The sequence below is a fragment of the Mesorhizobium sp. P2_H9 genome (genome assembly GCF_056403215.1).
Genome location: NZ_JBFUFX010000017.1, coordinates 1 through 55802, shown reverse-complemented (window position 1 = coordinate 55802; position 55802 = coordinate 1). Strand labels below are relative to the sequence as shown.

Genomic DNA, 55802 nt, shown 5'->3' with positions numbered 1-55802 from the left:
AGGCTCCGCGGCCCGGCGCAGTTTCAGCTCGAGCGCAGCGGCGGTGATAGTTCTCTCATCAGGAGTTCCAGCCCGCGCTGGTCGCTGGCGCCGGTCTTGTCGAAGATGGTCGCCAGTTGCGACTTGACGGTGCCGTCCGAGACGCCGCTCGTGGCGGCAATCTCACGGCGTGTCAGGCCGGCGGCGACATGGCCGGCGACGCGTTTTTCGGCTGCGGTCAGCCCGAACAGTGCCGCGATCGCATCCAGCGCCGGCATCGGTGTCGAGCCGGCGGCGGCGATGAAGATGGCGGCGGCGGCGCGCTGCGACACGCGTGCCGAAATTTCACGCCGCGCCAATGGCATGACATGCGCCACCGCCGGAACGGCGGCTCTGACCAGGGGAATGTTGATGCCGGAAGGTCCGAGCGCGAATTCGTCGCGCGTGCCGAGTTCGACGGCAAGGCCGATCGCGGCATTGGCGTCGGAATAGCTGAACGAGAGTTGGCCGCGCGCCGAAGACACCGAAATGTTCTCGCTCAGCAGCGCTTCGGCCGCCGGATTGGCGAAAAGAATCTGCATGTCGTCGGCAACGATCAGCACCGGATGGTCGAGGTCCTCGATGATCGAGCTGAAAATCTCGGCCTTGCGCCGTTCGGCCTCGAACAGGTCGCCGATGGTCACGGCGCGGCGAACATGGGGCGCAAGCTGGGAAATCAGCTCGAGGTCCTGGCTCGAAATCTGGCGCCTGTCCTTGTCCGTCACCACCATCAGCGTGCCGACCCGGGTTGGCCGCTTGATCAGCGCCACCCAGAAGAAATCGTCGAGCCGGTTGGGCTCCACCCATTCGCGCACGATGCGGCTGTCGAGCCAGGTCTGCCGCGCGCCCGGACCTTGCAGCGCATAGATGGAATCGACCGTGAAGGGGGTGTCGATGTCCATCTTCGGCAAGGCCGTGGAGAAGGGCACCGCGGCTCCGTAGTCGCGCTGCAGCGGTTCGAGTATGGCTGGATCGCCGCATGAAACCGAAAATCGGGCCGCGTTGCTGACCGTATCGACGACCCCAAGCATGGCAAGCTGGCCGATTGCCATTCTGCAGATGGCATCGAGTGTCGCTTGCCAGCGGTCAATGTCGGCAATCGAATCGTAAATTGCCTCGACGACCTGCGGCAGTGTGCGACCGATCGTATTTGCCAGGGGAGACATTGGTCCTCTTTTGCCACAACAGGAGTGACTCTGTGCCAGGTTCCACAATAATTTTGCGGAATGTCGCACACAACCTTTTCGACCTATTGATGTATGTGAATTGGTTCACATCGCTTGTGGTTGTGTCCAAGCTGCATCACCGTGCAGCGTAGATCTGCATCTGGTGCTTGGCGCTACATCCCAGAGTAGCGCAGATGGTTGTGGCCCTGCGCGCTAGGTGGAGGGAACTTCCACATTGTCGATCAGCCTGGTCTTGCCGAGCCAGGCGGCGGCGAGCAGGCGCCCGTCGTGGTTTCGCCGCCACGGGCCAAGCGTTAGGCTGGCGCGCGCCGCGACATAGTCGACGCTGCGGAAACCGGCGCTGAGAAGAGCGCTGCTGGCCTGGCCGGTCACGCTGGTTTCGTCGGCGCCGGCTGCAAGCGCTGCCGCCGATCTGTACAGGATGGCGTTGAGCTTGCGTGCAATCTCAAGCTCGGCGGCGCCCAGATAGGCGTTGCGCGACGACATGGCGAGGCCGTGCGCGTCGCGCACCGTCGGCGCGCCGATGACTTCAACTGGCAGGTCGAGATCGCGGCACAGCCGCCTAACGACGCAGAGCTGCTGGTAGTCCTTCTCGCCGAAGATCGCCTGGTCGGGAGATGCTTGCAGAAAGAGTTTTGCCACGACCGTGGCGACGCCATCGAAGAAGGTCGGCCTGAAATCAGATTCCAGTCCGGAAGACGGGCCGCCAACCGAAATCTTTGTGGTAAAGCCGGCCGGGTACATCTCGGAAACAGTCGGCGTGAAGGCAAGATGTGCGCCGGCTTGCGCCAGCCGGTCGAGATCGTTGGCAAGCTGGCGCGGGTATTTGTCGAGGTCTTCGGTCGGCGCGAACTGTGTCGGATTGACGAAGATCGAGACGACGCAGCGATCGGCTCTTTCGAGCGCTATCCGGACCAGCGAGATATGGCCGTCATGCAGCGCGCCCATGGTCGGCACCATGGCAACGCTCAGGCCATCGCGCCGCCAGTCCAGAATTTGCGCGCGAAGCGCCGCGATGCTGTCGACGACGATTGGCCGGCTCATGTCTTGTCCTTGCTGGCTGAAAAGACGTGATCCGGACCGGGAAAGCTCCGGTCTCGCACCTCGGCGGCGTAGCGCGCGGCCGCACCCGCGACGACGCTGCGCAAGTCGGCATATTGCTTGACGAATTTCGGCACGCGGTCGACGGTCAGGCCGACCATGTCGTCGATGACCAGAATCTGGCCGTCGCAGTCGCCGCTGGCGCCGATGCCGATGGTCGGGATGGCAATGCGCCGGGTAAGCTCGGCGGCGACGGTTTCGACCGTGCCTTCGATGACGACAGAAAAGGCGCCGGCCTTTTCGACCGCGTCGGCGTCGCGATAAAGCGCCGCCACATTCTCCTCGCTACGGCCCTTGATCCTGTAGCCGCCATCCTTTTCCACCGATTGCGGCAGCAGGCCGATATGCCCCATCACCGGAATGCCGGCAGCGACGATTGCCGCGATCTGCGCGGCCATGTCGACGCCGCCCTCCAGCTTGACGGCCTGGCAGCCGGTTTCATCGACGATGCGCCGGGCCGAGGCAACGGCCTGCGCCGCAGAGGCCTCGTAGCTGCCGGCCGGCATGTCGACCACCACGCAGGCTTTGGCGGAACCGCGCATCACCGCTTGCCCATGGGCGATCATCATCTCCAGCGAGGCACCGAGCGTGGTCTTGTGGCCATGCAGGACCATGGCGACGCTGTCGCCGACCAGAAGCAGGTCGACGTGGTCGTCGAGCAGCCGGGCGACAGGATAGGTATAGGCGGTCAGGCAGACGATCGGCACGCCGCCCTTGCGACGACGAATGGCATCGGCGCTGATCCGGACATCAGGGTCGGATGCGTGTGGGGCCAATCGTCACCTCCCTCGACCGGCAATCAGGCCGGATACCCGTACAGGGCGCGCAGAGCTTTAGAAAGACGATGGGGGCTTGGCAAGCGTGACGTTGGTGGCTTCCCTAGACGACCTAGTGCCGCAACCGTGGCAAAACTCTTGCCTTCGCGATGGGCTGACGCCATAAGCAGGGAACGGGCGCCGCAGCTGCCGCCCGCGAGGATCTGGATGAAAACTTTCCTTTCGCAATTTTTCACCTGGTGGAACGGCCAGACGCTGGGAACGCGCCTGCATACTTGGCGCTACGGCACGAAGGTCGGACAGGACGAGACCGGCAACACCTACTATGAGGGCGGCACCGATTCGGAAGGCCGCACCCGTCGTTGGGTGATTTACCGCAACTACTCGGAAGCTTCGGCTATACCGCCGGGCTGGCACGGCTGGATGCATCACCGCGTCGATGTGGCGCCGCCGAGCGACGACTACCGGCCGCGCGACTGGCAAAAGGCGCACGAACCGAACCTCACGGGAAGTGCTGCTGCCTATCGCCCGAAGGGCTCGGTGCTGACCAATCAGCACCGGCCGCAGGTGACCGGCGACTACGACGCCTGGACGCCCGGTTCTTGACCGGCTGCCGGTCTTTTGTCGCCACAATTGGCGTTTAGCTGCTTGCTGATATGACAGCGGCGACTAGCCTTGGGTGCGAGAATCACCCGGGCGCAAACCACCGGTATTCCCAGATGAGCATTTTCAGCCGAATCGCGATGGGTGGACTGACGGCGGCGGCCGTAAGTGTTGCCGCATGCACGGCGGCTTTCGCCGCTGCGCAGACGCCGGAGGCGCCCGCGGCGTCCGATCGCATCACCAATCCCGTCGCCGAATTCGCCGGCATCGACAAGATCACCGGCCGCATCATCACCTTCGATGTCTATATCGACGAGACGGTGCAGTTCGGCGCTTTGCAGGTGACGCCGCGCATCTGCTATTCGCGGCCGGAAACCGAAGAGCCGAAGACCGATTCCTTTGTCGAGGTCGACGAGATCACGCTGGATCGCAAGATCCGCCGCATCTTCACCGGCTGGATGTTTGCCGAAAGCCCGGGCCTCAACGCGGTCGAGCACGCCGTCTATGACGTCTGGCTGAAGGGCTGCAAGCAGAAGTCGGACGTGCCGCCGCCCGATGCAGCCAAGGCCGGCACACCGAAGGTCGATACGTCCAAGCCGAAGGCTGCGGCTGCTCCGGAAGCGACCGACCCCGACAGCACCGACGCGAACTGATCCCCAATACCAGTCGATAGGGGAACCGCCCGGCTGGCCATACGTTAGGGAAGGAGACCGCGCATCGATGCGCCGGAGGATTTCCCGATGTCAGACAGCAAGCGGATTACTGCCAGCAAGAAAGACCTGCTCGAGCTCGAAAAGGGGTTCTGGACCGGCGATGCCGCCTATTATGAGGCCAATGTCGACACCGAATGCCTCGTCGCATTCCCTAAAATGGCGCAAGCCATGGACAATGCCGACCTGGCCAAGACCGCGACCAAGCCGAACCGTTGGCGCAATCTGAAGATGGACCTCAAGGGGATCATCGAGCCGGGCAGCGACATCATCATGCTGACTTACGAGGCCAGCGCCATCCGGGAAAACGGCGAGCCATACGCGGCGCTGGTCAGCACCGGCTATGTCCACCGCGTCAATGGCTGGAAGATGATGTTCCACTCGCAGACGCCGATGGAGACCGCCGCGAAAGGTTGAAAAGTCGGGTCGTCAGGGAAAAAAGACGGCTTCACCCTTCAGCGCGTCGGCCAGCATCTTTTCGTATTTGCCACGCGGCACGTCGACCGCGCCGAAGCGCTTGAGGTGTTCGGTGGTGAACTGGGTGTCAAGCAGCGCGAAGCCGCGCGCCTTCAATCGCTCGACGAGATAAAACAGGCAGGTCTTCGATGCGTCGGTCTCCCTGGCGAACATGCTCTCGCCGAAGAACACGCGGCCGAGCGACACGCCGTAGAGACCGCCGACCAGCCGCTCCTCGCGCCACGCCTCTACCGAATGACAATGGCCGAGCCGGTGCAGTTGCACGTAGGCTTCGCGGATCGGCGCGTTGATCCAGGTGGAACGGCGCTCCTCGCGCCGTTCGGCGCAGCCATCGATCGTCGCCTCGAAATCGAAATCGAAACGGATGTCGAACGGGTTCTTACGGATCGTCTTTCTCAGGCTCTTCGGGGCGTGAAAGCCGTCGAGCGGAATGATGCCGCGCGTCTCCGGCCGCACCCAGAACACTTCCGGGTCGGTGGCGCTTTCGGCCATCGGGAAGACGCCCGAAGCATAGGCCTTGAGCAAAAGGTCTGTCGGGATGCGATAGCCGGGCGCGTAGGGACGGGTCATCGCGTCATCATAGCGGCAAGTCGTGGCTATTCTTCCTTGGCCAGGTATTTTTCCAGCCAGTGGATGTCGTAGTCGCCATTGGCGATGTCGGCGTTGCCGACGAGATCGCGGAACAGCGGCAGCGTCGTCTTGATGCCGTCGACGACGAATTCGTCGAGCGCGCGGCGCAACCGCATCATGCATTCGACGCGGTTGCGGCCATGCACGATCAGCTTGCCGATCAGGCTGTCGTAGTAGGGCGGGATCTTGTAGCCGGAATAGACGCCGGAATCGACGCGAATGCCGAGGCCGCCTGGCGTGTGGAAATGGGTGATGGTGCCGGGCGAGGGCGTGAAGGTGCGCGGATCCTCGGCGTTGATGCGGCATTCGATGGCGTGGCCGTTGAACTTGATGTCCTCCTGGCGCACCGAAAGCCCGCCACCGGAGGCGACACGGATCTGCTCGTGCACGAGATCGATGCCGGTGATCGCTTCCGTCACCGGATGCTCGACCTGCAGGCGGGTGTTCATTTCGATGAAGTAGAACTCGCCGTTCTCGTAGAGGAATTCGATGGTGCCGGCGCCCGAGTAGCCGAGGTCGGCGATGGCCTTGGCGCAGATACCGCCGATGCGGGCGCGCTCCTCGGCGTTGAGGGCCGGCGAGGGCGCCTCTTCCCAGACCTTCTGGTGGCGGCGTTGCAGCGAACAGTCGCGCTCGCCGAAATGCACGCCGCGGCCAGCGCCGTCGCCGAACACCTGCACCTCGATGTGGCGCGGCTTTTCCAGATATTTTTCGATGTAGACGGCGTCGTCGCCGAAGGCCGCACCGGCTTCCGTGCTCGCTGTCTGCAAGGCGATCTCAAGGTCGGCCTCGGTAAGCGCGACCTTCATACCGCGCCCGCCACCGCCGGCCGATGCCTTGATGATCACGGGATAGCCGATCTCAGCGGCAATGCGCCTGGCTTCCTTTTGATCGGTGACCGCGCCGTCCGAACCGGGCACCACCGGGATGCCGAGGCGCTTTGCGGTGCGCTTGGCCTCGATCTTGTCGCCCATGATGCGGATATGGTCGCCGGACGGGCCGATGAAGGTGATGTTGTGGGCGGCCAGGATGTCGGCGAACTTGGCGTTTTCCGACAGGAAGCCGTAGCCCGGGTGCACCGCATCGGCGCCGGTGATCTCGCAGGCGGCGACGATCTGGTGGATGTTGAGATAGCTGTCACGCGATGGCGGCGGGCCGATGCAGACACTCTCGTCGGCAAGCCGCACATGCATGGCGTCGGCGTCGGCGGTCGAATGCACCACCACGGTCTGGATGCCGAGCTCCTTGCAGGCGCGCAGCACTCTCAGAGCAATTTCGCCGCGATTGGCGATGAGGATTTTCTGAAACATTCCTGTTTTACTCGATCACGACGAGCGGCATGCCGTACTCGACCGGCTGACCGTCCTCGAACAGGATCGCCGTCACCGTGCCGGCGCGCGGCGAGGGGATCTGGTTCATGGTCTTCATCGCCTCGATGATCAGCAGCGTCTGGCCTTCCTTGACCTTCGTGCCGATCTCGATGAATGCCTTGGCGTCGGGCGACGGCGCCAGATAAGCGGTGCCGACCATGGGTGACGGCACCGCGTTCTTGGACACGTCGACGGCTGCCGGCGCGGCAGCCGTGGCAGGCAGCGCTGCCGCCGGCGCATAGCTCGGCTGCGGTGCTGCAATCGCATGAACGGCCGGTGCCTGGCGCGATACGCGCACCTTGAGGTCGCCCAGTTCGACCTCGATCTCGGTGAGGTTGGTGTCGTTCAGTATGCCCGCCAGATCGCGGATGAGCTGCTGGTCAACACCGGTCTTCTTTATCGACATTTTCGAGCCTTCTGTTTGTTGGCCGGTCATAGGCGTGCCGCCAGCGCCTGCAGCGCCAGAGTGTAGCCGAGCGGCCCGAACCCGCAGATCATGCCGACAGAGACCGGCGCGACCATGGAGACGTGGCGGAACGATTCCCGCGCGTGGATGTTGGAAAGATGAACTTCGGCGACGGGCAGCGGCGCAATGGCGCGGATGGCGTCGTGAATGGCGATCGAGGTGTGGCTGTAGGCACCCGGATTGATGACGATGCCGGCGGCCTTGTCGCCAGCTTCCTGGATCCAGTCGACGAGGTCGCCCTCATGGTTCGACTGGCGGAAATCGATCTCGAGCCCAAGGGCCGCACCTGCCTGCTTGCAATCGTCGGCGATGGCGGCAAGCGTCTTGCCGCCATAGATCCCAGGTTCGCGCTTGCCAAGCGCGTTAAGGTTGGGGCCGTTCAGGACGAAAACAGTTTTCAAAAATGCCGACCTTTCCCGGTGCCGGCGGCAAGCCGGCGCACTGGGCCTCTATAATGGGCATAGACGCCTGCGAAAAGAGCGCAAGCGCGTTCTTTTGCTGTCCACAACAGCCGAAAATCCGCCGGCCCGCCAAATCACCGGCCGATCAGAGCGCGGCCTTCGCCGCTTCGATCTTTTCCGCCAGCACTTGCTGGCCAAGCGCACCGAACACCACCTCGTTGCCGACCACATAGGACGGCGTTCCGGTGATGGCCAGCTTGTTGGCAAGGTCATAGGTCTTGGAGAAGGTCTCGGTGATGCTCGGGTCCTTCATTTTTTCGCGCAGCTTTGCCTCATCGGCGCCGAGCGACAGTGCCACCTTGATGGCCGCAGCCTCGGTGGCGCGGCCCTGGCCGCCAAGCAGCGCGTTGTGGAACTCGCCGTATTTCTCCGGCATCATCAGATGGAAAGCCATCGAGACGACGCTGGCCTTTTGCGAATCCGGGCCGAGGATCGGGAATTCCTTGAGCACGAAACGCAGATCCGGATCGGCTTTCGTCAATGCCCGCATGTCCTCAATGGCGCGTTTGCAGAAGCCGCAATTGTAGTCGTAGAACTCGACAATGGTGACCTTGCCGTTCGGATTGCCGACAACGCCGTCGAAGCTGGAGTTGAAGATCTCGCTCTTGGCCTTGGTGATGACGCCGAGGGCGGCGATGCGCTGCTCTTCCTTCTGCTTGGCCTCGAGCGCATCCTGCACCTCGAGCAGAACCTCAGGGTTCTTCAACAGATAGTCGCGGATGATGCCTTCGATTTCGGTGCGGTCGACCTTGGTGTCCGAGGACGCTACCTGCACGACTTGCGCCGTCGTCCCGGCCTTTGCAGCCTGCGGACTTCCAGCGACGAACCCGAAAGCCAGCATGGCAAGAGCGGCCGCCACTCCAGTCGTGCCAAGCAGAATTGCCTTGTTCATCATCCCTTATCCTCTAGCCTGTTCCGTCCGCTTTTGTCGCCGCATGCCGCCGGAAGGTTCATTTTTTGATTTTGCCTGATGGCGCGTAGTTTATTATATCCTGGGCGCGAAGCCAGCCCGGCTCGCCGCGCTTCATAGTCTGCTGTGCGCGCATGGCGAAGATTTTCGCATTTTTGTAGTCGCCAGAATAGAAATGACCTTCGGCTGTCGCCAGTTCGGCCGCTGCAATGTTGCCAAGCTCGCCATATGCCTGCGCCAGATAACGGTAGCCTTCGGCGTTTTCCTTGTCGCGCCCGATGCCATTGTTGATCTGCACCACCGCCTTCTTCAGAGAATCAGGAGTGCCGACGGCCATCAGCGCCTGGCCGAGCGAGACCGGCAGCAGTCCCGATCTTGCCGGATCGAGGCTGACCGCCTTGGCATAGGCTTCCGCCGCGTCCTTCGGCTTGTTCGCCTTCATCAGGATGTCGCCGCGCAATTCCTGGAAATAAGCGTTTTTCGGCTGTGTCTTGATCAGCGCATTGGTCCTGGCGAGCGCGGTGGCCAGATTGCCATAGAGATAGGCCGTCTGCGCTTCGCCATATTGCGAAGCGAGGCTTCCCGGGTTCTTGCGGATCAGCCGCGCCGCGGCGGCCTGGCCACCCATATAGGCGGCGATCTTGATGCGCATCATGTCGTGCCGCTGCTGGAGCGCCGGCGGGTCGACCTTGTCGACATAGGGGCTCTGCTTGACCAGCACTTCGAGATTGGCGATGCGCTCCTGCGGCATCGGATGGCTGATCCGGTAGGGGTCGACCTGCGCGCCGGATAGCGACAGGGCGCTCTGGAAGCGGGCGAAGGTCTTCAGCATGCCCATGCCGGACTGGCCGGTGGCGTTGAGATAGGTGATAGCCGAGCGGTCGGCGGTGGTCTCTTCGGTGCGCTGATAGGCCAGGATGCTGCGCTGCGCCATCTCGCCGCCGCCGGCCGCAACGCCCATGCCGGCGCCGGCAAGGCCGCGGCTGCCGGTGGAGGCGCCGGCAACGATGGCGCCGGCGCCAAGCAGTGTGGCAATGATCGCCATCGTCTTGGCGCGCTCGAGCTGCTCGCGCAATTTCTGCTGGTGACCGCCGGCGATGTGGCCGGCTTCGTGGGCGATGACGCCGATGATCTCGTTGGGCGTTTCCGCCATCATCAGCGCGCCGGTGTTGATGAACAGACGCCGCCCGGCAACGAAGGCGTTGAAGCTCTGGTCGTTGACCAGCACGATGTCGATGCCGTCACCCGCCAGGCCTGCCGCCTTGAAGATCGGCCGCGCATAGTCGCGCACCAGCGCCTCGATCTCGGCATCGCGCACCACCGGCACGTTCTGGGCAAAGGCATTGATCGAGCCGGACAGGGCGACCGCGGCGGCAAGCGCAAGCGTCGCGAAGATGCGCGCGGCCTTGGCAATGGTCGATTTGGGTCGGCTCAGCATGAGGTCCACTGGTAAACGAGCGGGCGAACGATGAAAAGAGTCGGCACCGGAAACTTCCTGAACTTGTGATCCTCACATCAATCGGGCATTTGTGCGGCGCGGTCGTCAAAGCCGGCTGCCTGCGGCGGCTGGATCGGGCGGCAAAATGGGCGGCAACAGTGAGGTCAAATGGTTGTTTCGCTTTCGCGCCGCGGTGAGGTCGAGCCGTTCCACGCCATGGACATTCTGGCCGAGGCCAACCGGCTGAGAGCCACCGGCGTGCCGGTCGTGTCCATGGCTGTCGGCCAGCCGTCGGACCCGGCGCCGACCGGTGTGAGAGAGGCTGCGGCCAACGCGCTGAAGATCGGCCGCATCGGCTATACCGACACGTTGGGGCTTGCCGGCCTGCGCAAGGCGATTGCCGAGCACTATGGCGAGCATTACGGGATCGATGTCGCGCCCGGCCGCATCGCCGTGACCACCGGATCGTCCGCCGCCTTCAACCTGGCCTTTCTGGCGATGTTCGATCCGGGCGACCGCGTCGCCATCGCCGCGCCGGGCTATCCGGCCTATCGCAACATCATGGCGGCGCTCGGCATCGAGGTCGTCGAGATCGAACTCGACGGTGACGCCTATGTCCATGCCGAGCGTCTGAAGACCGCGCACCGGGAAAAACCGTTGAAGGGCGTGCTGTTTGCCAGCCCTGCCAATCCGACCGGCGCGGTCATCCCCGCCGAGGAACTGTCGGCGCTGGTGAAGACGGCTGAGGAGCTCGGCATCGCCGTAATCTCCGATGAAATCTACCACCGGCTGGCCTACGCCGCGCCGGACACCACGGCGCTCGCCTACGGCGCGAGCGTGACGGTGATCAATTCGTTCTCGAAATACTACTGCATGACCGGCTGGCGCATCGGCTGGATGGTGCTGCCGCACGAGCTGGTGCGGCCGGTCGAGCGCATTGCCCAGAGCCTCTACATCTCACCGCCGGAACTCTCCCAGATCGCCGCGATCGAGGCGTTCAAGGCGACGCAGGAGCTGGAAGCGGTGAAGGCGCGCTACGCCTGGAACCGCGAGCTTCTGATGCAGCGCCTGCCGGAACTCGGCTTCGCCTTGGCCGCCCCCATGGACGGTGCCTTCTATGCGTTTTGCGATGTCACGAGGCACACCAATGACAGCATGGCCTTTGCGCGAAAAATGCTGGCCGAAGCGCATGTGGCGGCGACGCCCGGCCGCGACTTCGATCCGCTGCAAGGGCACCGCACCATGCGCTTTTCCTATGCCGGCAGCCATGACGACATGGTCGAGGCAATGGCGCGCATCGAGCGCTGGCTGAAATAGCGGGGACGAGAATGCCGGAACTCGAACAGGCCCTGGCCGAAGTTGCTGCTGAAATGGCTGGGCGTAGCGATCGCGGCGATGTCGCGACTTACATTCCGCAGCTCGGCAAGGTCGATCCGAAAAAATTCGGTATCGCCGCCGTCACCAATGACGGCCGTGTGCTGATGGCGGGTGACGCCGACGAGGCATTTTCGATCCAGAGCATCTCGAAAGTGTTCACGCTGACCCTGGCGCTCGGCAATGTCGGCGACGCGCTGTGGCAACGCGTCGGGCGCGAGCCCTCTGGCAATCCGTTCAACTCGATCGTCCAGCTCGAACATGAGAACGGCATTCCGCGCAATCCGTTCATCAATGCCGGCGCCATCGTGATTTCCGACATCCTGCTCGCCGGCCACCAGCCGCGCGAGGCGATCGGCGAGATCCTGCGCTTCATCCAGTTCCTCGCCGACGACGAAACGATCATCATCGATCGCGAGGTCGCCGCTTCCGAACGCGCCACCGGCTATCGCAACTTTGCGCTTGCCAACTACATGAAATCCTTTGGCAATCTCCACCACGCGCCGGAGCTGGCGCTGGGTGTCTATTTCCACCACTGCGCCATCGCCATGAGCTGCCGGCAGCTGGCGCTGGCCGGTCGCTTCCTTGCCAATGGCGGCAAGAACCCGGCGACCGGACACTCCGTGGTGTCGGCCGAGCGCGCACGCCGCATTGGCGCGATGATGCTGACCTGCGGCCACTATGACGGGTCCGGCGACTTTGCCTTCCGCGTCGGCATTCCCGGCAAGAGCGGCGTCGGCGGCGGCATTTTGGGCATCGTGCCGGGCGTTGCGTCGCTTGCGGTGTGGTCGCCTGGCTTGAACGCCAACGGCAATTCCAAGCTGGGCTCGATCGCGCTGGAAAAGCTCGCCAGGATGATGAACTGGTCGATCTTCGCGCCCTAGGACTTACCGATATTCAGGTGAGGCCGGCCTGCAAATGACTGATCGCTGCGCTTCCGGTGCTTGCATACACTTCGCGCCCTAACGGTTTTCGCCATCGCAAGATGCGAAAATCCCGCGCCGTTGTTTGGATGGCGCGGGATTTTTTTATTAGTCAGATAACCAGTCCAAGTGACTGAAAAGCTTAGAAGAAGCCTTTCCTCTGCCACCAGCCGGCGCGCTTCGGCTTTTCCTCGGCTTTGGCCTCGTCGGCGACCGTCGAGGAGACCACCGGCACGACCGGAGCATCCACTGCAACGGGCTTGCGCCGTGTCGGGCGTGCCTTCGCCGTTTCCTCTTCGGCCACGGCCGGTTCGGCCGCGACAGGAGCATCGGCCACGGGCTCGGCGGCAACTTCCGGTGCAGCCTCGGCGACCGTCTCGGCGGCGACTTCAGCTGTGGCCTTCTTCGCCCTCGATGCGCGTTTCTTCTTTGGCTTTTCGGCAGCCGGTTCGTCGTCGTTCGCCGGTACAGGAGCCGCAACCTCTTCAACCGCTACCGGCTCGCTGGCAGTCGCTTCGGCTTCTGAAGCATCCACCACCGAAACGTCAGCGGATTCGCCGGCCTCGGTTTCAGTGCCTTCGCCGTCCTCACGGCGATTGCGCTTGCCGCCGCGCTTGCCGCGCCGGCGTTTCTTGCCCTGGGCGTCGTCCGACGCTTCCACCGTTTCGACAACGCCGACCACCCGTGCCTCGTCGTCAGACTCCGCGCCGTCATGGCTTGCCGCCTGAGTGATGCCATCGGTTGGCGTCGAGACAGAAGCGCCTTCAGAAGGCGCGCCATGCTCGCGATCGCGATCCTTGCCACCACGCCGTCTGCGGCGCTTGCGGCGCTTACGATCGCGGCCTTCGCCGTTTTCTTCACCGCCGGCAGGCCGTGGCTGCTGTTGCTGTGGCTGCTGCTGGCGCGGCTGTTCGGCTTGCACCGGTGCCTCGTCGTCTTCGACCTCGATGACGATCTCGTCCTCGGGCTCTTCCGGCTCGACATAGGCCGGGAAGCTGCGCGCTTCGACAAAGCCCTCCGGCTTTTCAGCCAGCGCGCCGCGGAAGATCGCATAGTGCTGCACACCGACCGTATCGTCGGCCTCGATGGTGATGGTCAGGCCAAAACGGCTTTCGAGTTCCACCAGCGTGCCGCGCTTATGGTTGAGCACGTAGAGCGCGGTCGCCGCCGGCGTCCGCACGGTGATGTGGCTGCGCGAATCCTTGAGCAGGAATTCCTCGATCGCCCGCACCACCATCAGGGCGACCGACGAATCGGAGCGCACATGGCCGGTGCCGCCGCAATGCGGGCAAGGCTTCATCGTCGATTCCAGCACGCTGGCGCGGATGCGCTGGCGCGACATCTCCATCAGGCCGAAATGCGAGATGCGGCCGACCTGGATGCGGGCGCGATCGTTCTTGAGGTGATCCTTCAGCCGCTTTTCGACGGAGCGGTTGTTGCGGTTCTCCTCCATATCGATGAAGTCGATGACGATCAGGCCGGCGAGATCGCGCAACCTAAGCTGACGCGCGACTTCCTCGGCCGCTTCCAGATTGGTGTGAAGGGCGGTGTCCTCGATCGAGTGCTCCTTGGTGGAGCGGCCCGAATTGACGTCGATGGCGACCAGCGCTTCGGTCTGGTTGATGATGATGTAGCCGCCGCTTTTCAGCGTCACCTGCGGCTGCAGCATGCGGTCGAGCTGCGCCTCGATGCCATTGCGCACGAAGATCGGCGTCGTGTCGCGGAACGGCTGAACCACCTTGGCGTGGCTCGGCATCAGCATGCGCATGAAGTCCTTGGCCTCGCGATAGCCTTCCTCGCCGGAGACAAGAATCTCGTCGATGTCCTTGTTGTAGAGGTCGCGCACCGAGCGCTTGATCAGGCTGCCTTCCTCGTAGACGAGGGCAGGGGCGGTGGACTGCAGCGTCAGATTGCGGACATTTTCCCAAAGCCGCATCAGATATTCGTAGTCGCGCTTGATTTCGGCCTTGGTGCGGCTTTCGCCGGCGGTGCGCAGGATGACGCCCATGCCCTGCGGCACTTCGAGATCGGCGACGACCTCCTTGAGGCGCTTGCGGTCGACGGCGCTGGTGATCTTGCGCGAAATGCCGCCGCCACGCGCGGTGTTCGGCATCAGCACCGAATAGCGGCCGGCAAGCGATAGATAGGTGGTGAGTGCAGCACCCTTGTTGCCGCGCTCTTCCTTGACGACTTGGACCAGCAGGATCTGGCGGCGCTTGATGACTTCCTGGATCTTGTACTGGCGGCGCACCGGCTTGCGGCGGTTGCGCACTTCTTCCAGCGCGTCCTCGGCGCCGACCGATTCGACCTCGTGGTCGTCAGGATGCGAGGACTGCACCTCTTCCAGCATGCCGCGGTCATTGTCGCTGGACGTGGCTTCGCCACTTGCGTCACTGGAGGTGACTTCGCCACTCGGCTCTGCCTGCGTCACGGCTTCGGAAATCACATCCGCTTCGACGCTTGCCGCGATGGAAGTGGGGCCGCCCTCGGAAGGTTCGGTCTCGCCATGATCTGCGGCCTCGTCGTGCCCCGCTTCGTGCCCGGCCGTATCCGGCGAGGTGTCGGCAAGTTCGGGAGCGGCGCCTTCGGCGACGGCGTCACCGCCGGTGTCGCCATTTTCGCCGCTGTCGTCGGAATCGGCACCGGCATCGCGCTTGTTTTCACCGCGCTCGCGACCTTTGCCGCCGCGACGACGTCCGCGCCGCCCGCGATCGCGGTTCTGGCGGTCGTCGCCATCGCCGTCCTCATCCTCTTCGTCCTGGGCTTCCTGCGCTTCCGCGCGCAGCAGCGCCTGACGATCGGCGACCGGGATCTGGTAGTAGTCGGGGTGTATTTCACTGAAGGCGAGAAAACCGTGACGGTTGCCGCCATATTCGACAAAGGCTGCCTGCAGGGAAGGTTCGACGCGCGTTACGCGGGCGAGGTAGATGTTACCTTTGAGCTGCTTCTTGTCCTGGGATTCAAAGTCGAATTCTTCAATACGGTTACCGCGAACGACGACAACGCGTGTTTCCTCCGGGTGGGAGGCGTCTATCAGCATCTTGTTGGGCATTATTTCGTTTCCCCCCGGCAGCCGCCAGCTGCAGCTTGCGAGGCAAAGCCCGCCGCTGTGTGGCTGGAAGATTATGGGTGCCGGACAATTGAACGTCCGCCGGCCGCCGGCTGAGCGCCATGGCGGTGCCGCCCGCAGCCATAATGGCGCGGTTTGATGCGGACCTTTCCATGATTGCGCTTGAAGCCATCGTCACCAGCAGAACCTTTTGAACCAAAGCCCGGAAAAAACCGGACCAGCTTGTTTGCTCTTACAGAGCCGGCACGGGACGAACCCGGCCGTTTTCCTCACGCAGGCGATTCCCCCGCCACGGGCGCACACCTGCGAAATTCGTCGCGATCACCTGAACCCTTTTCGCTGGAAGCGAAAGGAGCCGCCTTTCATCTGACCTGTAGCAGGAAGCTGCGGGAGAAGCGGTTCCAGGATTGCAGTGATCCACCATCGCTTTTATGATTTGGCGGGGTGGAAGGCAACCCCGATTTAGGATGCCGGCAAAAAGCAGTGCCCTTAGGGAAGCTCAGGCCTCTATCCCACAATGAAAAGGCTTGGTTAACCTTCTCTATATACCAATCGTTAATCGAGTTCGCGGCCTAACCGGCACTTCGACAAAACGACCCGGCGCCAGGCGCCAAACCCGGGAGCGACTGGAGAAAGATGGGACTGGCAGACAGCACAGACAAGGGGCGTTGCGGCTGGGGGGATTTGGCCCGCGCCGGCTGTGTTCTTTTGCTGATGGCGGCTTGCCTGGTTTTTTCGCCGCTTTGCCGCGCCGCCGACGCGCCGCTCGGCGCGACCAGCTACAAAATGGCGGGCGATGCCACCAAGATGCGCATCGTCATGACTTTCGACCGCGAGCCGGAGATCAAATGGTTTCTGCTGCGCGGTCCCAACCGTCTGGTCATCGACCTGCCACGCACCGCGTTCGCCATCAATGCCAAGGATGTGAAAGCGCGCGGCCTGGTCAAGGGCGTGCGCTACGGCGACCTCGGCGAGGGGGCTTCGCGGCTGATCCTCACCGGCAAGGGGCCGTTTTCGGTCGACAAGCTCGACGTGCTCAAGAACGAGGACGGCAATGGCTACCGCATCGCCATCGACATGTCGGCGGCCTCCGAACGCGAATTCGACGCTGCACTCGCCGATCAGGCGCTGACCACCGGCTCGACGGTCTCGAGCGACAAGGGCGGCAGGGTCGGGACCGGGCCGATCTCCAATCCAGGTCATCGCTTCACGGTGGTCATCGATCCCGGCCATGGCGGCATTGACGGCGGCGCCGAGGGCCTCAACGGCACGATCGAAAAGAACGTTACGCTCGCTTTTGCCACGGAGCTGCGCGACAAGCTCGCGGCAATCGGCAAATACGATGTGTTCATGACGCGCGAGACCGACGAGTTCCTGCGGCTGGACGACCGCGTGCGCATTGCCCGCCAGCACGAGGCCGACCTGCTGATTTCGATCCACGCCGACACGATCAGCGTCAAGGGCATTCGCGGCGCCACCGTCTACACTGTATCCGACAAGGCGTCTGACCCCGAAGCGCAGGCGCTGGCCGACCGTGAAAACCTATCCGACCAGTTCGCCGGCATGGTGATCAAGGACGACAACAAGGAAGTCACCGACATCCTGATCGACCTGATCCGCCGCGAGACCCACAATTTCTCGATGAGTTTTGCGCACACTTTGGTCGGCCAGCTTTCGACCAGCGTCGGCCTGATCAACAATCCGCAGCGTTCGGCCGGCTTCAAGGTGCTCAAGGCGCCGGACGTTCCGTCGGTGCTGGTCGAACTCGGCTATCTCTCGAATGCCAAGGACGAGGCGCAACTGCTCGATGCCGATTGGCGCGGCAAGGCAGCGCAGAGCATAACCAACGCCGTGGCGCTGTTTGCCTCTGCCAGGAGCGGAACCGGAACCGGGGGTTGACATGGTTGCCGCCGCCTACAACCAGAGGCAGCGTTGCCCGACGACAACACCAGGCACATTTATTTCCAGCACTGGTGGCCGAAATCCCGCGCTGCCCCATTTTGTCCACATGGTGGCGACATGGGTTTTCGATTACGGATTGGGACCGTTTCGAAAGCTTGCGCGAAAGGCGGCTTCGTCTAGGGAATTCCCGAACCAAGGACTGGAGCGGGCATGATTCGTCTTATTGGCTATTTCTTCGGCATTGGCACGACGCTGGCCCTTTTGGTCGCGGCGGGCGTGGCGATCTATATCGGCCATTTGGCGAAGGATTTGCCCGACTACGAAGTGCTGGCCAAGTACGAGCCGCCGGTGACCACCCGTATCCATGCATCCGACGGCGCGCTGATGGCCGAATATGCGCGCGAGCGGCGCCTTTACTTGCCGATCCAGGCCATTCCGGACCGCGTCAAGGCGGCCTTCCTGTCGGCTGAGGACAAGAATTTCTACAACCACCCCGGCATCGACGTGACCGGTCTTGGCCGTGCGGTCATCGTCAATCTGCAGAATCTCGGCTCCGGCAAGCGCCAGGTCGGCGCCTCGACGATCACCCAGCAGGTGGCGAAGAACTTCCTGTTGTCCTCGGACCAGACCTATGAGCGCAAGATCAAGGAGATGATCCTCGCCTTCCGCATCGAGCAGGCCTATTCGAAGGACCGCATTCTCGAGCTCTATCTGAACGAGATCTTCTTCGGCTTCGGCGCCTATGGCGTCGCCGGTGCAGCGCTCACCTATTTCGACAAGTCGGTGAACGAGCTCACCGTGGCGGAAGCGGCCTATCTGGCTTCGCTGCCCAAGGGTCCCAACAACTACCATCCCTTCAAGCATGCCGACCGTGCGCTCGAGCGCCGCAACTGGGTCATCGACCAGATGGTCGAGAACGGCTACGTGACACGCGAAGAAGGCGACAAGGCCAAGGCCGAGCCGCTTGGCGTCACGCCGCGCCGCACCGGCAATTATCTGTTCGCGGGCGAATATTTCACCGAGGAAGTGCGCCGCCAGATCATTGCGCGCTACGGGGAGAATGCGCTGTATGAGGGCGGCCTGTCCGTGCGCACCACGCTCGACCCGAAAATGCAGCTCATCGCCCGCACGGCGATGCAGAACGGCCTGATGAAGTTCGACACGCTGCGCGGCTATCGCGGCCCGGTGACGAACATCGACGTCTCCGGCGACTGGGGCGTGCCGCTGGGCGCCGTCAAGGGGCTGGAGGACGTGCCCGAATGGTCGCTCGCCGTCGTGCTGGACAGCTCTGACGAAGGCCTGTCGATCGGCCTGCAGCCGACGCGGCAGATCTCGGGTGAGATCGTCAAGGAGCGTGTCGAAGGCACCGTCAGCAAGGACGACATGGGCTTTGCCATGCGCCATGTGGTCGACGGCAAGACCGTCAAGGCCAAGTCGCCGGCAGACGTGCTGAAGCCGGGCGACGTCATTTTCGTGCAGAAGAACGACGGCACCGAGGGCGCCTACAGCCTGCGCCAGATTCCGGAAGTGGAAGGCGGCATGATCGCCATGGATCCGCATACCGGCCGTGTTCTGGCCATGGTGGGCGGCTTCTCCTACGCGCAGTCGGAATTCAACCGCGCCACGCAGGCCATGCGTCAGCCGGGCTCGTCGTTCAAGCCGATCGTCTACTCGGCTGCGCTCGACAACGGCTATACGCCGGCCTCGGTGATCATGGACGGACCGATCACCATCCAGAGCGGCAACACGACCTGGACGCCGAAGAATTATGACGGCGGGGCGGCGGGTCCGGCGACATTGCGCTCCGGCATCGAAAAGTCGCGCAACCTGATGACGGTGCGGCTGGCCAACGACATGGGCATGAAGCTGGTCGTGGAATATGCCGAGCGCTTCGGCGTCTATGACCATCTGGCGCCGTATCTGCCGATGGCGCTGGGCTCCGGCGAAACGACGGTGATGCGCATGGTGTCGGCCTATTCGATCATGGCCAATGGCGGCAAGGCGATCAAACCCTCGCTGATCGATCGCATTCAGGACCGCTACGGCAAAACCGTGTTCAAGCAGGACGAGCGCGGCTGCGAAGGCTGCAACGCGCCCGAATGGCAGAACCAGCCGGAGCCGGAACTGGTCGACAATGCCGAGCAGGTGCTCGATCCGATGACCGCCTACCAGATCACCTCGATGATGGAAGGCGTTGTCCAGCGCGGTACCGGCGCCACCATCGCCGAACTTGGCCGGCATATCGCCGGCAAGACGGGTACGACAAACGACGAGAAGGATGCCTGGTTCATTGGCTACACGCCGAACCTCGTCGTCGGGCTCTACATGGGCTACGACACGCCGCGTGGCCTTGGCCACGGCGCAACCGGCGGCGGCCTCGCGGCGCCGATCTTCAAGAATTTCATGCGCGTGGCGTTGGACGGCACGCCCAATGTCGACTTCAAGGTGCCGGAAGGCATGAACCTCATCGCCATCAATCGCAAGACCGGCATGCGGGCAGGCGAGGGCGAGGCGGGCACCATCATCGAAGCCTTCAAGCCGGGCACCGGCCCCGCCGACAGCTATTGGGTGATCGGCATGGGCGCAGACGGCTCCAACGGCGCCGGCGGACCGCTGTCGCCGCAAGCCACGCAAGCCATCCAGTCGACCGGCGGCGGGCTGTTCTGACACGCTGACACTCGAAACGGGGCTGGCTTTCGCGCCAGCCCATTTCGCTTTACAGGCGGCGGTGCCGTGCCTATGTATCGCGCCGACCAAAGCGCCATTCCAGCAACAGGACAGAACAGCCAGCCATGCGCGCGGAAACGCAGAATATTGTCGATGAAATCAGGCAGGCGATAACCCTGCTGAGGAGGCATCTTTGACTGGGATCAGGCCATAAAGCGGCTTGAGTACCTCAATGTGCGCGCCGAGGATTCGAGCCTCTGGAACGACCCGCTGGAAGCACAGAAGCTTATGCGTGAGCGCCAGGGCCTCGAGGACGGCATCGCCGGCGTCAAGAGCCTGACCCAGGCGCTGGAAGACAATATCGGCCTGATCGGGCTTGGCGAGGAAGAGGGCGACGAGAGCGTCATCGCCGAGGCGGAGGCGTCGCTGCGCTCGATGCAGGGCGAGGCGAAGGCTCGCCAGGTCGAGACGCTGCTGTCGGGCGAGGCGGACGCCAACGACACCTATCTCGAGGTCCACGCCGGCGCCGGCGGCACGGAGAGCCAGGACTGGGCCTCGATGCTGCTGCGCATGTACACACGCTGGGCCGAGCGCCGCCGCTTCAAGGTCGAAGTGCTGGAAGTGCATGACGGTGAAGAGGCCGGCATCAAGTCCGCCACCTTGCTGATCAAGGGCCACAATGCCTATGGCTGGCTGAAGACGGAGTCGGGCGTTCATCGCCTGGTGCGCATCTCGCCATATGACAGCAATGCGCGCCGCCATACGTCCTTCTCCAGCATCTGGGTCTATCCAGTCGTCGATGACAGGATCGAGATCGACGTCTCTGAATCCGACGTGCGCATCGACACCTACCGTTCGTCCGGTTCGGGCGGCCAGCACGTCAACACGACGGATTCGGCGGTTCGCATCACCCATATCGCCACCGGTATTGCGGTCGCCTGTCAGGCCGAGCGCTCGCAGCACAAGAACAAGGCCAAGGCCTGGGAAATGCTGCGCTCGCGGCTTTACGAGGAAGAGCTCAAAAAGCGTGAAGCGGTGGCCAACGCCACCGAGGCGTCCAAGAGCGATATCGGCTGGGGCCACCAGATCCGCTCCTACGTGCTGCAGCCCTACCAGCTGGTGAAGGACCTGCGCACCGGGGTCGAGAGCACCAGCCCGTCGAGCGTGCTCGACGGCGACCTCGACGATTTCATGGAGGCGTCGCTGTCGCAGCGCATCGAGGGCGGCGCTGGCGAAGTGGTGGCGGATATCGACTGACGGCGTGCGCCGCGGTCGAACAACACCCCTTCGGCTCAATCGCGGCAAGCGCCAATCGGCGTTTGGGGCTGCGGCATTGTGGACGCAGCATTTTCTTGCGCCGACTCATAAATCGGCTCACCATCCCCGTGGTTTAAAAGCATTTATGGCCGGACGCGGCATATCTGCGAGCCGACGATCGGCCACTGGGAAGAACACGTTCCGGGAACGGGCAAGCGAAACGCTTGATGCTCGTTTGAAAGGAACGTTTCCATGTCTGCTGCCACATCCAGATCGGCCAATGCCGTTCGACCGGCTGGCCGACTTCTGTTTTCCCTGTTCGCAATCGGCGCGACCGCAATGCTGACGGCATCTGCCTTCGCCCATGACGCGACGCCTACCAAGTCGATGCCGCAAGGCTGGTCTTATCCATTCGCGTGCTGTGCCAACTATGATTGCCGTACGACCCATACGGGCGAGGTGCTGGAAAAGCCCGAGGGTTATGTGATTGCCGGCACGGGTGAGGTTGTTCCGATGAGCGACAAGCGCGTCAAGGACAGCCCGGACGGCGAGTTCCACTGGTGCGCTCATCAAGCTGGTCTCGACGCCGGCAAGACGATCTGCCTGTTCGTGCCGCCGCGCTCTTATTAGCGCTGCTCGGCTCGTTCGAGCAAAGCCTGCTGACAGACAGTTGTCAGGAGCGCTTCTCTATGCTGCCTTGTCGCATAGGCGGCGGGCAATGGAGAGGAATGCGCTTATGACCATCAAGGCAAGCTGTCACTGCAAGGCGACGACATTCGAGGTCTCGGAGGCGCCACAAACGGTGACGCGCTGCACCTGTTCCTTCTGCTCGAAGCGCGGGTCGCTGTGGGCCTACTACACGCCCTCGCAGTTCAAGCTCACCAGCCCGATCGAAAATGTCTCTTTCTATCTTTGGGGGTCGAAAACCGTGAAACACGGGTTTTGCGCCACCTGCGGCTGCGGCACTTTCACCGAGACGCCGGACTGGTCGACCGGCGAGCCGGACTTCGACAATCCGAAGGTCAGCGTCAATTCACGTCTGTTCGACGATTTCGACCTGGACACGGTCGAAGTGGTCGTCATCGACGGCAAGAATCTCTGGTAGCCGATCAATCTCGCAGGCGGCGCGGAAGTGCACCGGGAAAAGCCCTGATCAGCGCTTGGGTAGTGGCGGCTCCAAAATGCTCTGGTTAATGGACAATCTTTGCGAGAAGATGATGCGGTTGCACCGAAACGCGGGCCACACAAAACGAAAGACGTAGTCTGATGCCGATAAAAGATAGCACCGGGCGGGCCACGTGAAACGCGCGTTTCTATTCGGGCTCGCAGTCCAGCTAGTCTTCATCGGCGCGATCTTTCTTTTTTTTGATGATCTAATGCTTCCAATGACGCGGTCTCCGGTCATTGGCATTGTCGCATTCGGTTTAGGCGTCGCGAGCGCATTTTTCGCCTGGAAGGCGATCCCTCATCCGTCTTGGCCGGTCAAAATCGGGATGGGGATTGCCGGCTTTCTTGCCATCTTCGTGGCAATCCCCATCATCGAAGTCGTCGTCGTGCTGATCATTCCGCTTATTTCAAACTGAGACACCGCCGGCGCTTTTGCCGTTCCGTTTTTTGCCGCATTTCATGTTACAAGTCGCCGGAAGGGCTGAAACGGCGCGCCTGTGGCGCGACCGCCGATTGGAGAGGGACGATCCTATGAAAAAGACTTTGCTCGTCGTCGTGGCGACGGCTGTGCTCGTGAGCGCCTGCACCACCACCGACCCGTATACCGGGGAGCAGAAGGTTTCCAACACCGCAGCCGGCGCCGGTCTTGGCGCCCTGGCGGGTGCGGGTCTCGGCCTGCTTGCCGGCGGCAACGATCGCCGCAATGCGTTGATCGGCGCCGGCATCGGCGCGCTGGCCGGTGGCGCGATCGGCGCTACGATGGACCAGAACGAGGCCGAACTGCGCCGGCAGCTTCAGGGCACCGGTGTCAGCGTTACCCGCACCGGCGACCAGATCATCCTCAACATGCCGTCCGACATCACCTTCAACGTCGACCAGGACGCGGTGAAGCCCGGCTTCTACCAGGTGCTGAATTCGGTCGCCCTGGTGCTGAACAAGTTCCGCCAGACCACGGTCGACGTGTTCGGCCATACCGATTCGACCGGTGGCGACGAGCACAATTTCGACCTGTCGCAGCGCCGCGCGCTGGCAGTCGCCAACTACCTCTCGGGCCAGGGCGTCGATTCGCGCCGTTTCGCCGTCACCGGCTTCGGCAAGACCCGTCCCGTCGCATCCAACGCGACGGCCCAGGGCCGTGCACAGAACCGGCGCGTCGAGATCCAGCTGTCGCCGCTCACCTGAGCTGTTTGGCAAGCGAATGCGAAACGGCCCCCAACGTCGGGGCCGTTTTTGTTTGAGCGGAGTCGCCGCTTCAGGTTGGCGCGCGAAGGAATTAGCTACTTCTAAAGTAGCGGCTTTCCGGCAGCTTGGAAAGGAATAGCATCGTCGCTGTTCCGGAGGGGATGAGGCGGTACGAACTGGCCGCGCACTCAGCATTTTTCCGCCTCGGTCTTGCACGGCCAGATCAGAAAATCTGGGAGGAATGCATGACAAGAACAACCAGCCGTGGGCGCTGCGCCGTCCTCGCTATGACCAGTCTTCTAGGCGCATGGTTGGGCACCGCTGCGGCTCAAGCCGAGGATGCCAGCAAGGCCGACATAGATGCCCTGAAAAAATCGCTCGCCAAATATGAAGACTACACCGCCGCCGTCCGCGACCTTTATCTGTCGACAGTCGGCTGCGTCTACTACAGTGGAGAAAAGATAGCGGGCGCGATGGATTACCCGAAAGGCGCCATGGGTATCCATTTCGTCAACGTCCCAAGCATCGGCCAGAAACTCGATCCGATGCACCCCAATGTGCTGATCTACGAGCCGACGAAAAAGGGCCTGCACCTGGTCGGGGTGGAATGGCTGGTGCCGCTGACGCCGGACATCAAAGCGCCGCCGAAGCTGTTTGGCCAAACGTTCATGGGCCCGATGGAGGGACACTATCCGCTCATCCCGAGGGAGTTCGTCCACTACGACCTTCACGCCTGGCTCAAGGACAATCCGAACGGCATGTTCAGCCCGACCAACCCGAACGTGAAATGCAACAAGGCCGAGTTTCCGATGCTCGAGAAACCGACCAAGATGATGCCTGGGCCGATGTGACGGGCGAACCAGGCCAGGAGGTTTTGCCGAGAAGGCAAGCCGGATGGCCGGCTTGCCTTCGAAGGCGGTCGGGGATCAGACCTTGGCGACGATCCGCATGAAGGCCGGCATGTCGTCGCCGAAGCCGACGGTCGAGTCGTTGTCTTCCTGGCGGTGGCGGGCAGGGCGGCTGGTGTTATCGCGCTGCGGCCTGGTGTCGCCGCGTTCCGGTGCGCGCTGCTCGTTGCGATCGGAAGCCTTGCGTTCGGTGTTCTCGGAACGGATCGATTCCTTGCGCGCCCGCCGCTCGCCAATATCGGCGACCGCGGCCTCGGCCACGACCGGCACGTCCTCGAGTGCTGCTTGCGGTGCCGATTCTTCGGCAGGCTTGGCGTGGCGCTCGCGTGGTTTGCGCTCGCCGCGCTCCTTGCGGTCATCGTCCTTGCGGCCGGCGCGGCGCGGCGCGCCGCGGCCACGGCGGGGAGCATCGTCCTCACCGCCCTCGCTGGCGACGACCGTCGACAGGTCGCCATCATGCCATTCGATCTTGTTGCCGATCAGCCGTTCGATGGCGTCGATGTATTTGGTGTCCGACTTGGTGGCGATGGTGAAGGACTTGCCCGAGCGGCCGGCGCGGCCGGTACGGCCGATGCGGTGGACATAGTCCTCGGCATGGATCGGCACATCGTAGTTGAAGACATGGCTGACATCGGGGATGTCGAGACCGCGCGCCGCGACGTCCGAAGCGACGAGGTAGCGCAGCTTGCCGTCACGGAAATTGGCCAGCATCTGCATGCGGGCGCGCTGGTCCATGTCGCCATGCAAGGCGCCGGCATCGAAATCATACTTCAACAGCGAGCGGAACAGCTCCGAGACCTCGACCTTGCGGTTGCAGAAGATGATGGCGTTCTTCAGCCCTTCGTCCTCGGCCTTCATCAAATTGCGCAGCGTCTCGCGCTTGTCCCACGGCTTCGAGCCCGACTTGACCAGCCGCTGGATGATGTTGGTGGCGGCGGATGCGGCCTTGGAAACCTCGACGCGGATCGGCGCGTGCAGGAACTTTTCGGTGAGCTTGGTGATTTCGGGCGGCATCGTCGCCGAGAAGAACAGCGTCTGCCTGGTGAACGGGATCATCTCGCAGATACGTTCGATGTCGGGGATGAAGCCCATGTCGAGCATGCGGTCGGCCTCGTCGATGACGAGGATCTCGACGCCGTTGAGCAACAGCTTGCCGCGCTCGCGATGGTCGAGCAGGCGGCCGGGTGTCGCGATCAGCACGTCGGCGCCACGCTCCAGCTTCTTGTCCTGCTCGTCGAACGACACGCCGCCGATCAGCAGGGCGATGTTGAGCTTGTGGTTCTTGCCGTATCTGATGAAATTTTCTTCGACCTGCGCGGCAAGCTCGCGCGTCGGCTCCAGAATCAGCGTGCGCGGCATGCGAGCGCGGGCCCGGCCTTTTTCAAGGCGGGTCAGCATCGGCAGCACGAAGGAAGCCGTCTTGCCGGTGCCAGTCTGGGCGATGCCCAGAATGTCCTTGCCGAGCAAGGCATGCGGGATGGCGCCAGCCTGAATCGGCGTCGGCTCGGTGTAGCCGGCATCGGTGACTGCGGAAAGGACCTTCGGCGACAGGCCGAGGTCTGCGAAGGTCAACGCTTCTTGAGCGGTCGTTGTGTCTGAGGACAAGTGTTGTTGTCTTTGGCTGGTTCGGGGAAGCGCAACGGCATCCGTCGCGGCAAGCGCCACGCGCCTGCAAGATTGGTATTGCGATTAGGCGCAAGCCCGCGATTTGTCAACAGAAACGGGCGGGAAAGGGACGATTGTGAAGTTGTAACCTTAATCGCGATGCTTAATCCTGCTGCCGGTCGTTGCGCCGGCTCAGTAGCGAAACTGCTCGGCGAGAATGCGCTCGTTCCACGAATGGTTGGGATCAAACAGCAGCGTCGCCGTCGCCGTCGGCGATTCCCGGACCGTGACCGAGGCCACCGCCTTGACCTCGGTGTGGTCGGCGGCGGCGTTCACCGGCCGCTTTTCCGGCTCTAGTATATCGAAGCGCACGGTCGCCTTGTTGGAGAGCAGCGCACCGCGCCAGCGGCGTGGGCGGAACGGGCTGACCGGGGTCAGCGCCAGCAGCGGCGCGTCGAGCGGCAGGATTGGCCCGTGCGCGGATAGATTGTAGGCGGTAGAGCCCGCCGGCGTCGCAATCATCACGCCGTCGCAGTTCAATTCCGCCAGCCGCTCCTGCTCGTCCACGGTGATGCGGATCTTTGCCGTCTGGTAGGACTGGCGCCACAGTGCCACCTCGTTGATGGCCAGCGCTGAAACCGTTTCGCCCTCATGCGTCACCGCCAGCATCTCCAGCGGACGGATCGTTTCGGCGACCGCAGCGGCGATGCGCTCGGCCAGGCCGCCGACGCGGTATTCGTTCATCAGGAAGCCGATGGTGCCACGGTTCATGCCGTAGACCTTCTTGCCCGTGCCCATCGTATCGCGCAGCGTTTGCAGCAGAAAACCGTCGCCGCCGAGCGCCACGATGACGTCGGCATCCCCGTTGGACGTGTGGCCATAGCGCGCCGACAGGCTTTCCAGCGCTGCCTTGGCATCGGCTGTATCGGATGAGACGAAGGCGAAACGGCTGGCGGCTTTGCTCATGGCTCCCGGATGGCGACCGGTTGCTTGGGCCGCGCCAGCGCCGGGGTAGCATGGGCGGACTTTTCTGCAAAGGGAGGTGTTATCCCGCACGGCAACGCAGCGGCGGCGCGAAAATGCCAGCCATCGGCTCGCGGTTCGTGTCGCGGGTAAGGCGAATGTGATGGTTAAGACCGAGCTTAAACACTCGTAAAGCCTGAGCGGTCATGTTAGCCGGCAGAGGATGGGTGGCTGGGGGGCTAGCCAGTCGAGACCTGTCTATTGCCGGTGACACGCCTGATCATTGTCGTCCTGATGCTGGGAAGTTTTGCCCTTGTCTTTGCCGAACTGGTGCGCCAGTCGGAGGGCATGAGCCTCAGATCGCACCCCATGGCCTCGCGCTGCGATGACACCATCGGAACGCCGTGCCCGCAACGGGCGCTGTGAGGCGAGCTTTCCCGGCCATTTCCACGTCTACTGTGTGACGACCTGAAGATTGGCGTTGCCGTAGAAAGTATAGGCCAGGTAGGTCGGGTCGCCGGTTTCGTAGAACCGCTTGCGCACGCCTTGCAGCACTTCGGCCAGATAGACCGGCCCGTCCTTGAGCTGGGTGGTGATGTCGCCATAGAAGCCGGTCGAGAAGGCTGCGGCCGCACGGTCGGTCAGCGGCCACATGCCGCCGATGAAGCCGGACGCGCCGCCCCCCAGCACCGCCGGACCCCAGCCTTGCACGAAGCCGCCGAGCATTTGCGAGCGGCCGGTGTCGCAGGCGTTGAAGAAGTAGAACGGGTTGCCCTTGCCGTGTGCGGCGGTGACCAGCGCGCGCCATGTGTCCGGATCGAGAGACTGGTCGACGAGGTCGATGGCGAAAACCGGCCGGCCGCTGCTCGGCTGGTTGACCTCGCCGTGGCCGGAAAAATGGATAAACCCGGTCGAGACCTCGCCGACCAGTTTTTCGAAGGAGACGAAATCGCCGTCGAAGCGGCGATAGCCGGCGAGCTTGCTCAGCGCGTCGATCTCGACCTGCTGGAACGGCAGCGACTGCTTGTCGACATAGGAGGGAGCGACAGCCGCGACGCCGGTGAAGGCCATGCGGTCGAGCGGATTGTCGACCTGCGAGGATATGCTGCGCGGCGCCCAGCGGGCCAGCCGGTAGCTCATGCCGAGAAAGCCGTCGCGGGTTGCGCCATCTCCGCTTTGCGGTCGGATCAGCTCCCATGGCAGCGTCGGGCTGTTCGAGGTGATCTGGATCGAATGCAGTTCGCCCTTGTCGCGCAACGACCAGAACACGTCCTTGAAAGCCTTTGGCACGTAGTCCCGGTAGAGTGCGTCGCCAAAGCCTTCGGCGGCCAGCGTGACAAAGCGCTTTTGCGCCTCCGGATCGCTGCTTGTGGCAGGCTGTTGCAGCGAGACAGCACCGCGCAGGCTCAATCCCAGCTGCAGCAGCACGCGGTATTCAGAGTCCAGCCACGCCGCCATTTCCGGCGGGGTCGAGAACGTATCGGTGATCGGGCCGGCCAGATGCGGCGAATGGATGATGATTTGTCCAGCGCCTAGGCCGCTCGGATCGTCATAGAGAATGGTCACGTCGAGGTCGGGCACGTCATCCGTGCCACCGCCGCCGAGTTCGACCTTGCCGGTCACAGGCTGCGGCGGAGCAGAGGCCAGCAACATGACCGGAGGGGCTGTGTCGGCGGTGGCTTCGACTGACGGTGCCACCGGCTGCAAACGCTTGATGATCACGGGCCGCGATGCGGAGCCGAGAAAGCGGCCGGCGCTGTAGATGCGGGCGATGAATTGTGTCGGCTTGCTGTCCTTGGCGATCGCTCGTGCCTTGAGGTCGAAGCGGACGAAATCGCTATCGCCCTCGCGATAGAGCGTCGTCTGCCGGCTCCATTTGCCGCCGTCGACAAGATCGAAACCGCTGGCGAAGAGATCGATATCGATCGGCCAGGAATCGGTTCCGGCCGGCATCGCCATGGCCAGGGCGCCGTCTGGCGTCACCGACGAACCGGGCGCCGCCTTGACCTTCACCTCGGGCGTCAATTGTTCCTCGGTCAGCGCGATCGAAACGGTCACCGTTTCACCAGCGACCACTTCGCCCGGTGCATCGATGGAGGGATGGCGCACCACTTCGATTGCATTGTTGTCGACGGGTGGAGACACCATCCCGGGAGGTGCCTCGGGCAGCGGCGCTGAAGGCGCCTCGGCCGCCGACGGCAAATCGGGCAATGGAGAAAGCGGCACAATGACAGGCGGTGGGGCGGGCGCCGGCGACGGGGCAGGCGGCAATGCCGAAGGGTCTTCGGATGTCGCCGTGTCAGAGGCAGGTGGCTCTTCAGCCGTGGCCGATTCGGGCGGTGGCGGGGGTGGCTCGGCACTTGACTGCGCTTCCGGTGGCGGGGCGGGCTCCATGCTGCCGGCTTCGCCGTCCTCCCGATAGGCGCCGCCAAGATCGTTCTGCGCCGCGGCTGCGGCCTTGCCCGCGTCTTCCTGATATTTCTTTTGCGCTTCGTACTGTTGTCGAGCCTGCTCTTCTTGCTGCTGGCGCTGCTGCTCCTGGCGTTTGTATTCCTCGTATTGGGCAGCCTCGTCGGCGCTGTTTCCCGTCCAGGCGTCGGGATTGCCGGAGCCCGGCGCAACGTCCATCGGCGGATGGGACTCCTGGTTTCTGCCATCGAAATTGAGGAAGCCGGAGTCGCTATCGGCGGGGCCAGAACCATCACTTCCGGAAATGTCGCTGCCCCCACTGCCGCTGGACCAGCTCTGCATCGGCGGTACCGGCTCGGGCTCGGGCGCCGGCAGCGCATCGAGGGGTGCCGGCGGTGTCTCGGTCGGTGCGGCGGCGACCGACCGGTCCGGCGTCAGCACAAATTGGCCGTCGGCAGCAAGACCATAGGCCACCCACGGCCCCTGAGCTGCGAGTGTCTTGTTGGCAACCGTTTCCGTGACCGAAGCGAGCATGGCGCCGATCGTCATGTCCCGCCTGGTCAGCGCGGCCGTCAGCGCATCGGCAAACACCGTGACCGGTTTGGCTTCGTTCAGCGCGACGCTTCCCGGCTTGGCGGAAAAGGTGACGATGGCGTTGGACGGCGGATCGATCGCCGCTAGCCCTTGCATCACGCCCGGCGTCGGATTGTCTCCGTCGCCGGGATTGTCCAGAAAAACCAGCTTGAATGTCGGCGTTGCCTCGAGCGCTTGCAGAAACAGGTCGAGAGGCAATGCCGTCTGGTCGACGGTTTCCTTTGAATCGGTCCGCGCGCCGCGTGTCAGCATATAGTTGCGGCCGTTGGCCTGAGCCGTATGACCGACATAGTAGAAGATGCCGACGGAATCGGCGCTGGCCAGCGACTTGGCAAAATCATACATGGCGTGCGCCACATCGGCGCGATCGCCGTCGGACACTTGCTGGACGCTGAACCCAAGCGACCGCAGGCTCGTTGCGACGAGTTCGGCACTGAGTTCGGCGTTGGCGATGGACGGCGCGCCGTCATAGGCAGGGTTGGCGACCACCAACGCGATGCGCTCCTCGCCGCGCGCGGCGGAAAGGAGCGCCATGGTCATCAGCAGCGCAGCCGCCAGAAGGCGCATGAACCCGACCCAAACCTGCAAGCCGCGGCGATGACGCCAAGGCTTGCCCCAATTCATCAGTGGCCTCGTCCGTGACCATACCATGACGGGATCACCGGCGCATCGGCATCGAACGTCCACTCTGACGGCGGCAGGGTGCCCTCAGGCGTGGGGTCCCGGCGCAATCCAGGGGCAAGCGGCATTCCGTAAAAAGAAGTTGACTGTATAGTTAGTCATAGTTATCCCTAACGTCGAGAACCGAGTTGGCCAGCCGGCGTTTGCCGGTGAATGGCCACCGAAAAAAGGGGAATATCTTGACAGCCAACCGGCCAGCCGTTGAGGCGAAGGGCGTCACCAGAATTTTTCAGGGAACCGGCCACGACGCCGTCAGGGCGCTCGACAATGTCTCCGTCTCGATCCGCGAAAACGAATTCTTCACGCTGCTGGGGCCTTCGGGCTGCGGAAAGACGACGCTGCTCAGGCTGATCGCCGGCTTCGACTATCCGACCGACGGCGAAATCCTGCTCTACGGCCAGGACATCGCGCCGCTGCCGCCGTTCAAGCGGCCGGTCAACACCGTGTTCCAGTCCTATGCGCTGTTCCCGCACATGACGGTGGCCGAAAACATCGGCTTTGGCCTGAAGATGCTGGGCAGATCGAAGGCCGAGATCGAGGCTCGTGTCGAGGCGATGCTGAAGCTCGTCCACATGCAGGAGCTGAAGAACCGGCGAACCAGCCAGATCTCCGGCGGCCAGCAGCAGCGCGTGGCGCTGGCCCGGGCGCTGGCGCCGCAGCCGAAAGTGCTGCTGCTCGACGAGCCGCTCTCCGCACTGGACTACAAACTGCGTAAGGAGATGCAGATCGAACTGAAGCGCCTGCAGCACGAGACCGGCATCACCTTCATCTTCGTCACCCACGACCAGGAGGAGGCACTGACCATGTCGGACCGCATCGCGGTGATGTCGTCGGGCAATATCCTGCAGGTCGGCACGCCCTGGGATGTCTACGACCACCCGGCCGAACGCTTCGTCGCCGACTTCATCGGCGAGACGAACTTTTTGACCGGCACGATCGAAAGTGCAGGGAACGGCCATGCGCGGATCGTCTTGAGTTCGGGCGCGAGGATCTGCGCAACCACCGCCAGGGACTTTCAGCCGGGCAGCAAGGCAACACTGATGGTGCGGCCCGAACATGCGAAGCTGGTTAAGGGCCCCGGCGACCTCACCGGTACGATCGAGACCATCGTCTATTTCGGCACCGACACGCATATCCATGTCCGGCTGGATGGCGGCGAAGCCTTCATCGTGCGCCAGCAGAATTCGCGTAGCGCCAGTTGCGGTTTCGAAAACGGCGGCAAGGTCGGCATTTCGATCGGCGACGACGCCGCCCAGCTGTTGAAGGATTAGGGCCGATGGCGAGCGCGAAAGAGGTCGCCGACAAGGCTGAGCGCGACGATATCAGGTCGCGCTGGCTGCTGTCCGCCCCGGCGCTGCTGATCGTCTTCCTCGCGGCCGTCGGGCCGCTGCTGATCGTGGTGGTCTATTCCTTCCTGACGCCCGGCAATTACGGCGATGTGAAGTGGCAGTTCTCGGCCGACGCCTGGTTGTCGGTTCTGCTCGAGCGCGATGTCTTCGACGACACGCTGTCGCTTGCCGGCGCGCATCTGTCGATCTTCTGGCGCTCGGTCTCGCTGTCGCTGGCAACCACTGGGCTGACCCTGATTTTTGGCTTTCCGACCGCCTATTTCATCGCCACGCGGCCGGAACACCGGCGCGACATCTGGCTGTTCCTGATCACCATCCCGTTCTGGACCAACCTTTTGATCCGCACCTTCGCCATGCAGGAGGTGCTGCGCAATGACGGCCTCATCAACTGGGTGCTGCAGGCGCTGCGGATTACCGACCACCCGATCCAGCTGATGTACACGAATTTCGCCGTGCTGCTCGGCATGGTCTATGTGTTCCTGCCGCTGATGGTGCTGCCGCTCTACGCCAGCATGGAAAAGATCGACTTTCGCCTCGTCGAGGCGGGCTACGATCTCTACGCGACGCGGTTCCAGGTGCTGCGGCGCATCATCGTGCCGTTGGTCACGCCGGGCATGGTCGCCGGTTCGATCCTCGTCTTCATCCCGTCGCTCGGCGCCTATGTGACGCCGCGCGTGCTGGGCGGCGGCACCAATCTGATGATCGGCAATCTGATCGAGTTGCAATTTGGCCAGGGCCGAAACTGGCCGCTGGGTGCGGCGCTGTCGATCACTCTGATGGCGATCGTCATGGTCGCGCTGCTGTTCTACGTCCGCAACACAACCAGATCGGATGGCAGCCATGGCTGACCGCTTTGACGTCCGGCGGCAGACTGGCTTTGCCTCGATGGCGATGCTGTGCTTCTTCCTGCTCTATCTGCCGATCGCCACGCTGGTGGCCTACGCCTTCAACGACAACGAATCGCTGGCGATCTGGAAGGGCTTTTCGCTGCGCTGGTTCCACGTCGCCTGGAACAACTCGCTGGTCATCGAATCGTCGATCCGCTCGGCCCAGATCGCCGCCGTCGCCGCCGTGCTGGCGACGATCTGCGCGACGATGGCGGCGCTGGCGACGACGCGGACCAAGCCCTATCGCGGGCTGACCTTCAAATACGCCTTCATCAACCAGCCGCTGATGGTGCCGGAGATCGTCACCGCGGTGGCGCTGCTGATCGTGTTTTCACGCATCAAGATCTGGACCGGTTATTCGGGTCTCGGCTACCTCATCGCCGCGCACACCGCCTTCTGCATTCCCTTCGCCTTTCTGCCGATCCGGGCGCGGCTGGAAAGCATGGATCTGTCGCTCGAAAGGGCGGCGGCCGATCTCTACGCGACCAGATGGCAGACCTTCCGGCACGTGACCTTGCCGCTGCTGTGGCCCGGCATTCTCGCCGGGCTGATGCTCGCCTTCGTCGTCTCGCTGGACGACGTCGTCATCACCGAATTCGTCAAATCGGGCGGCCAGGACACGCTGCCGACCTACATGCTCGGCCAGCTCCGGCGCGGCGTGACGCCGGAAATCAACGCCATCTCGACGGCCTTCCTCGTGCTGTCGATCGGCATCGTCACCGCTTTCTTTTTCGTCAGCAGGAAACGGACCTGAGGCAGCATTGCCGCCGGTCCCAACAATGGGAGCAAGTGCATGAACTGGAAACTGACCGCGACCGCTCTGGGGCTGTCGCTGATGGCCATGACCGGGATGGCCCGCGCCGATGGCGAGCTCAACATCTACAATTGGGGCAACTACACCAGCCCGGACCTGATCAAGAAGTTCGAACAGACCTACAAGGTCAAGGTTACCGTCACCGACTTCGATTCCAACGACACCGCGCTCGCCAAGATCCGCCAGGGCGGGGCCGGTTTCGACATTGTCGTGCCTTCGGCCAGCGTGGTTCCGATCTGGATCAGTGAAGGTCTGCTGCTGGAGACCGATCCCAACACAATGGAAAACTTCAAGAACATGGACCCGAAATGGGTCGATGTGCCTTTTGATCCGGGCCGCAAATACACCGTTCCGTGGCAGTGGGGAACGACCGGTGTATCGGTCAACAAGTCGGTCTATTCCGGCGACGTGAATACGTCGGCGATATTCCTCGACCCGCCGGCCGAACTCGTCGGCAAGATCAATGTCGTCCCCGAAATGGGGGACGTCATGTTCCTCGCCATTGCCTATGAAGGCGGCCAGTACTGCACCGACGACAAGGTGCTGCTGAAGAAGGTGCGCGACAAGCTGGTCGAGGCCAAGGCGAAATGGCTGTCCTTCGACTACGGTGCCGTCGACGGGCTGGGCAAGGGCGACATCGCGGCCGGCGTCAACTGGAACGGCATATCGCTGCGCCAGCGGCTGCAGAACGACAAGATCGTCTATGGCTATCCCAAGGAGGGTTATCCGATCTGGATGGACAATGTCGCGGTCCTCAAGGACGCCAAGAATGTCGAGAATGCCAAGCTGTTCCAGAACTTCATCATGGATCCCGAGAATGCCGCACTGATCTCGGCCTTCGCGCGCTATTCGAACGGCATCAAGGGCTCGGAAGCCTTCATGCCGGCCGACATGAAAGATGCGCCGGAAGTGAAGGTTCCCGCGGAATTCGCGGCCAAGGGCCAGTTCATGGCGGCCTGTCCGCCGGATGTGCAGGCGCTTTACACCAAGATCTGGACCGACCTGCAGAAATAGCCCGATCCGTTGTTTTCCGCGCCGCGACATGCGGCGCGGCCACCCTCTCGACCATCAAGCCAAAAGGCGATCTGGCGATCGCAGGAGACCTTCATGACCGATCTCGACCTCTGCTATATCCCGGCCAGCGAGGCGTTGCGGCAGTTCAAGGCGAAGACACTGTCGCCCGTCGAACTGATGCAGGCGACCATCGACCGCGCCGAGGCGACGAAGGCGACGATCAACTGCTTCACCTTCGAGCATTTCGACGAGGCGATGGATCTGGCCAAAAAGGCCGAGGCGAAATACGCCAAAGGCGCCCGAACCGGCGCGCTCGAGGGCCTGCCGATCGGCATAAAGGACGAGAGCTACATCAAGGGCAAGCCGACATCGCATGGCTCGCTGCTGACCAAGGACGCCATTGGCGGTCACACGTCGACGATGAACGAGCGCGTCATCAAGGCGGGAGGCATCGTGCATGCGCGCACGGCAACGCCCGAATTCAGCTGCGCCGGCTTTACCTGGTCGAAGCGCTGGGGCGTTACCCGCAACCCATGGAACCCGGATTTTACGCCCGGCGGCTCGTCCGGCGGTGCCGCGGCAACGCTGGCCTCCGGCACATCTTCGATCGCCACCGGCTCGGACATTGCCGGATCGATCCGCATTCCGGCGTCGGCCTGCGGTCTTGTCGGCTTCAAGCCGCCTTATGGGCGCAACCCGGACGAGCCGCCCTTCAACCTGGATTTCTACTGCCACACCGGGCCGCTGGCGCGGAACGTGAAGGACGCGATCCTGCTGCAGAACGTCATGGCCGGACCGAGCCCGCTCGACATCGCCACGCTGCGGCCGAAACTGCGGCTGCCGCTCGACTACAAGCCGATCAAGGGCTGGAAGATTGCCTTCTCGATGGACCTCGGCTCCTTTGAAGTCGATGCCGACGTGCGCAAGAACACGCTTGCCGCCTGCGATGTGTTCCGCTCGCTCGGCGCCACGGTCGAGGAGGTCGATCTTGGCTGGGGCGACGAGGTGCTGAAGGCCGGCATCGCTTACCTGGAGCATCTGTTCGGAGCCTCGCTGTCGCAATTGCTCAAGGAGCACGGCAAGGACATGACCAGCTATGCCAGGCAGTTCGCCGAGGACGGGCGAAAGTCGAAGGCCGCCGACTTCGTCGGAACGCTGGAGGTGGCGGCCAAAATGTACGAGACGCTGGGGCCGCTGTTGGAAAAGTATGACGTGCTGATCTGCCCGACGAACGCGCTTCCCGCCGTGCCGGCGGAGTTCGACCACACCAGGGAAACGCTGGCGATCAACGGAAAGCAGGTGAACCCGTCGCTTGGCTGGGTGATGACGACGCCGTTCAACATGCTGAGCCGTTGTCCCGTAGTCTCAATTCCATCGGGCAGGGCGGCAAATGGCGTCCCGACGGGCCTGCAGATCGTCGGTCGCACCTATTGCGACGCCGATGTGTTCCGGGCGGCTCTCGCCTATGAAACGGCACAGGGGCAATGGTATGAGAGTGCGGCGACACGCCCGTCGCTTTGATATTTGAGGCGGGCCGCAAGGTCGAAAAGGCTGGATGAAAATGGCGCAACGCAAGGCAATCGCGGCGGACAGGGCTGCAACTACCAAGGGGTCGGCGAACGATGCCGCCCCCAAGGACCGCCGGCGCGAGCGCGGCGAAGCGAGCGTTCAGCGCATCATCGACGCCACGATCGAACTTATCGCCGAGGAAGGCCTGGCGAGCGTCACCATGCAGCGCATCGCCGAGCATGTTGGTTCCTCCAACGCGCTGGTGGTCTTTCACTTTCGCAGCAAGGAGAACCTGTTTCGCGCCGTGCTGCAGTATCTCAGCGATCGCTACGACGAGCTGTGGGTGACGCTGGTGCGGGCGCCAGGCCTTTCGGCGGCGGAGCGGGCCCTGGGCGCGGTCGATTGCGCGCAGCGTTTCGCCCGGCAGCACCCGAACTGGGTTTCGGTCTTCGTCGTGTTCTCCAGCGACCGCAAGAGCATGCAGATCTATAATGAAATCGGCTTGCCGAGCGATCTCGCCTACACCGCCGAGGCGCGCGAGCTGCTGATCGAGATATCGCGCAGCGGCGGTTATACCGGGGTCGACATAGACACCCTGTCGGAGAGCCTGAATTACCTGGTTCACGGCGCCTGGTACTGGGACCATCTCAATCCGTCCAGCCGTGACACCAACGTGCTGCGCAAGACCATGCTCCTCCTGCTGCACCAGGCGTTTCCCAGGCATTTTGAGTTGGGGTGAGGGATCTGCCTGGCTCGCCGGAAGCGATTTTCAACCGACGCGGCTCCGTGCCCCTTGAGTTGCACGCAAAAGGTGATACAATCTAAAGGTGTATATATCGCAACCTAAGGATGTGTCGCTGGGAGGGGAAAATGTGGCATTGGGTGATACTTCTGTTGCTGATTGGCGTGCCTGTTTTCTTCGCCGTCCGGTCGGCAAGCAAGTCTCCACAGCATCCGACCGACCTTGAGGGATTTGGCGGCTGGCTGATGCTGCTGGCGATCGGTGTGTCATTGTCGCCGCTGCGCACACTTGTTGACTTGGCCGGCTCGGTCAAAAGCTACCAACAGCTTGCTACCGTGCCTAACGGGGCCTTGGCTGTGTATGGCGAGGCCGCCCTCTATCTGGCATTTCTGGCGCTTCAGCTGGTTGTGCTCGTTTCGATGCTGCGGCGAAGCCGACGTTTCCCGCAACTGTTTCTGTGCCTGTGGTTGGCGATTCCTCTCTTGTTCATCCTGGACACCGTTTGGATAACAACAATACTCGGTGTCCCGGTGAACCGGCTGCTTGCTGGGGATGCGCTGGTACCGCCTTTGGCATCCTTCGTGCTTACGGGGCTTTGGGCCGCTTATGTCTACAGGTCGGTCAGGGTGAAGAACACGTTCGGTGGCGATACGGCAGCCACTCACGCTGCGACGTTCTCCTAGAAGGTCCACCGGGACGGCGCAGCCGGCCAAATCGCGAGCGCTTCGCGGAAGGGAGACGGCCGCACGAAGGCGTTTGGCTCACATCGGATAGAAAACTGGTGCGGGCGCGATCCCTACGGGCGCTGCCGCAGCTGCAAATCCCGCTTAGCGGATTGCAGGAGATGGCAGCCGGCTTGGCGCTTTTGTTCCAGGTACTCATCAATCAGCTGGCGATAGCGCACCTTGCCGAAGCTCGGAAAATGGCCGCCATGCACGACCGAGACATCGAGATCGCGCAGGCGCAGCAGCGTGGCGATATAGTCGTCGACGACAGAGTGGTAGACATCGTCGATCAGCGGACCATCATAAATGATGTCGCCGGATAACAGGATGCCCGTCCTGTTTTCGTAAAGCGCGATGCCGCCGGGTGAATGGCCGGGCGTGTGGATCACCTCGAAGGTACGGTCGCCGAGGTCGACGACATCGCCTTGCGCGAGCAAGCGGCCGGCCGGCGCCGGCAGGATGCGGTAGCGCGCCGTATCCCAACCATCGGGCATGCCGTCGAACATCTCGTCGTTCGCATAGCGGTCGGCGACCGTCCATTCGTTGCGCGGATCGGCGAGGATTTTCGCCTCGGCGCGGTGCACGCAGCGATCGGGAAATTCGTGATGGCAGCCGATATGGTCAAAATGCGTGTGGCTGGCGACGCAAATGAGCTTTTGCTCGCTCACCAGCGGCACGTGACGCCTGAGGCTGAAATGGCCGAGGCCGGTGTCGAACAGCAGATCACGGTCGCGGCCGCGCACATGCCAGATATTGCAGCGGAAGAACGGTTTGATCCATGGCTCGTGGATCAGCGTCACACCATCGCCCATGCGGATGGTTTCGTACCAGTTCGGCGCGTCGATGATGGGAAGCGTGCTCATCGCTCAGTCTGTCAAAAGAATGATGTCGCCAGCGTCGCATGAAACCGCGACCGTGTCGCCGGGCTGGACGGTGGCTGCGGCCGGAAGTTTGGCGATGAACTGCAGCGACGGGTCTTCGACGGAGTTGGCCAGTACGCGCTTGAAGCTGCCCTGGAAGACGACGTCGCTTACCTTGGCAGAGCCGAGCGCGACGTTGCCTGCCGCTGCACCGAGGACAAGGTGCTCCGGCCGTATGGCGAGCGCAACAGCCGAGCCCTGCGGTAACGCGCCGGGCAGTGAAACCGGCCCAACCGACGTCGCGACCGTGCTTGCCCTGTCCGTCGCCGCCGTGACTGTGCCGGAAAGGATTGTACTTTCGCCCATGAAGGTGGCGGAAAAGCGTGTCGCGGGGCGGGCATAGACGCGCTCGGGCTGGCCTTCATCCTCGATGCGCCCGTCATTCATCACCACGCAATGGTCGGCCAGCGCCATCGCTTCTTCTTGGTCGTGGGTGACATGGATGAAGGCGGTGCCGACGCGCTTCTGGATCGCTTTCAGTTCGTCCTGCATCTGCCGGCGCAGTTTGAGGTCGAGCGCGCCAAGCGGCTCGTCGAGCAAAAGCACCGCCGGCTCGATGACCAGTGCGCGCGCCAGCGCCACGCGCTGCCGCTGGCCGCCGGACAGCTGGTGCGGCTTCTTGTCGAAGGCGGAAGCCAGCCCGACCAGCGCCAGCGCCTCGCGCGCCTTCGCAGCTCGCGTCGTGCCATCGACGCCCTGCATGCGCAGGCCGAAGCCGACATTGCTGCCGACGCTCATATGCGGGAACAGGGCATAGTCCTGGAACACTGTCGTCGTCGGCCGCTTGGCCGGCGGCACGGCGGTGCAGTCCTCGCCGCGGATGAACACTTTGCCCTCGCTCGGGGTGACGAAACCGCCGAGAATGGAAAGCAGCGTCGTCTTGCCGGAGCCCGAGGGGCCGAGCAGGATGGTGTAGCTGCCGGGTTCGATCTGCAGCGAGACGTTTTTCAGCACCGTCTGCTGGCCGAAGCGGTGTGACACGGCGCGAATGTCGACCAGGGGTGCGGTCATGCCGGCTTTCTCCGCAGCAAGGTCAGTTCAAAAAACACCACCAGCACGATGGAGACGGCGAAGACCAGCGAGCCGACCGCGTTGGTTTTGGGATTGAGACCGGAGCGCAACAGGTTCCAGATCTCGACCGGCAGCGTGGTGTCAAAACGGGTCAGCAGGAAGGAAATCACGAACTCGTCCCAGGAGAAGGTCATCGACAGGAAGAAGCCGGCGAAGATGGCCGGCGCCATCACCGGCACGGTGATCAGCAGCAGCACCTTCCATTCCGGCGCGCCGAGGTCGCGTGCGGCGCGCTCGATGTTGATCTGATGGTCGCCCATCTGGCTGTAGATGATGGCAAAGCAGAGTGGCAGGTTGATCACGACATGGCCGATGCCGGCCGCGAGCAGCGACTTCGGCACGCCGGCCCAGTTGAACAGCACCAGCAAGCCCATGCCGATGATGAGATAGCTGACCGTCAGCGGCAGTGTGATCAGCCCGCGCAGCAGGGCCGAGGAAGGCAGGGTGAAGCGCGCAAAGCCCCAGGCGGAGAGGAAGCCGAGCGTGACGGCGACAAAAGAGGAGACGGACGCCACCAGCAGCGAATTGACCAGCGCCGAGGTCAGCCGCGTGTCGGAAAGAACCGCGTCGTACCAGCGCAGCGACGGGCCGGTGAAGGGCGGGATCGGAAACGAGGTCGCCTGCAGCGAGAACAGCACCAGCACGACCACGGGCAGGAAGATGAAACCGTAGATGGCGATTGCGTAGAGCCAGGAAACGATGCGGACAAGTTGGCGCATCTCAGGCCCGCTCGATCTTCAGCCAGCGGGCGCAGGCGAGGTAAGCGATGGTGACGACCGCCATCAGGATGATCGACAGCGCCGAAGCCAGCGGAAAATCGCCACGGCGGCCGATCTGCATCATCACCAGCTGCGGCATCAGGAGCTCGTTGTTGCCGCCGAGGATTTGCGGCGTGATGTAGTCGCCGATGCAGAGAACGAAGGTGAGGAAGGCGCCGACCATGATGCCGGGCAGCGTCAGTGGCAGGACGACATGCAGGAAGGTGCGCACCGGCCCGGCGCCGAGATCGGCAGCGGCCTTGCGGTAGCTCGGGCTGAGCTGTTTCAGATTGGCAAAGATGGTCAGCGTCAAAAGCATGACGAAGAAATGCACGAAACCGGTGACGGTGGCGAAACGTGTGTTGGCCAGCTGCACCGGCTCGGCAAACAGGCCGGAGCCGGTCAGGGCGCGGTTGATGACGCCGTTCTGCGCCAGCACCAGCAGCCAGGAATAGGAGCGCACGACATAGGACGTCCAGAACGGCAGCACGGCCAGCATCAGCGCCAGCCGCTGCCAGCGTTCCGGCACCTGTTCGGCCAAGATCCAGGCAAAGGGGTAGGCGAGCAGCACCGAGATGACGGTGACGATGGCGGTCACTTGCAATGAGTTCACCATCGCATGCCAGTAGGACGGGTTGGTGAAGAATTGGCTGTAGTTGGTCAGCGTGAAGCCGCCGCCCTCATGCGCCGTCAGGCTGGAAAGCCCCATGGCGACGAAGGGCAGCACGAAGAACAAAAGCGTCCAGCCGAGCGCCGGCGTGACCAGCGCCCAGGGCAGGGCGCGGCCCGCCCGGGCTAGGGCACGCGTATTGTTCGCGACGGTGTTCAAGGTCTCGGCCGTCTACTGCGCCTGCAGCATTTCGGTCCAGACGTCCTGCATCTTCTTGTCGAGATCGGCGTTCGGCGCCGGGTAAGATTGGGCGCGGGCAAGGAAGGCTGGCTGCTCGTCAAAACGCAGGATTTTTTTCTGGTCGTCGGTGAGTGCCGCCTTGGTGTTGGCCGGCATGCCCCAGTAGCAGGAGGAGGTGGCAAGCCGCGCCTGTCCTTCCGGGCTCATAATGTACTGGATGAATTTCAGCGCCAGATCCTTGTTCTTGGACTCCTTGAACATGGCGAGCGACTGCGACCAGAGAACCGCACCTTCCTTGGGGATGGAGAAGTCGAGTGCCGGGTTTTCCTTGGCCAGCCCCGCCGTCACCCATTCGCCGCCACCGACCAGAATGTCGACCTCGCCGGTGGCGAGCGCCGTCTGGCTGGCGGTGACTTCGCCGACCAGCTTGGCATTGGCCTTCATCTTGAGCAGCTCGGCCTTGATGGCGGGCAGGTCGGCTTCGGTCAGATCCGCGGTCTTCTTGCCGATGGCGAGCGCGGCCATGCCGATGACCGGCAGGTAGTAATCATAGATGGCGATCTTGCCCTTGTACTTGTCGCCGGTCAGGGCGGCCATCGACTGCATGTCGGCCGGATCGACCTTGGTCTTGTTGAAGCCGATGGTGTTATAGCCGAACTTTTCGGTGATGCCGTAGCGCTTGCCGCCGACCACGGTGGAGCCATCCATCTTCACCTCGGGGAACAGATCGGCCAGCGGCAGTTTGTCCTCCGGCAGCGGCTCGAACAGGCCCTTTTCGACGCCGCGCGGCACATCGATGCTATCGATCACCATCACGTCCCAGTCGCCGGGCTGCGACTGGTCGACGATGGCGAGACCAGCGCCGGTGCCTTCGAATTCCTTGACGTTGACCTTGACGCCATTGGCTTCCTCGAAAGGCTGCAGCAGTGCCGGATCGGCATGGTCGCACCAGATCAGGGCGTTGAGATCGGCGGCGTGAGCGCCTGTGGCGAGCAGCAGCGCGGCGGCAGCGGTCGCGGCGCGCAGATGGGTCTTCAGGATGGACGTGAGGGTCGTGGACATCGAGTGTTCTCCCTTGCCTTTTTGGCTTCTTGCAAAAAATTGAACCAATTCTAAAATTGAGTCAATTCTGTTTTTATGGCAAGAGGCTGATATGAGCGGATTGCGGGCACGGCAAAAGGCGGATCGGCACCGCCGCATCATCGAGGCGGCGGCCGAGCTGTTCCGCGAGGCCGGCTATGAGGGCGCCAAGATCGAGGCGATTGCGGCGCAGGCCGAGGTCTCGGTCGGCACCATCTACAATTACTACCAGAACAAGGGCGACATTCTTGGCGCCATCGTCTCGCTGGAGGTCAACGAGGTGCTCAATGCCGGGCGCGGCGTCGTCGCCAACCCGCCGGCCAATGTCGGCGATGCGCTGGATACGCTGCTCGGCATCTATATCGAGCACTCGCTGCACTATCTCAGCAAGGAGATGTGGCGGCAGGCGATGGCGATCTCGACGCAATTGCCCGACAGCCCGTTCGGCCAGGCCTATACCGGACTCGACCGGTCGCTGACCGAACAGATCCGCGCGCTGATCGCCCGGCTGCAGGCGCTCGGCCTGGTGCGGAGCGACATCGATGGGGAGGCGCTCGGCGAACTGGTGTTCAACAACATGAACATGATGTTCATCGAGTTCGTGAAACGCGACGAGGCAAAGATACCGGAATTGCGCGCGGCGATACGAAGGCAGAACCGGATATTGGTGGCGGCGATTGGGGTGTGAGAGCGTCGGGAGAAGTCAGCAGCAGCAGGACCACGGCCGTATGTTGAATTACAGCCGTGGGCTCCAGGGCTGGCGCACGCCTCGCCCAGGCGGCCTGCTGGCAAGCCGCCGGTGGAGAAGCACGCCGGCGGCCTTCCTGCCTGGCGCCCCAGATAGGTTAACCTCAGTTGGGCGGCGTGCCCTGGTGGATTGATTTCTTGACCTCGGCGCGGAAGGCCGGAGTGTCCTTTTCGCCATGAACTGAGACCGCGTGCTGGACGGCCGCGTTGATCAACTCTTCCGCAGTGTCGGCCGATATGGCAACGGAGCACTTCATTTCGCTGGGGTATTCTCGGCAGTCGATAAATTGGCGCATTGTTTTCGCCTCCCTGCGTTTAAATATCAGCAACTCCTAATTTATACCTGAGGAGGGAGGGCGGCAACATAAATCGGCCCGTCGCTTCTTGTCAGCGATGTAATGCTTGACGCCAGTATCCGCACATCGACGTCGTGTGGCGTGATGAGCGCCGGGTCAAGACCGAGCTCTCTCGCAGAAAGGTTCGATAGGCCTTCCGATTGCGCGTGGCCAACTGGTGCCCCCGGACGGAATCGAACCGCCGACCTTCGGTTTACAAAACCGCTGCTCTACCAACTGAGCTACAAGGGCACGGCGCTCTGCAGCATTTACGCTGCCTGCCGGTCACAATCGTTGGCTGCGCCAAGAAGGTCACAACCAAATGTTGTGCGTGTTGCATATATGAGACTTAAGGTTGATCGAAAGACCGCTATAGCCGCTTAGCGCCAGAAGCAATTTGCTCAGCGGCGCGGCGGGGGTTTTCATGCGGTTCATTTTCATCACAGGCGCGGCGCTGTTGGCTGCAGCGACTGCAAGCCCGGCCATGGCCGCCGATCCGATGGTAGACATTCCGGCCGAAAGCTCGACCTACAATTGGTCAGGCGTGTATGTCGGGGTTCAGGCAGGTGGAGGCTGGGGCAAGGCGTTTCTGCAGAACGAAGTCGTCCTCACCGATCGCAAGACGTTCGATCCCAGTGGTGCGTTCGGAGGTGGCCATGTCGCGGCTTTGTGGCAGTTCGGCCAGATCGTTGCCGGTGTCGAGGCGGAGGCGAACTTTGCCGGAATAAAGGATGGTGGCGATATTTCGGTACCCGTGGGCAATTTCTTTGATACCAAGATTCAATGGTTCGGCTCGCTGGATGCAAAGATCGGCCTGCCGATGGGCCGCCTGCTGGTTTACGGAACCGGCGGCGTCGCATTCGGCGGCATCGAGATGGCGCAGAATTTCACCTTCCTGAGCGAAACCCACTCGGAGACAAACACCGCCATCGGCTGGACCGCCGGCGCCGGCGTCGACTATGCCATGACCGACCAGATCATTCTGGGCGCACAATACCGGTACTATGATTTCGGCAGGGAAAGCTTCACACCGCCGCCGGCTTCCCCGCTCTTCGATCGTCATGAGGACGTCGACCTACACACTGTTTCGGTCACTGCCAGCTACAAGTTCTGAACCGTTCCCGTCTGCGAGATCGAGGTCAGGCAGGCGGAAGCTCTGCCGAAGCGAGTGCCGTGGACGTTGCCTACCAAGGTTCGGCGATTGGCACGCTGCTGCGCGGAGGAGCCTCATCTTCATTGCCGATTTTGGTCGGTGGTGCGATCATCGCATGAGCGTCGGCGTACCGGCGCATGGGCACTCCGGCGCATGCATTAGGCTCCCTTGAAGACGGTCAAGGATATCACCGGCAAGGATGCGCCGTTCATTCAATGGTTCGGAACTGGGCCGGTGCAAGCCCCTACGGATGGGTAGCGCCATCCACGACTTCAGTCTAAGTACCGCCAATAGGCTTAATTGCGCAGTTGCTAATATGCCAATAGTTTAGGCATTCGCGGGGAACGCCAAAACAAAACCCGCCAGTGACCGGTGCGGCCTCGCATCCCCAAGATGTCTCCAAGCCGCACCGCCCATCCGGCGCCGCACCGCGGGAAGGCAGTCCTAAGTGCTCTCAACTGTTCTACGGGAAAAGCTGGTTTGCGAATGCGGTCGCACCGGGTATTTGAAACTACGACAGGACGATCAGCCCCTCAGCGGGACCTGGGAGTCTTACAGCCTGGAGGGTTTCAATGGTGGTAGCCTGACGATCACCAGTTTCGGAAATATTCCGGGCGACAAGTTGGCCTATCTCCGCCCTTTGTGTCCTCAATGCAGCCAGTGGGGCAAGGTGAAGTATGCCAGCCGGACCTGAGCCCGCAACAACAACCTACGTCGTGACCGTCTTCGAGAAGCCGCATTGGCGAACCGTGCTGACCACCAAGGACAAGGACAAGGCTTTGGCCATGGCGAAGGAGATCGGCGACAAGGTGAGGATTGAGGAGATCACGCCTCGGCCAACGTTGGGCTAAAGCAGCAGCAAATAGGCGTCCATGCCGGCCAGCAGGAGGCAAGCGGCCATGCCGATCATGTCGCGCTGTCTCTGTGGTGTTAGATTATTGTACTGTCGGCTTCGGTATGAACTTGGGCGATTGTAGATCCTGGCCCAACTTTGTCGCCTGAGCGGGCCTAAGTATGATCGGAACAACATCACCTTCGGCCGGGAACAGGAGTAGGACGACACCGCCGACTACTTCACTCATGGCTACCTCCCACTTGTCGATGGTAATCGCCGCCTTCTCGATCTTGCTTGCCATTGATTTGCCCCTTGCCCAAGGGCAGCATCGCGCAACCTGTGCGCGAACGCAACCTTCGCCTCCCGCAATGGTGCGCTCAGCCCACCAGCGCGCGATCGACCGCTGGCGAATGCTGCACGCGTGTTGCATGGACTCAGTGGGAATATCTGACAAAGCCCGGAAATGCGTGGTTCCGACCGCAACCTGCTGCATGGCGTTTCATGCGGGATCGCTTTGCGCCAAACGCTACAGCTATTTCAATTCGATAAGTAAAATTGGTGCCCCCGGACGGAATCGAACCGCCGACCTTCGGTTTACAAAACCGCTGCTCTACCAGCTGAGCTACAAGGGCACGGCGCTCCGGTTAGCATATTTGTTGCGCCAGTAAAGACAAAACTCCGTTTTCGGTTGGCGGTGCGGGCTCCGAGCCGCTGGGGTGGCCATCCTGAAAACGGCCAAATCGCTTCCTATATGATTTGAAGGTGCAATCGCCTCAACGGGGGTGTCGCATGATCAGACTTGTAATCATTCTGCCGCTCGTCATCGTGGCCTGGCTTCTCCTGGTGAAGCTTATCAGGGATGTGAAGAGCGCCAATGTCGACTGGACCGGCGTGACTACCATCATCGGCTTCATCGCACTGGCGTTCTGGCTGCGCCATGTCACTGGGATGGGGTGAAAGGGAGTAAGTAGGGAATAGTGAGTAGTGAGTAGTGAGTAGTGAGTAGGGAGGCTTCGATCCCACGATAGCGAATTTTCACTACTCGCTACTCACCCAAAACCTTTCTCGAAGTTGCGACGACAGGGCGGCTTCGGCCGCCCTTTTCGCGTTCAGCGCCGGACTCTGCCGATCGATCGGGGTTCCGACCGGCCGATTTCTAGCCTTCGAAAAAGAATCGAAAAATCTTTCGAACCTTTTTCTTGCTCGCTGCGACTGATGATCAAGAGGCGGATGGATCGCCTCTCTCAACGAAGCAAGGAGATCATCATGCGTACTTTCGTTTCCGGCCTCATCGCCACCTCTGTCGCCGCCACCATGCTGGTCGGCACCGTGCAGCCTTCGGCCGCCCACAACCATCACAACCGTGAAATCGGCATCGGCATTGCCGCCGGCGTTGGCGGCTTCGTACTCGGCAGCCTGCTCTCCCAGCAGCCGCGCACCGTCTACGTCGAGGAGGACTACGACTCGATCCACATCCGCCGCTGCTACGCCCGCTACGCCAGCTATGACGCGGGCTCGAACACCTACATCGGCTACGACGGCTATCCCCACTACTGCAGGCTCTGAAAGAAGGAGGACCGTTTCAGGCGAGAAGAAGGGGCTCCCACAGCCCCTTTTTCTGCTGTGTGAGGCGGTCTGCCACTCGTTTGAATCGATCGACCGTCGGCGCCGCCCCTCATCTGCCTGCCGGCATCTTCTCCCCGTATGGTGACGGGGAGAAGGACGCTCTCGTCGATCCTTTCGCCAATCACCAGCGTTGCTGAAAAGAACGCCGAGACCGCGGCCGGCTTCTTTCTCCCCGTTCACGGGGAGAAATGCCCGGCAGGGCAATGAGGGGCGGCGCCAACTTCAAGCGATTGTTCGGCGGTGTACAGAGATTTTCAAAGCCCTTAATCTCAATCATCATCCGATGCCAGCAGAGGAGGGGCCCTTGGAAGAGGACGATCCCAGGAAAGACTTGATCGAACCGGTTTTCCGCAACGGCACGGTCACCACCGTCGGCATCCTGCTGGCGTTCTCGCTGGGTTTTGTCACGCATTGGGCGGCCAACCCGATCCCATGGCAATTCCATCATTTGCTTGCCGTGGTGCCGATCCTGGTCGGCATCGCGCTGCAGATGCGGGCGCTGTCGCTGCTGCTCAAGGTGGATTCGCTGCGCCGGCCGATCTACGAGCGCGCCAACCGCATCTTCATGGCCGGCATCATCCTGACCGCCTGTGGCGTCGGGCTAGCGATCCTGCTCGATGTCTTCGAGGTATCGGCGAGGGGCTCGCTGGTCGGGGCTTAGTCAGGTCAGCCTGACGCCGCCAATCATTTTGGTAACCGCCGCCGCCGCGTCATGCACCAGCGGGCCAATCTCGGCCAGCCGCTCCGGCGTCACCCGCACGGTCGGGCCTGACACGGAAACGCCGCCGATCGGCTCGCCGAACTCGTTGAAGATGGCGGCGGCGACACAGCGCATGCCCGGATGCCGCTCCTCGTCGTCGACCGACCAGCCGCGCAGCTTGATCGCCACCAGATCGTGGGCCAGCGCCGAGATGTCGGACAGGGTGTTGCCGGTGAAGCGTTCCAGCCCGGCCTTGCGCAGGATGGCGCCGACGCGCTCCGGCTCCAGATGCGCCAGCACCGCCTTGCCGATGCCCGAGGCATGGAACGGGCTGCGCGTGCCCGGCCGGAAGAAGGCGCGGATCGCCTGATGCGTCTCGACCTGGCTGACGAAGACGACGCAATCGTCCTCGGCCACGCCGAGATTGGCGGTCTCGCCGGTCTTTTCCATAAGTTCCTGCATGACGGTGCGGGCGCGGTCGACCAGCTTGCGGCGGCGCAGGAAGGCGGCACCCATGCGATAAGTCTCGACGCCGATCGACCACAGCTGGTCGCTCGTATCGAACTCGACCATGCCGTGGTTTTGCAGCGTCGTCAGCATGCGGTAGGCGGTGGAGGCGGCGAGGCCGCTTTGCGCCGATATCTCGCTCAGCGACAGGCCGCTGCCTTCGGCGACGATGGCGAGGATGCGCAGCGCCCGGTCGAGCGACTGCACCGAACCCGCCTCAGTGGGGCCATTGAAGGAGCGCGGCCGGCCGCGCTGGCGTTTTTCGGTCGTTTCCATCCCGTCATTCTTCCAGATATTCCTGAATCAGCAATGAAAAAGTTTTTCACTGCTTTGCGACGCCGAATCCATGGAAAACGGAAAAGCGAATGAAAACAGTGCTCAGGCGTCGTTTTCTAGAAATGAAAAAATATTCTGAAAAAATTGAAAAATAGCACCGACGCGCGCATTATCCGGACATCCAACAATGACAATTCCGGTGGAGGCTTGAAATGGCCAGGATGCGCGCGGTCGATGCCGCGGTTCTCGTTCTCGAAAAGGAAGGCATTTCCTGCGCCTTCGGCGTGCCCGGAGCGGCAATCAACCCGTTCTACTCGGCGCTGAAGGCGCGGGGCACGGTTCGCCACATCCTCGCCCGTCACGTCGAGGCGGCCTCGCATATGGCGGAAGGCTACACGCGCGCCAAGGCAGGCAACATTGGCCTGTGCATCGGCACGTCAGGTCCGGCCGGCACCGACATGATCACCGGGCTCTATTCGGCCGCGGCCGATTCCATCCCGATCCTGTGCATCACCGGGCAGGCGCCGCGCGCACGGCTCAACAAGGAAGATTTTCAGGCGGTCGACATCGCCGCCATTGCCGCACCCGTCGCCAAATGGGCGGTCACAGTCATGGAGCCCTATCTGGTGCCGATGGCGCTGCAGAAGGCGTTTCATCTGATGCGCTCGTCGCGGCCGGGTCCCGTCCTCGTCGATCTTCCGGTCGATCTGCAACTGGCCGAGATCGAGTTCGACATCGATGCCTATGAGCCGATGGTGCCGTTCAAGCCGGCGATGTCACGCGGCCAGGCGGAGAAGGCATTGACCATGCTCAATGCGGCGGACAAGCCGCTGATCGTCGCCGGCGGTGGCATCATCAATGCCGATGCGTCCGATCTGCTCATCGAATTTGCCGAAATCACTGGCGTTCCGGTCATTCCGACACTGATGGGCTGGGGCACAATCCCCGACGACCACCGGCTGATGGCCGGCATGTGCGGGCTGCAGACCTCGCACCGTTATGGCAATGCGACGATGCTCGAGGCCGACTTCGTCTTCGGCATCGGCAACCGCTGGGCTAACCGCCACACAGGTTCGGTCGATGTCTACACCAAGGGCAAAAAGTTCATCCATGTCGATATCGAGCCGACGCAGATCGGCCGTGTCTTCGCGCCGGACCTCGGCGTCGTCTCGGATGCCGGTGCGGCGCTGAAAATCCTGCTCGACGTCGCCACCGAATGGAGAACGGCGGGAAAGCTGCGCGACTGGTCGGGCTGGGCCAAGGAATGCCAGGCGCGCAAGAAGACGATGAAGCGCAAGACGCATTTCGACCAGGTGCCGCTGAAGCCGCAGCGCGTCTATGAGGAGATGAACAAGGCGTTTGGCCGCGACACCACCTATGTCACCACGATCGGCCTGTCGCAGATCGCCGGCGCCCAGTTCCTGCACGTCTACAAGCCGCGCAACTGGATCAATTGCGGCCAGGCCGGACCTCTGGGCTGGACGCTGCCGGCGGCGTTGGGCGTTCGCGCCGCTGATCCGGACCGGACTATAGTGGCGCTGTCGGGCGACTATGATTTCCAGTTCATGATCGAGGAACTGGCGGCCGGGGCGCAGCACAAACTGCCCTACATCCACGTCGTCGTGAACAATGCCTATCTCGGCCTGATCCGCCAGGCGCAGCGCGGTTTTGCGATGGATTTCGAGGTCAGCCTCGCCTTTGAGAACGTCAACCGCCAAGGGGATGCCGAAGCCGGCTACGGCGTTGATCACGTCGCTGTTGCCGAAGGCATGGGCTGCAAGGCGGTCAGGGTGCGCAAGCCGGAGGAATTCGCCGGTGCCTTCAAGGAGGCGCAGCGGCTGATGAAGGAACACCAGGTTCCAGTGGTGCTCGAATTCATCCTCGAGCGGGTCACCAACATTTCAATGGGCACCGAGATCGACAAGATCACCGAATTCGAGGAGCTTGCCGAACATAACGAAGACGCCCCGACGGCTATCGTGATGTTGGATTAAGGTATGCTGATATTCAGGTGATGCCGGCCTGCAAATGGCGGCTTCCTGCGCTTCCGGTGCTCACGTACCCAAAAGTACGCTCCGCTCCGGTTCTCGTAACCCACCATTTTCGGCTCGGCCTGACCTGAATCTCAACACATCTTGGCCTGGCGGAGAAAAGGAGAAAAAGAATGCCGCGTTTTTCAGCCAATCTTTCGATGCTCTTTGGCGAGCATGATTTCCTCGACCGTTTCGATGCCGCCGCCCGCGCCGGCTTCAAGGGCGTCGAATATATCGGCCCTTATGATCATGCACCCGACGTGGTGGCGGCAAGGCTCAAGAAGAACGGCCTGACGCAGGTGCTGTTCAACCTGCCGGCTGGCGACTGGGGCAAGGGCGAGCGCGGCATAGCCGTGCTGCCGGAGCGCGTGCCCGAGTTCCGGCAAGGCGTGGCCAAGGCCATCACCTATGCGCATGCGCTGGGCTGCGAGCAGGTCAACTGCCTCGCGGGCATCGCCCCGCAAGGCGCCGACCGCACGGTGCTGGAAAACGTCTTTGCCGAAAACCTGGCTTTCGCGGCGGAGAAGCTAGAGCACGCTGGTATTCGCCTTCTGATCGAGCCGATCAACACGCGCGATATACCGGGTTTTTTCCTGAACACTTCGAAGCAGGCCTTGGCACTGATCGACCGGGTCGGGTCAAAAAACCTGTTCCTGCAATACGACATCTATCACATGCAGATCATGGAGGGGGATCTCGCCCGTACCATCGAGGCAAACCTCGGCCGCATCGCGCATATCCAGCTTGCGGACAATCCCGGCCGTCACGAGCCGGGGACGGGCGAGATCAATTATCCCTTCCTCTACGAGCATATCGACCGCCTGGGTTATGCGGGATGGATCGGGGCGGAATACAAGCCGAAGGCGGGGACGGAGGCTGGGCTCGGGTGGTTCAGGCAACTGGCCGGGCAGGGGAGCGCGGCGGCTTAGCTATTGAAATTGAAGTCGCGATCCTTCGCGCCCCCCTCTGGCCTGCCGGCCATCTCCCCCACAGGTGGGGAGATCGGCAGCTTCGGCGCCTCGCTCATTCCTGCAACGTTGGAGATTCGCGAAAGCCGAGATGACATCCAATCTCCCCCCTCGTGGGGGAGATGTCCGGCAGGACAGAGGGGGGCGCGACGGAACGCGGCCGAACAAAAGACGGAGAACAACAATGGAAACCATCGGCTTTATAGGCCTCGGCATCATGGGCGCGCCGATGGCGGGGCATCTGCTGGACGCCGGCTACAAGGTGGTCAGCAGCGACCATCGTTCGAAGCCACCGGCCGACCTCGTCGCCAAGGGTCTGAAGTCAGTCTCTGGCCATGACGCTGTGGCCAAGGCTGCCGAGATCATCATCACCATGGTCCCTGATACACCGCAGGTGGCCGATGTTCTGTTCGGCGACAACGGCGTCGCCGCCGGCCTGACCAAGGGCAAGCTGGTCATCGACATGAGCTCGATCTCGCCGATCGAGACCAAGGTCTTCGCCAAAAAAATCAACGATCTCGGCTGCGACTATCTCGACGCGCCGGTGTCCGGCGGCGAGGTCGGCGCCAAGGCCGCGTCGCTGACCATTATGGTCGGCGGCGAGGACAAGGCGTTCGAGCGCGCGAAGCCGGTCTTCGAGAAGATGGGCAAGAACATCACGCTCGTTGGCCCCAACGGCGTCGGCCAGACCACCAAGGTCGCCAACCAGATCGTCGTCGCGCTGACCATCGAAGCCGTCGCCGAAGCTCTTGTTTTTGCATCGAAAGCTGGCGCCGACCCGGCCAAGGTGCGGCAGGCGCTGATGGGCGGGCTGGCGGCCTCGCGCATCCTCGAAGTGCATGGCGAGCGCATGGTCAAACGCACCTTTGCGCCCGGCTTCCGCATCGAGTTGCACCAGAAGGATCTCAATCTGGCACTGGAGGGGGCGAAGGCGCTTGGGGTTTCCTTGCCCAACACCTCTACCACGCAGCAATTGTTCAACTCCTGTGCGGCCAATGGTGGGGCGAAGGAAGATCACTCGGCGCTGGTTCGCGCGCTGGAGCGGATGGCGGGGCATGAGGTGGGGTAGGAGTCAGTAGTCAGTAGTCAGTAGTCAGTAGTCAGTAGTGGAGCTGCGTCTCCAGCTTAATTTTCATGACTTACTACTCGCTATTCCCTCACCCCAAAAACTTCCGCGCCGCATAAAGGCTCACCGCCGCCGCGTTGGACACATTCAGCGAACGAATGGCGCCGGGCATGTCGAGGCGGGCCAGTGTCGTCACCGTCTCCCGCGTCTTCTGGCGCAGGCCTTTACCTTCGGCGCCGAGTACCAGCGCGATCTTGTCGCCCGAAAAACTCTTTTCCAGTTCGGCCGGTCCTTCCGAATCGAGGCCGATCGTCTGGAAGCCGGCTTCGTGCAGTTGTCCCAGCGCGTCGGCCAGGTTCTTCACCTCGATCTGGTCGATATGTTCCAGCGCGCCCGAGGCCGATTTTGCCAGCACGCCGGATTCCTGCGGACTGTGGCGGGCCGTGGTGATCAGCGCGCCGGCGCCGAAGGCGACTGCCGAGCGCAGGATGGCGCCGACATTGTGCGGGTCGGTGACCTGGTCGAGCACCAGCACCAGCCTGGCATCGCCCAGCGCATCGAGGCGCTTCGGCTTCAGCGGTTCTGCCTCGATCAGCACGCCCTGATGGACGGCGTCCGAGCCGGTGATCTTGTCGATGTCCCTGGGCTCGACAAGTTCGGTCTTGAAGGGCAAACCGGCGAGATCGGCGATCTCCAGACGCTCGGCGGCGTTGCGGGTCACCAGCATTCTTTTGATCCGCCGGCGCGGATTGTCGAGCGCTGCCCGCACCGTGTGCAAGCCGTAGAGCCGCACCAGCCCGTCGGCGGCATGCTCGCCGGGCGGCACCGGTTGGCGTGGCCTGAAGGCCGGCGCGCCGCCAGCCTTCTCGTCGCGGTGCGCGCGGCGCAGCTTGGCGTAGTGGGTGTCTTTTGGGGTCTTGGAACTGTTGTCGTTGCTCATGGCCGGCTTCTATAGACGTGTCGTCCGGTCATGGATACAGCGCAGAAAGCTGCCCGCTGCCCGGCTTGTGAAATTCAGCGCGTTTTGCCTGGTTGTTGCGGTTGACAGTTTTGGGCGGTGCCGCCATAAGGCGCTTCGCGGAAGGGCTGCTGAGGCGGCCTCGCCGCGTCGATGCCTCGTTGCATGGCTCCGGCGGCAGACTGGAGAGGTGCCCGAGTGGTTAAAGGGGACGGACTGTAAATCCGTTGGCTATGCCTACGTTGGTTCAAATCCAACCCTCTCCACCACTGCCGGCCCGGAAGCCCTGAAACGCAAAGCATCGGACCGAAAAGTGGATAACGGTTTTCGGGCGAATCCGATGCTAACTAACAAGCATCGAACCGAAAAGTGCATGGCGGTTTTCGGGTGAATCCGATACTTCACTGAAAGGCGCGGGTATAGCTCAGTGGTAGAGCAGCAGCCTTCCAAGCTGAATATGCGGGTTCGATTCCCGCTACCCGCTCCAGATTTCCAACCGCAAAAATCAAAGTGCTGGCACATTGCGCCCCGCGCAGACCTGCAACGCCGCATGTTTTCCGGGATACATCGGTTCTGCGCGTTGGCTGGACCGTGGTCTAGGCGACGACCGTCAGCCGGCGCCTGCGCTCGTCGAGCGACACGATGGTCAGCCCGCTGGCCACCACCAGCAGGATGCCGCAGACGGCCAGTGCGTTCGGGAATTGCCCGAACACAACCAGCCCCGAAATGACGGCCCAGACCGTAAAGCAGTAGTAGAACGGCGCCACCAGGCTGGTCGGCCCGACGCGATAGGCCATGAAGATGAAAAAGTGACCGAAGATCAGGAACAGTCCGGCACCGGCGATAAGCAGCAGGTGACGGGGTTCCGGCATCACCCAGTGCTCGGAAACCAGATGCGCAATACCGGCACCGGCCAGCACCACCACGACCGCCGAAATGGCAACGATCATGCCAGGCACTTCGGCCGCGACCCTGCGCCCGGCCAGATCGCGCGCGGCGGAAAGCGCTGCGTTGCCGAGCGCCAGCAAGGCATAGACGGAGATGCCCTGCATCGTCGGTTGCGCGACCATCAGCGCGCCGATGAAGCCGAACCCGATCAACGCCATGCGCACGCCGCCGATCCGTTCGCCAAACAGGATCGATGAGCCGACCAGCATCAAGAGGGGGGTGATCTGCCCGAGCGCAGTGGAATCGGCGATCTGCATGTTGGCCAGCGCCACCACGTAGCAAAGGATTGCCGCCAGCTCGAGGACGTTTCTGCCCAGCACGCGTCTGTCGAGGATCAGCGGAACCTGCCTGGCGTAGCCGAGCAGGAACAACAAGGGGAAGCCCCAGAGCGAGGCGGCCACCCCGCGCAGGAACAGCACTTCATAAGGCGGCAGCCCTGACGTCGCGAGCTTCATCATCGTGTCGTTGACGAGGTATGACCCCGTTGAAACGATCATGAACAGCGGGCCGCGGATGGTGATCGGGATGAAATGCATTGGGTGACCAAATCAGACTGGCACCGCGGCGGCAATGGGCCAGCCGCCGGCGGCAAGTCCGGCAGGGGCAGACAGGTCGCGACCGGCGATATGCCGACATTCACTGAGGCGAGCCTTCGCCATTTCATTTTCTGCCGCGCGTTCCTATATCCGCGTCATATCCCCGAAATCGGATCATCGGTTCGGACCGAGTGCGCGCACTCCCGGCCACAAGGCACTTGTGTTTTTCAGCCGTAGTCGCTAATCGCCCCGCATTCGACTGAACTGAAGGTCAAGGCCGTCCAAGGAAAGAGACTATGGCAAAAGGTAAATTCGAGCGTAACAAGCCTCATGTGAACATTGGCACGATTGGCCACGTCGATCATGGCAAGACGTCGCTGACGGCGGCGATCACCAAGTATTTTGGCGAATACAAGCGCTACGACCAGATCGATGCGGCGCCGGAAGAGAAGGCCCGCGGCATCACCATTTCGACGGCGCACGTCGAATACGAGACGGCTGCCCGCCACTACGCCCACGTCGACTGCCCCGGCCACGCCGACTATT

Annotated in this window: 55 protein-coding genes and 4 tRNA genes (1 of these 59 running past the window's edge); 34 read left to right on the top strand and 25 right to left on the bottom strand. The window is 62.5% G+C overall.

From position 1 onward, the window contains the following. On the top strand, positions 1–2 hold a 2-nt sliver of the coding sequence (locus AC1DXN_RS26945; RefSeq protein WP_477277384.1) for an AIM24 family protein. Its footprint begins 697 nt before the window's first position; a 2-nt sliver of its 699-nt coding sequence is all that appears in the window; its start codon lies off the left edge, out of view; its stop codon straddles the left edge of the window (only 2 of its three bases are visible, at positions 1–2). A 21-nt stretch (positions 3–23) separates the two neighbouring features. Here the strand turns inward: AC1DXN_RS26945 and AC1DXN_RS26940 are convergent, their stop codons facing one another. The 3 genes from AC1DXN_RS26940 to panB all read right to left on the bottom strand — a co-directional run bounded on the left by AC1DXN_RS26940 (position 24) and on the right by panB (position 3082). Next, positions 24–1184 (bottom strand): helix-turn-helix transcriptional regulator, encoded by a 1161-nt coding sequence (locus tag AC1DXN_RS26940; protein ID WP_477277386.1) that lies wholly within the window; start codon positions 1182–1184, stop codon positions 24–26. Between the two features lie 213 nt (positions 1185–1397). Beyond that, the gene (panC, locus tag AC1DXN_RS26935) at positions 1398–2249 is read right to left on the bottom strand and encodes a pantoate--beta-alanine ligase (protein WP_477277387.1); all 852 of its coding nucleotides are present in this window, start codon (positions 2247–2249) and stop codon (positions 1398–1400) included. Beyond that, positions 2246–3082 carry a 3-methyl-2-oxobutanoate hydroxymethyltransferase gene (gene panB / locus AC1DXN_RS26930; RefSeq protein ID WP_477277389.1) on the bottom strand — a complete coding sequence of 279 codons (837 nt, stop codon included), beginning with the start codon at positions 3080–3082 and terminating at the stop codon, positions 2246–2248. The genes panC and panB overlap by 4 nt, the downstream gene beginning before the upstream one ends. Before the next feature lie 207 nt (positions 3083–3289). Between panB and AC1DXN_RS26925 the strand changes: the two genes are divergently transcribed. The 3 genes from AC1DXN_RS26925 to AC1DXN_RS26915 all read left to right on the top strand — a co-directional run bounded on the left by AC1DXN_RS26925 (position 3290) and on the right by AC1DXN_RS26915 (position 4812). Beyond that, complete coding sequence (locus AC1DXN_RS26925; RefSeq protein ID WP_477277391.1) at positions 3290–3688, top strand: NADH:ubiquinone oxidoreductase subunit NDUFA12; 399 nt, start codon at positions 3290–3292, stop codon at positions 3686–3688. A gap of 113 nt (positions 3689–3801) precedes the next feature. After that, the gene (locus AC1DXN_RS26920) at positions 3802–4338 is read left to right on the top strand and encodes a DUF2155 domain-containing protein (RefSeq protein ID WP_477277393.1); all 537 of its coding nucleotides are present in this window, start codon (positions 3802–3804) and stop codon (positions 4336–4338) included. An 87-nt stretch (positions 4339–4425) separates the two neighbouring features. Beyond that, positions 4426–4812: a hypothetical protein gene (locus tag AC1DXN_RS26915; protein ID WP_477277395.1), complete on the top strand. Its 387-nt coding sequence runs from the start codon at positions 4426–4428 to the stop codon at positions 4810–4812. 12 nt (positions 4813–4824) lie between these two features. On the opposite strand, the gene aat is transcribed toward AC1DXN_RS26915, so the two are convergent. The 6 genes from aat to AC1DXN_RS26885 all read right to left on the bottom strand — a co-directional run bounded on the left by aat (position 4825) and on the right by AC1DXN_RS26885 (position 10147). Further along, positions 4825–5442, bottom strand: coding sequence for a leucyl/phenylalanyl-tRNA--protein transferase (aat, locus tag AC1DXN_RS26910; RefSeq protein WP_477248997.1), 618 nt, complete (start codon positions 5440–5442; stop codon positions 4825–4827). 26 nt (positions 5443–5468) lie between these two features. Next, entirely contained in the window at positions 5469–6812 is a 1344-nt protein-coding gene (gene accC / locus AC1DXN_RS26905; RefSeq protein WP_112392211.1) for an acetyl-CoA carboxylase biotin carboxylase subunit, read from the bottom strand. 7 nt (positions 6813–6819) lie between these two features. Beyond that, entirely contained in the window at positions 6820–7278 is a 459-nt protein-coding gene (accB, locus tag AC1DXN_RS26900) for an acetyl-CoA carboxylase biotin carboxyl carrier protein (RefSeq protein ID WP_477277397.1), read from the bottom strand. Between the two features lie 26 nt (positions 7279–7304). After that, positions 7305–7739 carry a type II 3-dehydroquinate dehydratase gene (gene aroQ, locus AC1DXN_RS26895; RefSeq protein ID WP_477277399.1) on the bottom strand — a complete coding sequence of 145 codons (435 nt, stop codon included), beginning with the start codon at positions 7737–7739 and terminating at the stop codon, positions 7305–7307. Between the two features lie 145 nt (positions 7740–7884). Then, a complete protein-coding gene (locus AC1DXN_RS26890; RefSeq protein WP_477248992.1) occupies positions 7885–8691 on the bottom strand; it encodes a DsbA family protein in 807 nt (268 codons plus the stop codon). Between the two features lie 58 nt (positions 8692–8749). Continuing rightward, on the bottom strand, positions 8750–10147 hold the full coding sequence (locus AC1DXN_RS26885) for a M48 family metalloprotease (RefSeq protein ID WP_477277401.1): 1398 nt from the start codon (positions 10145–10147) through the stop codon (positions 8750–8752). Between the two features lie 168 nt (positions 10148–10315). Between AC1DXN_RS26885 and AC1DXN_RS26880 the strand changes: the two genes are divergently transcribed. Together AC1DXN_RS26880 and AC1DXN_RS26875 are read left to right on the top strand one after the other, a co-directional pair. Continuing rightward, complete coding sequence (locus AC1DXN_RS26880) at positions 10316–11464, top strand: pyridoxal phosphate-dependent aminotransferase (RefSeq protein ID WP_477277402.1); 1149 nt, start codon at positions 10316–10318, stop codon at positions 11462–11464. 11 nt (positions 11465–11475) lie between these two features. After that, positions 11476–12405 (top strand): glutaminase, encoded by a 930-nt coding sequence (locus AC1DXN_RS26875; RefSeq protein WP_477277404.1) that lies wholly within the window; start codon positions 11476–11478, stop codon positions 12403–12405. A 181-nt stretch (positions 12406–12586) separates the two neighbouring features. Here AC1DXN_RS26875 and AC1DXN_RS26870 read toward each other — a convergent pair whose 3' ends face one another. Further along, the gene (locus tag AC1DXN_RS26870) at positions 12587–15496 is read right to left on the bottom strand and encodes an Rne/Rng family ribonuclease (RefSeq protein WP_477277406.1); all 2910 of its coding nucleotides are present in this window, start codon (positions 15494–15496) and stop codon (positions 12587–12589) included. Between the two features lie 654 nt (positions 15497–16150). Here AC1DXN_RS26870 and AC1DXN_RS26865 point away from each other — a divergent pair. From AC1DXN_RS26865 to AC1DXN_RS26830, 8 genes are all read left to right on the top strand, one after another. Continuing rightward, on the top strand, positions 16151–17413 hold the full coding sequence (locus tag AC1DXN_RS26865; protein ID WP_477277408.1) for an N-acetylmuramoyl-L-alanine amidase: 1263 nt from the start codon (positions 16151–16153) through the stop codon (positions 17411–17413). 213 nt (positions 17414–17626) lie between these two features. Beyond that, positions 17627–20083: a penicillin-binding protein 1A gene (locus AC1DXN_RS26860; protein ID WP_477277410.1), complete on the top strand. Its 2457-nt coding sequence runs from the start codon at positions 17627–17629 to the stop codon at positions 20081–20083. A 125-nt stretch (positions 20084–20208) separates the two neighbouring features. Continuing rightward, a protein-coding gene (gene prfB, locus AC1DXN_RS26855; RefSeq protein ID WP_477248981.1) for a peptide chain release factor 2 occupies positions 20209–21340 on the top strand; the annotation gives its coding sequence in 2 pieces (ribosomal slippage) (positions 20209–20274 and positions 20276–21340; 1131 coding nt in all). A 252-nt stretch (positions 21341–21592) separates the two neighbouring features. Then, a complete protein-coding gene (locus AC1DXN_RS26850; protein WP_477277412.1) occupies positions 21593–21970 on the top strand; it encodes a hypothetical protein in 378 nt (125 codons plus the stop codon). Between the two features lie 106 nt (positions 21971–22076). Further along, positions 22077–22445, top strand: a complete 369-nt coding sequence (locus tag AC1DXN_RS26845; RefSeq protein WP_477277414.1) for a GFA family protein — start codon at positions 22077–22079, stop codon at positions 22443–22445. A 193-nt stretch (positions 22446–22638) separates the two neighbouring features. Further along, a complete protein-coding gene (locus AC1DXN_RS26840) occupies positions 22639–22923 on the top strand; it encodes a hypothetical protein (protein WP_477277416.1) in 285 nt (94 codons plus the stop codon). A gap of 115 nt (positions 22924–23038) precedes the next feature. Further along, a complete protein-coding gene (locus AC1DXN_RS26835; protein WP_477248974.1) occupies positions 23039–23689 on the top strand; it encodes a YiaD family glycine zipper/OmpA-like lipoprotein in 651 nt (216 codons plus the stop codon). 245 nt (positions 23690–23934) lie between these two features. After that, positions 23935–24540, top strand: coding sequence for a hypothetical protein (locus AC1DXN_RS26830; RefSeq protein WP_477277418.1), 606 nt, complete (start codon positions 23935–23937; stop codon positions 24538–24540). Between the two features lie 75 nt (positions 24541–24615). Here the strand turns inward: AC1DXN_RS26830 and AC1DXN_RS26825 are convergent, their stop codons facing one another. After that, on the bottom strand, positions 24616–26202 hold the full coding sequence (locus tag AC1DXN_RS26825; protein ID WP_477421736.1) for a DEAD/DEAH box helicase: 1587 nt from the start codon (positions 26200–26202) through the stop codon (positions 24616–24618). Positions 26203–26394: 192 nt separating this feature from the next. Beyond that, positions 26395–27168 carry an NAD kinase gene (locus AC1DXN_RS26820; protein ID WP_477248968.1) on the bottom strand — a complete coding sequence of 258 codons (774 nt, stop codon included), beginning with the start codon at positions 27166–27168 and terminating at the stop codon, positions 26395–26397. Between the two features lie 258 nt (positions 27169–27426). On the opposite strand from AC1DXN_RS26820, the gene AC1DXN_RS26815 reads away from it, so the two are divergent. Next, positions 27427–27591 carry a hypothetical protein gene (locus AC1DXN_RS26815; RefSeq protein ID WP_477249108.1) on the top strand — a complete coding sequence of 55 codons (165 nt, stop codon included), beginning with the start codon at positions 27427–27429 and terminating at the stop codon, positions 27589–27591. Positions 27592–27618: 27 nt separating this feature from the next. On the opposite strand, the gene AC1DXN_RS26810 is transcribed toward AC1DXN_RS26815, so the two are convergent. Further along, positions 27619–30735 (bottom strand): caspase family protein, encoded by a 3117-nt coding sequence (locus AC1DXN_RS26810; RefSeq protein WP_477277422.1) that lies wholly within the window; start codon positions 30733–30735, stop codon positions 27619–27621. Positions 30736–31028: 293 nt separating this feature from the next. On the opposite strand from AC1DXN_RS26810, the gene AC1DXN_RS26805 reads away from it, so the two are divergent. From AC1DXN_RS26805 to AC1DXN_RS26775, 7 genes are all read left to right on the top strand, one after another. Next, positions 31029–32120 (top strand): ABC transporter ATP-binding protein, encoded by a 1092-nt coding sequence (locus tag AC1DXN_RS26805; RefSeq protein ID WP_477277424.1) that lies wholly within the window; start codon positions 31029–31031, stop codon positions 32118–32120. Between the two features lie 5 nt (positions 32121–32125). Beyond that, positions 32126–33046 (top strand): ABC transporter permease, encoded by a 921-nt coding sequence (locus AC1DXN_RS26800; protein WP_477277426.1) that lies wholly within the window; start codon positions 32126–32128, stop codon positions 33044–33046. Beyond that, positions 33039–33839: an ABC transporter permease gene (locus AC1DXN_RS26795; protein WP_477248961.1), complete on the top strand. Its 801-nt coding sequence runs from the start codon at positions 33039–33041 to the stop codon at positions 33837–33839. The genes AC1DXN_RS26800 and AC1DXN_RS26795 overlap by 8 nt, the downstream gene beginning before the upstream one ends. 39 nt (positions 33840–33878) lie before the next feature. Beyond that, positions 33879–34913 carry an extracellular solute-binding protein gene (locus AC1DXN_RS26790; protein WP_477248960.1) on the top strand — a complete coding sequence of 345 codons (1035 nt, stop codon included), beginning with the start codon at positions 33879–33881 and terminating at the stop codon, positions 34911–34913. A 93-nt stretch (positions 34914–35006) separates the two neighbouring features. Further along, positions 35007–36434, top strand: a complete 1428-nt coding sequence (locus AC1DXN_RS26785; protein WP_477277428.1) for an amidase — start codon at positions 35007–35009, stop codon at positions 36432–36434. A 34-nt stretch (positions 36435–36468) separates the two neighbouring features. Continuing rightward, positions 36469–37161: a TetR/AcrR family transcriptional regulator gene (locus AC1DXN_RS26780; RefSeq protein ID WP_477277430.1), complete on the top strand. Its 693-nt coding sequence runs from the start codon at positions 36469–36471 to the stop codon at positions 37159–37161. A 131-nt stretch (positions 37162–37292) separates the two neighbouring features. After that, entirely contained in the window at positions 37293–37847 is a 555-nt protein-coding gene (locus AC1DXN_RS26775; RefSeq protein ID WP_477277432.1) for a DUF2569 family protein, read from the top strand. Between the two features lie 113 nt (positions 37848–37960). On the opposite strand, the gene AC1DXN_RS26770 is transcribed toward AC1DXN_RS26775, so the two are convergent. Genes AC1DXN_RS26770 through AC1DXN_RS26750 form a run of 5 tightly spaced genes read right to left on the bottom strand, consistent with a single transcriptional unit; the run spans position 37961 to position 42550 of the window. Continuing rightward, complete coding sequence (locus tag AC1DXN_RS26770) at positions 37961–38752, bottom strand: MBL fold metallo-hydrolase (protein WP_477277434.1); 792 nt, start codon at positions 38750–38752, stop codon at positions 37961–37963. Between the two features lie 3 nt (positions 38753–38755). Then, on the bottom strand, positions 38756–39820 hold the full coding sequence (locus AC1DXN_RS26765) for an ABC transporter ATP-binding protein (RefSeq protein WP_477277436.1): 1065 nt from the start codon (positions 39818–39820) through the stop codon (positions 38756–38758). Then, positions 39817–40599, bottom strand: coding sequence for an ABC transporter permease (locus AC1DXN_RS26760; RefSeq protein WP_477277438.1), 783 nt, complete (start codon positions 40597–40599; stop codon positions 39817–39819). Before AC1DXN_RS26760 ends, AC1DXN_RS26765 begins: the two co-directional genes overlap by 4 nt. Before the next feature lies 1 nt (position 40600). Then, complete coding sequence (locus AC1DXN_RS26755) at positions 40601–41467, bottom strand: ABC transporter permease (protein WP_477277440.1); 867 nt, start codon at positions 41465–41467, stop codon at positions 40601–40603. 12 nt (positions 41468–41479) lie between these two features. After that, positions 41480–42550 (bottom strand): polyamine ABC transporter substrate-binding protein, encoded by a 1071-nt coding sequence (locus AC1DXN_RS26750; protein ID WP_477277442.1) that lies wholly within the window; start codon positions 42548–42550, stop codon positions 41480–41482. A gap of 91 nt (positions 42551–42641) precedes the next feature. On the opposite strand from AC1DXN_RS26750, the gene AC1DXN_RS26745 reads away from it, so the two are divergent. Next, positions 42642–43256: a TetR/AcrR family transcriptional regulator gene (locus tag AC1DXN_RS26745; RefSeq protein ID WP_477277445.1), complete on the top strand. Its 615-nt coding sequence runs from the start codon at positions 42642–42644 to the stop codon at positions 43254–43256. A gap of 163 nt (positions 43257–43419) precedes the next feature. Here the strand turns inward: AC1DXN_RS26745 and AC1DXN_RS26740 are convergent, their stop codons facing one another. Then, positions 43420–43611 (bottom strand): DUF1059 domain-containing protein, encoded by a 192-nt coding sequence (locus AC1DXN_RS26740; RefSeq protein WP_477277447.1) that lies wholly within the window; start codon positions 43609–43611, stop codon positions 43420–43422. Between the two features lie 215 nt (positions 43612–43826). Further along, a tRNA-Thr gene (locus AC1DXN_RS26735) sits at positions 43827–43902 on the bottom strand. Between the two features lie 172 nt (positions 43903–44074). Here AC1DXN_RS26735 and AC1DXN_RS26730 point away from each other — a divergent pair. Together AC1DXN_RS26730 and AC1DXN_RS26725 are read left to right on the top strand one after the other, a co-directional pair. Then, on the top strand, positions 44075–44764 hold the full coding sequence (locus tag AC1DXN_RS26730) for an outer membrane protein (protein WP_477277449.1): 690 nt from the start codon (positions 44075–44077) through the stop codon (positions 44762–44764). A gap of 716 nt (positions 44765–45480) precedes the next feature. After that, positions 45481–45654 carry a hypothetical protein gene (locus AC1DXN_RS26725; RefSeq protein WP_477277451.1) on the top strand — a complete coding sequence of 58 codons (174 nt, stop codon included), beginning with the start codon at positions 45481–45483 and terminating at the stop codon, positions 45652–45654. An 84-nt stretch (positions 45655–45738) separates the two neighbouring features. Here the strand turns inward: AC1DXN_RS26725 and AC1DXN_RS26720 are convergent, their stop codons facing one another. Continuing rightward, positions 45739–45939, bottom strand: coding sequence for a hypothetical protein (locus AC1DXN_RS26720; protein WP_477277453.1), 201 nt, complete (start codon positions 45937–45939; stop codon positions 45739–45741). Positions 45940–46194: 255 nt separating this feature from the next. Further along, positions 46195–46270: transfer RNA gene (locus AC1DXN_RS26715), tRNA-Thr, on the bottom strand. Between the two features lie 157 nt (positions 46271–46427). Here AC1DXN_RS26715 and AC1DXN_RS26710 point away from each other — a divergent pair. From AC1DXN_RS26710 to AC1DXN_RS26700, 3 genes are all read left to right on the top strand, one after another. Next, entirely contained in the window at positions 46428–46595 is a 168-nt protein-coding gene (locus AC1DXN_RS26710) for a hypothetical protein (protein WP_477248944.1), read from the top strand. Positions 46596–46904: 309 nt separating this feature from the next. Beyond that, positions 46905–47204: a BA14K family protein gene (locus AC1DXN_RS26705; RefSeq protein ID WP_477277455.1), complete on the top strand. Its 300-nt coding sequence runs from the start codon at positions 46905–46907 to the stop codon at positions 47202–47204. A 364-nt stretch (positions 47205–47568) separates the two neighbouring features. Then, positions 47569–47925 (top strand): hypothetical protein, encoded by a 357-nt coding sequence (locus AC1DXN_RS26700; protein WP_477248942.1) that lies wholly within the window; start codon positions 47569–47571, stop codon positions 47923–47925. On the opposite strand, the gene bhcR is transcribed toward AC1DXN_RS26700, so the two are convergent. Further along, complete coding sequence (gene bhcR / locus AC1DXN_RS26695; RefSeq protein ID WP_477248941.1) at positions 47926–48747, bottom strand: HTH-type transcriptional regulator BhcR; 822 nt, start codon at positions 48745–48747, stop codon at positions 47926–47928. It lies immediately after the preceding gene. 212 nt (positions 48748–48959) lie between these two features. Here bhcR and gcl point away from each other — a divergent pair, with 212 nt between their 5' ends. The 3 genes from gcl (at position 48960) to AC1DXN_RS26680 (ending at position 52817) form a co-directional block, all read left to right on the top strand. Next, entirely contained in the window at positions 48960–50741 is a 1782-nt protein-coding gene (gcl, locus tag AC1DXN_RS26690; protein WP_477277458.1) for a glyoxylate carboligase, read from the top strand. Between the two features lie 170 nt (positions 50742–50911). Next, positions 50912–51709 carry a 2-oxo-tetronate isomerase gene (otnI, locus tag AC1DXN_RS26685; RefSeq protein WP_477277460.1) on the top strand — a complete coding sequence of 266 codons (798 nt, stop codon included), beginning with the start codon at positions 50912–50914 and terminating at the stop codon, positions 51707–51709. A gap of 223 nt (positions 51710–51932) precedes the next feature. Next, the gene (locus AC1DXN_RS26680) at positions 51933–52817 is read left to right on the top strand and encodes a 2-hydroxy-3-oxopropionate reductase (RefSeq protein WP_477277462.1); all 885 of its coding nucleotides are present in this window, start codon (positions 51933–51935) and stop codon (positions 52815–52817) included. 88 nt (positions 52818–52905) lie between these two features. Here AC1DXN_RS26680 and AC1DXN_RS26675 read toward each other — a convergent pair whose 3' ends face one another. Further along, positions 52906–53754 (bottom strand): TrmH family RNA methyltransferase, encoded by an 849-nt coding sequence (locus tag AC1DXN_RS26675; protein WP_477277464.1) that lies wholly within the window; start codon positions 53752–53754, stop codon positions 52906–52908. Between the two features lie 202 nt (positions 53755–53956). Between AC1DXN_RS26675 and AC1DXN_RS26670 the strand changes: the two genes are divergently transcribed. Continuing rightward, positions 53957–54041, top strand: a tRNA-Tyr gene (locus AC1DXN_RS26670). A gap of 144 nt (positions 54042–54185) precedes the next feature. Beyond that, a tRNA-Gly gene (locus tag AC1DXN_RS26665) sits at positions 54186–54259 on the top strand. A 109-nt stretch (positions 54260–54368) separates the two neighbouring features. Here AC1DXN_RS26665 and AC1DXN_RS26660 read toward each other — a convergent pair. Further along, positions 54369–55256 (bottom strand): DMT family transporter, encoded by an 888-nt coding sequence (locus tag AC1DXN_RS26660; protein WP_477277466.1) that lies wholly within the window; start codon positions 55254–55256, stop codon positions 54369–54371. 296 nt (positions 55257–55552) lie between these two features. Here AC1DXN_RS26660 and AC1DXN_RS26655 point away from each other — a divergent pair. Then, positions 55553–55802 (top strand): GTP-binding protein (locus tag AC1DXN_RS26655; protein ID WP_477249863.1); only part of this gene is annotated, 250 nt, incomplete at its 3' end.

Excerpts from the sequence above, each read along its gene's own strand:
- AC1DXN_RS26940 (WP_477277386.1), bottom strand. The coding sequence starts at position 1,184 with ATGTCTCCCCTGGCAAATACGATCGGTCGCACACTGCCGCAGGTCGTC.
- panC (WP_477277387.1), bottom strand. The coding sequence starts at position 2,249 with ATGAGCCGGCCAATCGTCGTCGACAGCATCGCGGCGCTTCGCGCGCAA.
- AC1DXN_RS26925 (WP_477277391.1), top strand. The coding sequence starts at position 3,290 with ATGAAAACTTTCCTTTCGCAATTTTTCACCTGGTGGAACGGCCAGACG.
- AC1DXN_RS26920 (WP_477277393.1), top strand. The coding sequence starts at position 3,802 with ATGAGCATTTTCAGCCGAATCGCGATGGGTGGACTGACGGCGGCGGCC.
- AC1DXN_RS26915 (WP_477277395.1), top strand. The coding sequence starts at position 4,426 with ATGTCAGACAGCAAGCGGATTACTGCCAGCAAGAAAGACCTGCTCGAG.
- aat (WP_477248997.1), bottom strand. The coding sequence starts at position 5,442 with ATGACCCGTCCCTACGCGCCCGGCTATCGCATCCCGACAGACCTTTTG.
- accC (WP_112392211.1), bottom strand. The coding sequence starts at position 6,812 with ATGTTTCAGAAAATCCTCATCGCCAATCGCGGCGAAATTGCTCTGAGA.
- accB (WP_477277397.1), bottom strand. The coding sequence starts at position 7,278 with ATGTCGATAAAGAAGACCGGTGTTGACCAGCAGCTCATCCGCGATCTG.
- AC1DXN_RS26890 (WP_477248992.1), bottom strand. The coding sequence starts at position 8,691 with ATGAACAAGGCAATTCTGCTTGGCACGACTGGAGTGGCGGCCGCTCTT.
- AC1DXN_RS26885 (WP_477277401.1), bottom strand. The coding sequence starts at position 10,147 with ATGCTGAGCCGACCCAAATCGACCATTGCCAAGGCCGCGCGCATCTTC.
- AC1DXN_RS26880 (WP_477277402.1), top strand. The coding sequence starts at position 10,316 with ATGGTTGTTTCGCTTTCGCGCCGCGGTGAGGTCGAGCCGTTCCACGCC.
- AC1DXN_RS26875 (WP_477277404.1), top strand. The coding sequence starts at position 11,476 with ATGCCGGAACTCGAACAGGCCCTGGCCGAAGTTGCTGCTGAAATGGCT.
- AC1DXN_RS26870 (WP_477277406.1), bottom strand. The coding sequence starts at position 15,496 with ATGCCCAACAAGATGCTGATAGACGCCTCCCACCCGGAGGAAACACGC.
- AC1DXN_RS26865 (WP_477277408.1), top strand. The coding sequence starts at position 16,151 with ATGGGACTGGCAGACAGCACAGACAAGGGGCGTTGCGGCTGGGGGGAT.
- AC1DXN_RS26860 (WP_477277410.1), top strand. The coding sequence starts at position 17,627 with ATGATTCGTCTTATTGGCTATTTCTTCGGCATTGGCACGACGCTGGCC.
- AC1DXN_RS26850 (WP_477277412.1), top strand. The coding sequence starts at position 21,593 with ATGTCTGCTGCCACATCCAGATCGGCCAATGCCGTTCGACCGGCTGGC.
- AC1DXN_RS26845 (WP_477277414.1), top strand. The coding sequence starts at position 22,077 with ATGACCATCAAGGCAAGCTGTCACTGCAAGGCGACGACATTCGAGGTC.
- AC1DXN_RS26835 (WP_477248974.1), top strand. The coding sequence starts at position 23,039 with ATGAAAAAGACTTTGCTCGTCGTCGTGGCGACGGCTGTGCTCGTGAGC.
- AC1DXN_RS26830 (WP_477277418.1), top strand. The coding sequence starts at position 23,935 with ATGACAAGAACAACCAGCCGTGGGCGCTGCGCCGTCCTCGCTATGACC.
- AC1DXN_RS26820 (WP_477248968.1), bottom strand. The coding sequence starts at position 27,168 with ATGAGCAAAGCCGCCAGCCGTTTCGCCTTCGTCTCATCCGATACAGCC.
- AC1DXN_RS26810 (WP_477277422.1), bottom strand. The coding sequence starts at position 30,735 with ATGCGCCTTCTGGCGGCTGCGCTGCTGATGACCATGGCGCTCCTTTCC.
- AC1DXN_RS26800 (WP_477277426.1), top strand. The coding sequence starts at position 32,126 with ATGGCGAGCGCGAAAGAGGTCGCCGACAAGGCTGAGCGCGACGATATC.
- AC1DXN_RS26795 (WP_477248961.1), top strand. The coding sequence starts at position 33,039 with ATGGCTGACCGCTTTGACGTCCGGCGGCAGACTGGCTTTGCCTCGATG.
- AC1DXN_RS26790 (WP_477248960.1), top strand. The coding sequence starts at position 33,879 with ATGAACTGGAAACTGACCGCGACCGCTCTGGGGCTGTCGCTGATGGCC.
- AC1DXN_RS26785 (WP_477277428.1), top strand. The coding sequence starts at position 35,007 with ATGACCGATCTCGACCTCTGCTATATCCCGGCCAGCGAGGCGTTGCGG.
- AC1DXN_RS26780 (WP_477277430.1), top strand. The coding sequence starts at position 36,469 with ATGAAAATGGCGCAACGCAAGGCAATCGCGGCGGACAGGGCTGCAACT.
- AC1DXN_RS26775 (WP_477277432.1), top strand. The coding sequence starts at position 37,293 with ATGTGGCATTGGGTGATACTTCTGTTGCTGATTGGCGTGCCTGTTTTC.
- AC1DXN_RS26770 (WP_477277434.1), bottom strand. The coding sequence starts at position 38,752 with ATGAGCACGCTTCCCATCATCGACGCGCCGAACTGGTACGAAACCATC.
- AC1DXN_RS26765 (WP_477277436.1), bottom strand. The coding sequence starts at position 39,820 with ATGACCGCACCCCTGGTCGACATTCGCGCCGTGTCACACCGCTTCGGC.
- AC1DXN_RS26760 (WP_477277438.1), bottom strand. The coding sequence starts at position 40,599 with ATGCGCCAACTTGTCCGCATCGTTTCCTGGCTCTACGCAATCGCCATC.
- AC1DXN_RS26750 (WP_477277442.1), bottom strand. The coding sequence starts at position 42,550 with ATGTCCACGACCCTCACGTCCATCCTGAAGACCCATCTGCGCGCCGCG.
- AC1DXN_RS26745 (WP_477277445.1), top strand. The coding sequence starts at position 42,642 with ATGAGCGGATTGCGGGCACGGCAAAAGGCGGATCGGCACCGCCGCATC.
- AC1DXN_RS26740 (WP_477277447.1), bottom strand. The coding sequence starts at position 43,611 with ATGCGCCAATTTATCGACTGCCGAGAATACCCCAGCGAAATGAAGTGC.
- AC1DXN_RS26730 (WP_477277449.1), top strand. The coding sequence starts at position 44,075 with ATGCGGTTCATTTTCATCACAGGCGCGGCGCTGTTGGCTGCAGCGACT.
- AC1DXN_RS26725 (WP_477277451.1), top strand. The coding sequence starts at position 45,481 with ATGCCAGCCGGACCTGAGCCCGCAACAACAACCTACGTCGTGACCGTC.
- AC1DXN_RS26720 (WP_477277453.1), bottom strand. The coding sequence starts at position 45,939 with ATGGCAAGCAAGATCGAGAAGGCGGCGATTACCATCGACAAGTGGGAG.
- AC1DXN_RS26710 (WP_477248944.1), top strand. The coding sequence starts at position 46,428 with ATGATCAGACTTGTAATCATTCTGCCGCTCGTCATCGTGGCCTGGCTT.
- AC1DXN_RS26705 (WP_477277455.1), top strand. The coding sequence starts at position 46,905 with ATGCGTACTTTCGTTTCCGGCCTCATCGCCACCTCTGTCGCCGCCACC.
- bhcR (WP_477248941.1), bottom strand. The coding sequence starts at position 48,747 with ATGGAAACGACCGAAAAACGCCAGCGCGGCCGGCCGCGCTCCTTCAAT.
- gcl (WP_477277458.1), top strand. The coding sequence starts at position 48,960 with ATGGCCAGGATGCGCGCGGTCGATGCCGCGGTTCTCGTTCTCGAAAAG.
- otnI (WP_477277460.1), top strand. The coding sequence starts at position 50,912 with ATGCCGCGTTTTTCAGCCAATCTTTCGATGCTCTTTGGCGAGCATGAT.
- AC1DXN_RS26680 (WP_477277462.1), top strand. The coding sequence starts at position 51,933 with ATGGAAACCATCGGCTTTATAGGCCTCGGCATCATGGGCGCGCCGATG.
- AC1DXN_RS26675 (WP_477277464.1), bottom strand. The coding sequence starts at position 53,754 with ATGAGCAACGACAACAGTTCCAAGACCCCAAAAGACACCCACTACGCC.
- AC1DXN_RS26660 (WP_477277466.1), bottom strand. The coding sequence starts at position 55,256 with ATGCATTTCATCCCGATCACCATCCGCGGCCCGCTGTTCATGATCGTT.